This is a genomic window from Roseomonas alba (genome assembly GCF_019430885.1).
GTDB lineage: Bacteria > Pseudomonadota > Alphaproteobacteria > Acetobacterales > Acetobacteraceae > Neoroseomonas > Neoroseomonas alba.
Genome location: NZ_JAHYBZ010000002.1, coordinates 444,746 through 502,416, shown reverse-complemented (window position 1 = coordinate 502,416; position 57,671 = coordinate 444,746). Strand labels below are relative to the sequence as shown.

General features: G+C 67.6%; 47 protein-coding genes (2 of these 47 running past the window's edge). 19 read left to right on the top strand and 28 right to left on the bottom strand.

Going from position 1 to position 57,671, the window contains the following annotated elements; all coding sequences use genetic code 11:
• The 4 genes from KPL78_RS06850 to KPL78_RS06835 all read left to right on the top strand — a co-directional run.
• Positions 1 to 498 carry the end of a peptidase domain-containing ABC transporter gene (locus KPL78_RS06850; RefSeq protein ID WP_219762163.1) on the top strand. 1,653 nt of this gene lie to the left of the window's left edge, so 498 of the gene's 2,151 nt are visible here — the last part of the coding sequence; its start codon lies off the left edge, out of view; its stop codon occupies positions 496 to 498.
• Positions 495 to 1,883, top strand: coding sequence for an HlyD family type I secretion periplasmic adaptor subunit (locus tag KPL78_RS06845; protein ID WP_219762162.1), 1,389 nt, complete (start codon positions 495 to 497; stop codon positions 1,881 to 1,883). Before KPL78_RS06850 ends, KPL78_RS06845 begins: the two co-directional genes overlap by 4 nt.
• 23 nt (positions 1,884 to 1,906) lie before the next feature.
• Complete coding sequence (locus KPL78_RS06840) at positions 1,907 to 7,642, top strand: DUF4082 domain-containing protein (protein WP_219762161.1); 5,736 nt, start codon at positions 1,907 to 1,909, stop codon at positions 7,640 to 7,642.
• A 267-nt stretch (positions 7,643 to 7,909) separates the two neighbouring features.
• On the top strand, positions 7,910 to 8,197 hold the full coding sequence (locus KPL78_RS06835) for a hypothetical protein (protein ID WP_219762160.1): 288 nt from the start codon (positions 7,910 to 7,912) through the stop codon (positions 8,195 to 8,197).
• 33 nt (positions 8,198 to 8,230) lie between these two features.
• Here KPL78_RS06835 and KPL78_RS06830 read toward each other — a convergent pair whose 3' ends face one another.
• From KPL78_RS06830 to KPL78_RS06800, 7 genes are all read right to left on the bottom strand, one after another.
• A complete protein-coding gene (locus KPL78_RS06830; protein ID WP_219762159.1) occupies positions 8,231 to 8,896 on the bottom strand; it encodes a NeuD/PglB/VioB family sugar acetyltransferase in 666 nt (221 codons plus the stop codon).
• Complete coding sequence (locus KPL78_RS06825) at positions 8,893 to 10,032, bottom strand: DegT/DnrJ/EryC1/StrS family aminotransferase (RefSeq protein ID WP_219762158.1); 1,140 nt, start codon at positions 10,030 to 10,032, stop codon at positions 8,893 to 8,895. Before KPL78_RS06825 ends, KPL78_RS06830 begins: the two co-directional genes overlap by 4 nt.
• Complete coding sequence (locus tag KPL78_RS06820; RefSeq protein ID WP_219762157.1) at positions 10,029 to 11,045, bottom strand: NAD-dependent epimerase/dehydratase family protein; 1,017 nt, start codon at positions 11,043 to 11,045, stop codon at positions 10,029 to 10,031. The genes KPL78_RS06825 and KPL78_RS06820 overlap by 4 nt, the downstream gene beginning before the upstream one ends.
• Entirely contained in the window at positions 11,035 to 12,159 is a 1,125-nt protein-coding gene (locus KPL78_RS06815) for a DegT/DnrJ/EryC1/StrS family aminotransferase (RefSeq protein WP_219762156.1), read from the bottom strand. Before KPL78_RS06815 ends, KPL78_RS06820 begins: the two co-directional genes overlap by 11 nt.
• Positions 12,156 to 13,181 carry a Gfo/Idh/MocA family protein gene (locus KPL78_RS06810; RefSeq protein WP_219762155.1) on the bottom strand — a complete coding sequence of 342 codons (1,026 nt, stop codon included), beginning with the start codon at positions 13,179 to 13,181 and terminating at the stop codon, positions 12,156 to 12,158. The genes KPL78_RS06815 and KPL78_RS06810 overlap by 4 nt, the downstream gene beginning before the upstream one ends.
• Positions 13,178 to 13,690, bottom strand: coding sequence for an acyltransferase (locus KPL78_RS06805; RefSeq protein WP_219762154.1), 513 nt, complete (start codon positions 13,688 to 13,690; stop codon positions 13,178 to 13,180). Before KPL78_RS06805 ends, KPL78_RS06810 begins: the two co-directional genes overlap by 4 nt.
• Before the next feature lie 597 nt (positions 13,691 to 14,287).
• Positions 14,288 to 15,247, bottom strand: a complete 960-nt coding sequence (locus tag KPL78_RS06800; RefSeq protein ID WP_219762153.1) for a right-handed parallel beta-helix repeat-containing protein — start codon at positions 15,245 to 15,247, stop codon at positions 14,288 to 14,290.
• Here KPL78_RS06800 and KPL78_RS06795 point away from each other — a divergent pair.
• Positions 15,246 to 16,310: a right-handed parallel beta-helix repeat-containing protein gene (locus KPL78_RS06795; RefSeq protein ID WP_219762152.1), complete on the top strand. Its 1,065-nt coding sequence runs from the start codon at positions 15,246 to 15,248 to the stop codon at positions 16,308 to 16,310. The genes KPL78_RS06800 and KPL78_RS06795 overlap by 2 nt on opposite strands.
• A 13-nt stretch (positions 16,311 to 16,323) precedes the next feature.
• Here the strand turns inward: KPL78_RS06795 and KPL78_RS06790 are convergent, their stop codons facing one another.
• Together KPL78_RS06790 and KPL78_RS06785 are read right to left on the bottom strand one after the other, a co-directional pair.
• A complete protein-coding gene (locus KPL78_RS06790) occupies positions 16,324 to 17,730 on the bottom strand; it encodes a putative O-glycosylation ligase, exosortase A system-associated (RefSeq protein ID WP_219762151.1) in 1,407 nt (468 codons plus the stop codon).
• Between the two features lie 16 nt (positions 17,731 to 17,746).
• Positions 17,747 to 17,884, bottom strand: a complete 138-nt coding sequence (locus KPL78_RS06785) for a hypothetical protein (protein ID WP_219762150.1) — start codon at positions 17,882 to 17,884, stop codon at positions 17,747 to 17,749.
• 268 nt (positions 17,885 to 18,152) lie between these two features.
• Here KPL78_RS06785 and KPL78_RS06780 point away from each other — a divergent pair, with 268 nt between their 5' ends.
• Both KPL78_RS06780 and KPL78_RS06775 read left to right on the top strand, forming a co-directional pair.
• Positions 18,153 to 18,326 (top strand): hypothetical protein, encoded by a 174-nt coding sequence (locus KPL78_RS06780; RefSeq protein ID WP_219762149.1) that lies wholly within the window; start codon positions 18,153 to 18,155, stop codon positions 18,324 to 18,326.
• A 31-nt stretch (positions 18,327 to 18,357) separates the two neighbouring features.
• Positions 18,358 to 22,200, top strand: coding sequence for a calcium-binding protein (locus tag KPL78_RS06775; protein ID WP_219762148.1), 3,843 nt, complete (start codon positions 18,358 to 18,360; stop codon positions 22,198 to 22,200).
• Here KPL78_RS06775 and KPL78_RS06770 read toward each other — a convergent pair.
• The 8 genes from KPL78_RS06770 to KPL78_RS30640 all read right to left on the bottom strand — a co-directional run bounded on the left by KPL78_RS06770 (position 22,190) and on the right by KPL78_RS30640 (position 32,287).
• Entirely contained in the window at positions 22,190 to 23,275 is a 1,086-nt protein-coding gene (locus KPL78_RS06770; RefSeq protein ID WP_219762147.1) for a glycosyltransferase, read from the bottom strand. The genes KPL78_RS06775 and KPL78_RS06770 overlap by 11 nt on opposite strands.
• On the bottom strand, positions 23,275 to 25,362 hold the full coding sequence (locus tag KPL78_RS06765) for an NAD-dependent epimerase/dehydratase family protein (RefSeq protein ID WP_219762146.1): 2,088 nt from the start codon (positions 25,360 to 25,362) through the stop codon (positions 23,275 to 23,277). The genes KPL78_RS06770 and KPL78_RS06765 overlap by 1 nt, the downstream gene beginning before the upstream one ends.
• Positions 25,359 to 26,513, bottom strand: a complete 1,155-nt coding sequence (locus tag KPL78_RS06760) for a glycosyltransferase family 4 protein (RefSeq protein ID WP_219762145.1) — start codon at positions 26,511 to 26,513, stop codon at positions 25,359 to 25,361. Before KPL78_RS06760 ends, KPL78_RS06765 begins: the two co-directional genes overlap by 4 nt.
• A 6-nt stretch (positions 26,514 to 26,519) precedes the next feature.
• Complete coding sequence (locus KPL78_RS06755; protein ID WP_219762144.1) at positions 26,520 to 26,864, bottom strand: hypothetical protein; 345 nt, start codon at positions 26,862 to 26,864, stop codon at positions 26,520 to 26,522.
• Complete coding sequence (asnB, locus tag KPL78_RS06750; protein WP_219762143.1) at positions 26,861 to 28,786, bottom strand: asparagine synthase (glutamine-hydrolyzing); 1,926 nt, start codon at positions 28,784 to 28,786, stop codon at positions 26,861 to 26,863. Before asnB ends, KPL78_RS06755 begins: the two co-directional genes overlap by 4 nt.
• A gap of 344 nt (positions 28,787 to 29,130) precedes the next feature.
• Entirely contained in the window at positions 29,131 to 30,060 is a 930-nt protein-coding gene (locus KPL78_RS06745; RefSeq protein WP_369412660.1) for an NAD-dependent epimerase/dehydratase family protein, read from the bottom strand.
• Positions 30,061 to 30,074: 14 nt separating this feature from the next.
• On the bottom strand, positions 30,075 to 31,160 hold the full coding sequence (locus tag KPL78_RS06740; RefSeq protein WP_408904478.1) for a glycosyltransferase: 1,086 nt from the start codon (positions 31,158 to 31,160) through the stop codon (positions 30,075 to 30,077).
• Positions 31,161 to 31,345: 185 nt separating this feature from the next.
• The gene (locus KPL78_RS30640) at positions 31,346 to 32,287 is read right to left on the bottom strand and encodes a sugar transferase (protein WP_304621869.1); all 942 of its coding nucleotides are present in this window, start codon (positions 32,285 to 32,287) and stop codon (positions 31,346 to 31,348) included.
• 491 nt (positions 32,288 to 32,778) lie between these two features.
• Here KPL78_RS30640 and KPL78_RS06730 point away from each other — a divergent pair, with 491 nt between their 5' ends.
• The 9 genes from KPL78_RS06730 (at position 32,779) to KPL78_RS06690 (ending at position 43,192) form a co-directional block, all read left to right on the top strand.
• The gene (locus KPL78_RS06730) at positions 32,779 to 33,414 is read left to right on the top strand and encodes an XrtA/PEP-CTERM system exopolysaccharide export protein (RefSeq protein WP_255568690.1); all 636 of its coding nucleotides are present in this window, start codon (positions 32,779 to 32,781) and stop codon (positions 33,412 to 33,414) included.
• Between the two features lie 3 nt (positions 33,415 to 33,417).
• Positions 33,418 to 34,893, top strand: coding sequence for an XrtA system polysaccharide chain length determinant (locus KPL78_RS06725; protein ID WP_219762140.1), 1,476 nt, complete (start codon positions 33,418 to 33,420; stop codon positions 34,891 to 34,893).
• Positions 34,890 to 35,840, top strand: coding sequence for a P-loop NTPase family protein (locus KPL78_RS06720; RefSeq protein WP_219762139.1), 951 nt, complete (start codon positions 34,890 to 34,892; stop codon positions 35,838 to 35,840). The genes KPL78_RS06725 and KPL78_RS06720 overlap by 4 nt, the downstream gene beginning before the upstream one ends.
• On the top strand, positions 35,827 to 37,563 hold the full coding sequence (locus tag KPL78_RS06715) for a TIGR03016 family PEP-CTERM system-associated outer membrane protein (protein WP_219762138.1): 1,737 nt from the start codon (positions 35,827 to 35,829) through the stop codon (positions 37,561 to 37,563). The genes KPL78_RS06720 and KPL78_RS06715 overlap by 14 nt, the downstream gene beginning before the upstream one ends.
• 8 nt (positions 37,564 to 37,571) lie before the next feature.
• The gene (locus tag KPL78_RS06710) at positions 37,572 to 38,558 is read left to right on the top strand and encodes an ExeA family protein (protein WP_219762137.1); all 987 of its coding nucleotides are present in this window, start codon (positions 37,572 to 37,574) and stop codon (positions 38,556 to 38,558) included.
• Entirely contained in the window at positions 38,555 to 39,427 is an 873-nt protein-coding gene (locus KPL78_RS06705) for an XrtA system polysaccharide deacetylase (RefSeq protein ID WP_219762136.1), read from the top strand. Before KPL78_RS06710 ends, KPL78_RS06705 begins: the two co-directional genes overlap by 4 nt.
• A gap of 10 nt (positions 39,428 to 39,437) precedes the next feature.
• Entirely contained in the window at positions 39,438 to 40,481 is a 1,044-nt protein-coding gene (locus KPL78_RS06700) for a FemAB family XrtA/PEP-CTERM system-associated protein (protein WP_219762135.1), read from the top strand.
• A gap of 43 nt (positions 40,482 to 40,524) precedes the next feature.
• Complete coding sequence (locus tag KPL78_RS06695; protein ID WP_219762134.1) at positions 40,525 to 41,778, top strand: TIGR03087 family PEP-CTERM/XrtA system glycosyltransferase; 1,254 nt, start codon at positions 40,525 to 40,527, stop codon at positions 41,776 to 41,778.
• A gap of 445 nt (positions 41,779 to 42,223) precedes the next feature.
• Positions 42,224 to 43,192 carry a glycosyltransferase family 4 protein gene (locus KPL78_RS06690; RefSeq protein WP_369412657.1) on the top strand — a complete coding sequence of 323 codons (969 nt, stop codon included), beginning with the start codon at positions 42,224 to 42,226 and terminating at the stop codon, positions 43,190 to 43,192.
• A gap of 134 nt (positions 43,193 to 43,326) precedes the next feature.
• Here the strand turns inward: KPL78_RS06690 and KPL78_RS06685 are convergent, their stop codons facing one another.
• Both KPL78_RS06685 and KPL78_RS06680 read right to left on the bottom strand, forming a co-directional pair.
• The gene (locus KPL78_RS06685) at positions 43,327 to 44,313 is read right to left on the bottom strand and encodes a glycosyltransferase family 2 protein (protein ID WP_219762132.1); all 987 of its coding nucleotides are present in this window, start codon (positions 44,311 to 44,313) and stop codon (positions 43,327 to 43,329) included.
• On the bottom strand, positions 44,310 to 46,313 hold the full coding sequence (locus tag KPL78_RS06680; RefSeq protein ID WP_219762131.1) for a glycosyltransferase family 4 protein: 2,004 nt from the start codon (positions 46,311 to 46,313) through the stop codon (positions 44,310 to 44,312). Before KPL78_RS06680 ends, KPL78_RS06685 begins: the two co-directional genes overlap by 4 nt.
• Here KPL78_RS06680 and KPL78_RS06675 point away from each other — a divergent pair.
• The 3 genes from KPL78_RS06675 to KPL78_RS06665 all read left to right on the top strand — a co-directional run bounded on the left by KPL78_RS06675 (position 46,253) and on the right by KPL78_RS06665 (position 49,811).
• On the top strand, positions 46,253 to 47,788 hold the full coding sequence (locus KPL78_RS06675; protein ID WP_219762130.1) for an oligosaccharide flippase family protein: 1,536 nt from the start codon (positions 46,253 to 46,255) through the stop codon (positions 47,786 to 47,788). The genes KPL78_RS06680 and KPL78_RS06675 overlap by 61 nt on opposite strands.
• Positions 47,785 to 48,789, top strand: a complete 1,005-nt coding sequence (locus tag KPL78_RS06670; protein WP_219762129.1) for a glycosyltransferase family 2 protein — start codon at positions 47,785 to 47,787, stop codon at positions 48,787 to 48,789. The genes KPL78_RS06675 and KPL78_RS06670 overlap by 4 nt, the downstream gene beginning before the upstream one ends.
• 65 nt (positions 48,790 to 48,854) lie before the next feature.
• The gene (locus KPL78_RS06665; protein WP_219762128.1) at positions 48,855 to 49,811 is read left to right on the top strand and encodes a glycosyltransferase; all 957 of its coding nucleotides are present in this window, start codon (positions 48,855 to 48,857) and stop codon (positions 49,809 to 49,811) included.
• Between the two features lie 106 nt (positions 49,812 to 49,917).
• Here KPL78_RS06665 and greB read toward each other — a convergent pair whose 3' ends face one another.
• The 9 genes from greB to KPL78_RS06620 form a co-directional block, all read right to left on the bottom strand.
• Entirely contained in the window at positions 49,918 to 50,391 is a 474-nt protein-coding gene (gene greB, locus KPL78_RS06660) for a transcription elongation factor GreB (RefSeq protein ID WP_219762537.1), read from the bottom strand.
• Positions 50,392 to 50,450: 59 nt separating this feature from the next.
• The gene (locus KPL78_RS06655; protein WP_219762127.1) at positions 50,451 to 51,278 is read right to left on the bottom strand and encodes an inositol monophosphatase family protein; all 828 of its coding nucleotides are present in this window, start codon (positions 51,276 to 51,278) and stop codon (positions 50,451 to 50,453) included.
• On the bottom strand, positions 51,275 to 52,600 hold the full coding sequence (gene hflX, locus KPL78_RS06650; RefSeq protein WP_369412655.1) for a GTPase HflX: 1,326 nt from the start codon (positions 52,598 to 52,600) through the stop codon (positions 51,275 to 51,277). The genes KPL78_RS06655 and hflX overlap by 4 nt, the downstream gene beginning before the upstream one ends.
• Positions 52,572 to 52,913 (bottom strand): RNA chaperone Hfq, encoded by a 342-nt coding sequence (gene hfq, locus KPL78_RS06645; protein ID WP_255568688.1) that lies wholly within the window; start codon positions 52,911 to 52,913, stop codon positions 52,572 to 52,574. Before hfq ends, hflX begins: the two co-directional genes overlap by 29 nt.
• Before the next feature lie 93 nt (positions 52,914 to 53,006).
• The gene (locus KPL78_RS06640; protein WP_219762126.1) at positions 53,007 to 53,657 is read right to left on the bottom strand and encodes an HAD family hydrolase; all 651 of its coding nucleotides are present in this window, start codon (positions 53,655 to 53,657) and stop codon (positions 53,007 to 53,009) included.
• Complete coding sequence (locus KPL78_RS06635) at positions 53,654 to 54,070, bottom strand: ester cyclase (RefSeq protein ID WP_219762125.1); 417 nt, start codon at positions 54,068 to 54,070, stop codon at positions 53,654 to 53,656. Before KPL78_RS06635 ends, KPL78_RS06640 begins: the two co-directional genes overlap by 4 nt.
• Complete coding sequence (locus tag KPL78_RS06630) at positions 54,067 to 54,939, bottom strand: D-amino-acid transaminase (RefSeq protein WP_219762124.1); 873 nt, start codon at positions 54,937 to 54,939, stop codon at positions 54,067 to 54,069. Before KPL78_RS06630 ends, KPL78_RS06635 begins: the two co-directional genes overlap by 4 nt.
• A 10-nt stretch (positions 54,940 to 54,949) precedes the next feature.
• Positions 54,950 to 56,368 (bottom strand): nitrogen assimilation response regulator NtrX, encoded by a 1,419-nt coding sequence (gene ntrX / locus KPL78_RS06625; RefSeq protein ID WP_219762123.1) that lies wholly within the window; start codon positions 56,366 to 56,368, stop codon positions 54,950 to 54,952.
• A protein-coding gene (locus KPL78_RS06620; protein ID WP_219762535.1) for a sensor histidine kinase NtrY-like crosses the window boundary here: on the bottom strand, positions 56,358 to 57,671 show its 3' portion. Its footprint extends 978 nt past the window's final position; the window shows 1,314 of its 2,292 coding nt (coding positions 979-2,292); its start codon lies off the right edge, out of view — the gene reads right to left on this strand; the stop codon is at positions 56,358 to 56,360. Before KPL78_RS06620 ends, ntrX begins: the two co-directional genes overlap by 11 nt.

The window sequence follows — 57,671 nt, the reverse complement described above, 5'->3', positions numbered from 1 at the left end:
ACCGGGGTGGTGCTTCAGGAGAACTTCCTGTTCCGCGGCACCGTCCGCCAGAACATCGCGGCCCCCCGCCCCGATGCGCGGCCCGAGGAGATCGCCGAGGCAGCGCGCCTCGCCGGCGCCGATGAGTTCATCGAGCGCCTGCCGCGCGGCTTCGATACCGAGATCGAGGAGGGCGGGCAGAACCTTTCCGGCGGGCAGCGGCAGCGCCTGGCCATCGCGCGCGCCCTCATCACGCGCCCGCGCATCCTGATCCTGGATGAGGCGACGAGTGCCCTCGACCCCGAGAGCGAGGCCATCATCAAGCGCAACCTGCGCCGCATCGCCGAGGGACGGACGGTCATCATCGTCTCCCACCGCCTCGCGACGCTGGTCGATGCGAACGCCATCCTGGTGCTGGAGCGTGGTCGCGTGGTCGATATCGGTAGCCATAACGAGCTGCTGCAGCGCTGCGCCAACTACCACGCGCTGTGGAACCAGCAGATGAGGCTGGTCGCATGACCCCCCCCGAACTGCGCAGCGTCGAGGGGGGCAAGGCCCCTCCCCGCCCCCCCTCCCCCATGCCGGCCCGCTTTGGCGCCTTCCAGCCGGAAGCGATCGCGCTGGAACAGCAGCCGCCGCGCATCCTGTCGCGGCTGGTGCTCTACGCCGCGGCGGCGCTGATCGCATCGGCGGTGACCTGGGCGGGCCTGTCCCATGTCGATCGCGTGGTGGTGGCGACCGGGCGTCTGGTGAGCACGACGCCGAACCTGGTCGTGCAGCCGCTGGAGACTTCGGTGATCCGCACGCTGAACGTGGCGCCGGGCGACGTGGTGCGGGCCGGGGCCACGCTGGCGACGCTCGATCCGACCTTCGCCGCGGCCGATCTCGCCTCGTTGCAGGTGCGGCTTGCGGCGCGCAGCGCCCTGGTCGCGCGGCTGGAGGCCGAGCTCGAGGACCGCGACTACACCCCGGGCCCCAGCGCCGATGCCGAGCAGCGCCTCCAGGCCGCCAGCTTCGCCCAGCGCCATGCCTTCCGCCAGGCACGGCTTGCCGAGTTCGATGCCCGCATTTCCTCCACCGAGGCCTCCATCGCGACGAGCCACCGGGATCAGGAGGTTCTGGCCGCGCGGCTGGAGGTGCTGCGGGAACTGGAGGCCATGCGCGCACAGCTTCTCGCGACGCAGATCGGCTCGCGCGTGCTGCTGCTCGAAACCCGCAACAACCGGCTGGAGCTGGAAGGGCGGCTGGAACATCTGCGCGCCAATCTCGACGAGCTGACCCAGGATGTCCGCCGCGCCCAGGCCGAACGGCGCGGCTTCGTCGAGGACCAGCGCCAGCAAATGTTCGAGGAGCTGGTCCGCATGCGGGCCGACCGCGACAGCGCGCGCGAGGAACTCGCCAAGGCCGAGCTGCGCCGCAGCATGGTGGTGCTGACCGCGCCGACCGATGCGGTGGTCCTCGAAGTCGCCTCGCGCTCTGTCGGGTCGGTGGTGCGGGAGGCGGAGGCGCTCTTTACCCTGGTGCCGCTGGACGCCGTGCTGGAAGCCGAGCTGACCATTCCGCCGGCCGATATTGGCCGGCTTGAAGTGGGACAGCGCGTGCGACTCAAGTTCGATGCCTTCCCCTATCAGGAACACGGCAGCGCGGACGGGCAGCTGCGCACCATCAGCGAAGGTGCCTTCCCCCGCGACCGCGAACGCGATCCGCAGGCCGGTACTGGTGAGACGGCCTATCGCGGGCGCGTCGCGCTCGAGCACATCACGCTGCGCGGAATCCCGGAACCGATCCGCCTCCTGCCGGGGATGACCCTGGTGGGAGAGGCGGAGGTCGGGCGCCGCAACCTGCTTGCCTATTTCGCCTACCCACTTCTGCGGGGGCTCGATGAGAGCCTCCGTGAACCGTGACACTAGTCGCCGGAGACCAGACGATGTCCAGCACGACGACCACTATCGGGTCCACCTCCCTCCCGGTGCTGTATGATCCGAGCGGCATGGATCCGCTGAGCGGACAGCCGGTGTCGGATGTTCTGGTCTTCAGCATGGGTGGTCTCACGCCCTCCGACGGGTCGGCCCCGATGTCGAGCGAACCGGTCCTGTCGACGATGTCGTTCACGACCACGGCGCTGACGGAACCATCGGGCACGTCGTCTTCCACGGACAGCTCGACGAGCGCCTTCACGGCTGCGGCGCCGAGCACCCTGGCCGCGACGACCACTTCCGCCATGAACGCCATCGTCCTGGAGAACATGAAGCAGGGCACGCCGCAGAGCGTGTGGGACCTCCAGGGAGCCGGCTCCAGCAACATCGAGGGCTTCACGACCGATATCAGCTACAATCTCGGGCAGACGGTCAGCTTCAAGATCAATACCGATTCGACGGATTACCGCGTCGAGATCTACCGCCTCGGGTACTATGGCGGCGATGGCGCGCGGCTGATGGGCACCATCAACCACGAAGGTGCGGCCATCATCCAGCCGGATCCGCTGCGCGACGCCTCGATGGGCCTCGTCGACGCCGGCAACTGGTTTGTCACCGATACCTGGGACATTCCCGAGGACGCGGTCTCCGGCATCTACATCGCGAAGCTGGTGCGTGAGGACGGCACCTTCGGCGAGAACCACATCCCCTTCATTGTGCGCAACGACGCCTCGACCTCCGATATCGTCTTCCAGACCTCGGACAGCACCTGGCAGGCCTATAACGGCTGGGGTGGGGCGAATGTCTATGGCGGCAATGGGCCGGGTGGCGACTTCGCGACGCCGGGCCGCTCCTATGCGGTCAGCTACAACAGGCCGATCACGACGCGCGATGGCGGCGGCTGGGCTGCCGGGCCGCAGGACTACATATTCGGCGCCGAGTACTCGGCGCTGCGCTGGCTGGAGGCAAACGGCTACGACGTCTCCTATATCTCCGGCGTCGACACGGCGCGGTCGGGCGAGAGCCTGCTGAACCACAAGGTCTTCCTCTCCGTCGGCCACGACGAATACTGGTCGGCCGAGCAGCGGACGAATGTGGAGGCGGCACGCGACGCGGGTGTGAACCTGGCCTTCCTCAGCGGCAACGCCATGTACTGGAAGACCCGCTGGGAAGCCTCGATCGACGGCTCCGAGACCGACTACCGCACCATGGTCACCTACAAGGAGACGCGGGCGGGCACGAAGATCGACCCGAGCGACGAATGGACCGGCACCTGGCGCGATCTCACCTACGATCCCGCGCTCGGTGGACAGACACCCGAGAACGCCCTGCAGGGCACCATGTTCACGGTGGACAGCTATCGGCTCGATAGCATCAAGATCCCCTATGACATGACGCAGCTCCGCTTCTGGCGGAACACGGCCGTCGCCGAAACTGCCCCAGGCGAGACGGCTGCGCTGGTGCAGAACCTGCTCGGCTACGAATGGGACAGCGCGCCGGACAATTCCTTCACGCCGGACGGCCTGATCCGCCTGTCGAGCACGACGCTGTCCGTCGATACGCTGCTGTACGACTATGGCACCACGGTTGGACCGGGCGTCGCGACCCACAACCTGACCCTGTATCGGGCCGAGAGCGGCGCAATCGTCTTTGGCGCCGGTACCGTCTATTGGTCCTGGGGCCTGGACGAGAATCACGACCTGCAGTGGACGCCGACGGATCCGAGCGTCCAGCAGGCGATGGTGAACCTCTTCGCCGACATGGGCGTACAGGCACAGACCCTTCAATCCGGTCTGGTGCCGGCAACAGCCTCGATCGACTTCACCGCGCCGACCTCGACCATGAACGCTGTGGCCGGCCCCGTGCTCGAGGGCGACCGCATTACTCTGACCGGAAACATGGCCGATGTCGGCGGTCGGATTGCGGGGGTGGAGGTGTCCACCGACGGCGGCAACTCCTGGTGGGCGGCATCTTTCGACAGTTCGGCCGGCACCTGGTCCTATACCTGGACCGCCCCTTCGGCCGGTACCTACGCACTCCAGGCCCGTTCGGTCGACGACAGCCTGAACATGGGATATGCCAGCGCCCCGCGCGCGGTGACCGTCGGCGAGGCCAGCCAGATCAGCCTGTTTGGCGTGAACGAGGCCCCCCCGCCCCTGCCTCAGAACTGGGATCCGTCGCAGGTCACGCTGTGCTGCAACGTCTGCGTGGTGCATGTCTTCGGCCCGGCCGAGGTTGGCGTCAAATTCGCGTCCGAGCGCAGCGGCACCATCTCCTCCATCCGCTTCTACAAGGACGACCGCAACACAGGGGAGCACGTCGCCCATCTGTGGGCAGCGGACGGCACCCTTCTCGCCACGGCGACCTTCACCGCCGAGACCGGTTCCGGCTGGCAGCAGGTCGAATTGTCGCAACCGGTCACCATCGCGGCGAATACCGTCTACATCGCCTCCTACAGCACGACGACGGGCGTCTATCTCGCCTCTCACAACGCGTATTTCTCCGAAGCTCACGTCAGCGGGCCGCTCACCGCCCTGCGCAGCGATTGGCAGACAGGGCCAAACGGCGTCATTGCCGACGCCGGCGCCTTCCCGGGCGGGCCGGTGCAGGCTTCCATGAACTACTGGGTCGACGTTGTGTTCAATGCCGCCTCGACGACAGGCAATACCGGTCCCACGGCTGTGGCCGACGTCATGCCGGACGCCGAGAAGGGACAGCCGCTCGTCTTCACCGCCGGCTCGCTGACCGCGAACGACACGGATCCGAACGGGGATCCGCTCTCGATCCTCAACGTCTCAGGGGCGACCAACGGGACGGCAGTCTGGGACTACTATCGGCAGACCATCGTCTTCACCCCCGATGAAGGCTTCATCGGGGAGGCGAGCTTCACCTATACGGTGACCGACGGCCGTGGCGGCACGGCGCAGGCTGTTGCCTCCTTCACGGTCAAGGAGCCACCCCATCGCGTCACGCTGTTCGATGCCACCGATACGCCGCAATTCGCCAATGTCGCCGACCCGACTGCCGTCGAACTTGGCGTGCAGTTCGTGGCATCGGCTGCGGGCAGCATCGCCGGTATCCGCTTCTACAAGGGCGCGCTGAACACGGGCGTGCATACCGCTCATCTGTGGAAGGCGGACGGCACCCTGCTCGCGACCGCGACCTTCAGCGGCGAGACGACGAGCGGCTGGCAGCAGGTGATGTTCGCCGCTCCGGTCGACATCCAGGCCGGCGAGACCTACCTGGCGAGCTACCATACCGTCACGGGCATGTATGCCGCGGCGCCGGGCTACTTCAACAGCCAGTACAGCAACGGCCCGCTCACGGTGACCGGCGGCGGTCTCTACGCCTATGGCGCCGCGGGCAGCTTCCCGACCGAGAGCTTCAACGCCAGCAACTACTGGGTCGACGTGATGTTCCAGCCGGGCGGCGTGGAGAATGTCGCCCCGCTCGCCGCAGATGACAGCGGCTTTGCCGTCGCGCGCAACATGCCGTTCCTGATCGCGGCCGCCAGCCTGCTGGGCAACGACACCGATGCGAATTGGGATTCGCTGACCATCACCGGCGTTTCGGGCGCAACTCATGGGACGGTCGCGTATGATCCGGTGACCGGCTACGTCACCTTCACGCCCGACGCGGACTATCTCGGAGACGCCAGCTTCGTCTACAGCATCTCGGACGGGCGCGGCGGAACGTCACAGGCGACCGTCAGCATGCAGGTGCGCGACCTGCCGCCTGTCACCAGCCTGTTCGAAGACGACGCGCGGCCTGCGGTCGCCTCGGTCAGCGACAACAGCGCGATCGAACTGGGCATGCGCTTCCAGGTCACCCAGAACGGCAGCATCGCCGGCATCCGCTTCTACAAGGGACCGCAGAACACCGGCACTCATGTCGCGAACCTGTGGTCCTCGGACGGCACGCTGCTGGCGTCGGCCACCTTTGCTCAGGAAAGCGGGACGGGCTGGCAGGAGGTCTATTTCGCGCAGCCCGTCACGCTCGTCACCGGGCAGAACTACGTTGCGTCCTATCACACGACGTCTGGCTACTATTCCGCGACATCAGGCTTCTTCAACCAGAGCTACAGCCAGGGTGGCATCGTCGCCGCCGGTGGTTCGAATGGCGTCTATGGCTATGGCAATAGCGGATTCCCGACGCAGACCTACAATGCGACGAACTACTGGGTGGATGTGCTGTTCTCGGAGGGGAACAGCGCGCCGACGGTAGCGCCCGATACCGGCCTTTCGGCCTATAGTGGCGTGCCGATCGTGATTGCGGTGAGTTCCCTGCTGTCCAATGACACAGATCCGAACGGCGATGCGCTGACGATCACGGCCGTTTCGGGAGGCGCGGGCGGCACGGCCATACTGGATGCCCAGGCGGGTACCATCACCTTCACGCCCACCGACGGCTATGTCGGTGCGGCGTCCTTCACCTACACACTCTCCGATGGCCATGGTGCCACGGCCCAAGGCGCCGTCGGCATCGATGTCTTCGCACCTGGCAGCAGCGAACGCCTGTTCGACAGGTTCGATCGCCCTGCTCTCGAATCCGCCGCCGATGACGGCCCGGTCGAGCTCGGCGTGCGCTTCACTGCCGAGGTGGGCGGGTTGATTACCGGCATCCGCTTCTACAAGGGCGCCGGGAATACCGGCCCACATGTCGGCAATCTCTGGACCGCGGACGGAACGCTGCTCGCCACCGTCACCTTCACGGATGAGACGGCGAACGGCTGGCAGCAGGCGAACTTCTCCCAGCCGGTCAGCATCACGGCCGGCCAGACTTATGTCGCGTCGTACAACACGACCAACGGCAACTATTCCGCCACCAGCGGCTACTTCAGCCAGGCGCACGACAATGGCGTGCTGGCCGCCACGCAGGGGGTGTTCAACTACGGCAGCGCCGGGACTTTCCCCGCCGCCAGCTACCAGGCCACCAACTACTGGGTGGATGTCGTGATGGATGCCCGCAACCGCGACCCGGTCGCGGGGGCCGACAGCGGACTCCTTGCGCACAGCGGCACGCCGCTGGTCATTCCTGTCGCCACTCTGCTTGCCAATGACAGCGATCCGGATGGTGATGGTCTCACGCTGACCTCGGTCACCGCAGGCAGCCACGGCAGCGTTGCCTTTGATGCCCAGGCGCAGACCGTGACATTCACGCCGGAGCAGGGCTATGTCGGGGCCGCCGATTTCAGCTACGGCATCACCGATGCCCGCGGCGGGCAGAGCTTCGGCACCGCCGCGGTCGAGGTCGACGCTGGGGCAACCACGTCCAGCCTGTTTGGGCCGAACGACACGCCAGCCATTGCCTCGGTGAACGATCCGGGATCGATCGAGCTCGGCATGAAGTTCCGCAGCAGCGAAAGCGGGAGCATCACGGGCGTCAAGTTCTACAAGGGCAATCAGAACACCGGAACGCATACCGGCAGCCTTTGGACGGCGACCGGCACGCTGCTGGCGACCGCGACCTTCACCAACGAGACGGCGTCTGGCTGGCAGCAGGTCGATTTCGCATCCGCCGTGTCGATCGCGCCCGATACCGACTACGTTGTGTCCTATCACACGACGTCTGGCTTCTATGCCGCCAGCAGCGGCTATTTCAACGAAGCGCAGAGCAACGGCCCACTCACCGCACCAGGGTCTGGCAACGGGCTCTATGCCTATGGCGACAGCCAGTTCCCAACCGGATCCTGGGGCAATACGAACTACTGGGTCGACGTCAACTTCCGCGGCCAGCTCGCGGCGTGAGGAGTGCCGCCAGGCACCTGGAGCAGATCCTGTCCGGATGAACTCGTCCGGACAGATGAAGATGCTCGCAAAAGGCAGACACCTGGAGCATTGCAGGTGAGCGGAAGTTCGCCGGAAATGCCCTGGGAGCATGACGGGCGGCGGATTGCCGCCCGTCGCGTATCGCTTGCAGGTTGCAGCGATCCGATCGGATGATCGGCCGCTTCCGTTTCCGCCGTCGACCGGCGAACATTAGACTTTCAGCACATAGGACCTAGGGACCGGATCATGCATCCTGAAATCTTCTCCGATGGCATCGGCGAGATCACCGTCAGCGGCTCCATCGTCCGCGTGGACCTGACAAGCCTCTCGCCGACCGAGCGCAACCCCGACAACACGCCACGCGCCGTGCTGCGTCAGCGCGTCATCTTCTCCGTGGAGGGCTTCGCCAATTCGGTGGATGTCATGCAGAAGGCGCTGCAGGGCCTGATCGACGCCGGCGTCATCCGGCGCACCGGCACGCCGCCGGCCGCGGCGTCGGACCGCCGCGAACAAATCTCGCCCAACTTCCGGTAGAGCACTCTCCCGGTCCGGCATTGCCGGACCGGATCACCTCCGATCGAGGTGGCGGGCGGGATTTCCGACCATCACGGCCTCGGGCGGCACATCAGCCAGAACAACGGCGCCCATCCCGATCAGGGCGCCGTCGCCAATCGTGATTCCCGGTCGCAGCACCGCGCCCGAACCAACATAGGCGAGCGCGCCGACTCGCACCCCACCGGCGATCGTGACCGCGGGCGCCAGGGTCGCGCCACTGCCGATCGTCGCATCATGTCCGATCACGACATGTCCGCCCATCCAGGCATGCGCTCCGATCGTCACGTTCGCCGAGACGGCACAGCCCGGGCCGATACAGACCCCGCGGCCCAGCACAGCACGCCGTGACACCGCCGCGGCCGGATGCACCAGGGTCGCGAAGCGGTCCTCGTCCAACCCGGTGGAGGCGATGATGTCCGCCTTGCGTCGATGCGTTCTTTCGCTGGCAATGGCGTTCACGAATGCTGCACCATCAAGCGGCCCGCCGGGTGCGGCCGCCGCCGCAGCCTCCTCGAGCCTGCCCAGCACGGGCAGGTCCGCAAAGACGGATCCGCGGGCGGCCTTGTCATCGAAGACGCCGGCGACCTCCCAGCAGCCCAGCGCATCGATGATGTCCAGGATGTCGAGCGCATTGCCCGACGCACCGAGGATGGCGATGCGCCGGATATCTGCGGTCAATGCCGCACGGCCTCCTGAAGCCCGGCCACGACTTGGTCCTGCTCCTGCTCGGTCATTTGCGGATACAGCGGCAGCAGGATGGTCTGATCCTGCGCCGCCTCCGAGACAGGCAGCGGCACGCGCGCCGTGCCGGCATAGGGCTTCTCACGGTGAATGCACATGATGCCCCGGCGCGTGGCGATGCCGCGATCCAGCATGGTCTGCATCACCGCGCGCTGGTCCGCCCCATCAGGCAGGCGCACTGCGAAGGATTGCCAGTTGGTCCGAGCGCGGTTTGGCTCCACCGGCGCGGAGACGTCCGGCACCGCCGCAGCGAGCCGCTCGCGGTAGCGTTCGGCCAGCGTACGCCGCCGCGCCACGATCTCGGGCAGGCGCTTGAGCTGCTCGATGCCGACGGCCGCCTGGATGTCGGTCAGCCGGTAGTTGAAGGCCTCGACTTCGTAGGATTCGAAAATCACCTGTGCGCTGCCGTGGCGCACCGTGTCCGGCACTGTCATGCCATGCTGGCGCAGAAGCCGGAACCGTGCGTCGAGCGCCGCATCGCGCGTGGTCAGCACGCCGCCATCCCCGACAGTCACGACCTTCCGGGGGTGAAGGGAGAAGCAGGCGACGTCGCCGGCCGGATCTCCGACCTTCCGCCAGCTACCGCCGAACTCCATCTCGGATCCCAAGGCGCAGGCGGCGTCCTCGACCACACGCAACCCATGGGCGCGCGCGACCGCCATGATCGCATCCATGTCGCACGGCATGCCGATCTGATGAACGCAGAGGATGGCGCGCGTCTTCGGCGTGATCGCGGCGGCGATCAGCGCCGCGTCCATGCCATACCCGACCGGCTCGATGTCGATGAAGACCGGTGTCGCCCCGCATTGGCGAATGGCATTGGCGCAGGCGATGAAGGTGTGGCTGACGGTAATGACCTCATCGCCCGGCCGCACCCCAACACCCAGGAGTGCGAGATGCAGCGCCGTCGTGCAGTTGGACACGGCGCAGGCAAAGGGCGCGCCGGTCAGCGCAGCGAAGGACTGCTCGAAACTTGCGACGCGCGGTCCCTGGGTGAGCCAGCCTGAGCGCACGACCTCGGCGGCGGCAAGCGCCTCCTCCTCTCCGACCAGCGGCTTGGTGATCGGGATCATGCGAGGGCTCCGGCCAGGGCTGTCTGGACGCGCCACCAGGCGACGAGTTCGGCAATGCCTTCCTCGAGCGGGAGGCTTGCCTCGAACCCGATAAGGTCCCGCGCCCTGGAGGTATCGGCAATGCGCCTGGGCACCGGGTTCACCGACCTCTCTTCCTGATGCAGCGGCACAAGCTCGGGCCGGCCCATGACCCGGCAGAGCAAGCGCGCGAGATCGAGCAGCGAGGTCTCCGTTCCGCTCGCGACGTTCAGGGCCACGTCATTCATCGGCGCAACGGCTGCGAGGATGTTCGCGCGGGCCACGTCGTGCACATGGATCATGTCCATGGTCTGCAGACCGTCTCCGAAGATGATCGGCGGTTCGCCGCGTGCGATCCGCTCCATCCAGCGCACCAGAACCTCGGTATAGCGGCCATGAATGTCCATTCGTGGCCCATAGACGTTGAAGTAGCGCAACGCGACGTAGTTCAGATCGTGCATTTCGTTGAAGGAGCGATAGAGCCCCTCATTGAAGGCCTTGGCGGCGCCGTAGAGCGTCCGGTTGTTGTAGGAATGGTGCGCCTCGGTGGTCGGGAACTGGTCCGCCATGCCGTAGACTGAGGCGGTGGACGCCGCGACCAGCTTGCGGATCCCAGCAGCGAGGCAGAGTTCCACCAATTCGTACGTCGCGGAGACCATCACCTCGAAGGCAGCGCGTGGCTCCTGCGCGCACTGTGTGATCCGCAGCGCTGCCTGATGGAAGACAGTGTCGCAGTCCTCGATGAGTGACCGCATCGCCCCGATGTCGCGGATGTCACCCTCGACCAGGCGCACACGGTTGCTGGTGAGCGCCCGGGCGAGGTTGCTGTGCCGTCCGCGCACCATGTTGTCGATGACGCGCACCTCGGCCACGCCCGCCTCCAGCAGGAGATCGACGATATGCGAGCCGACAAAGCCGGCGCCGCCGGTGACGAGGCAGGTGGTGCCGGCGAGAACGCCGCGCGGGTCAAGGATTTCGCGGCTCTCACGCGGCATGGCTGGTCACCGAGGCTGAACTGAGGAGATCCCGCAATGTGCCGGCGATATGGGCCTGCTGGTCCGGCGTCAATTCCGGGAAGATGGGCAGCGAAAGGAATTCGGCGGAAAGCGCCTCTGCGACCGGGAAGCTGCCCGGCCCGCGTCCGAGATCATTGTACGCCGGCTGCAGATGCACGGGCCGCGGATAGTGCAGGCCGGTGGCGACGCCCGCCTCGGCGAGACCGCGCGCGAGCCGGTCGCGCTCCGGATGGCGTAGCGCATAGACGTGGTAGACATGCTCCAGCGCCTTCGGCTTCGCGGGCAGCCGCACGGGAAGTTCGGCGAGCAGCGTGTCGTAAAGTGCAGCGACCTCCCGGCGGCGTTCCGTCCAGCGCGCCAGGTGCGCGAGCTTCACCGACAGGATCGCACCCTGGATTCCGTCCATGCGATAGTTGAAGGCGTGCTCGACATGGTTGTAGCGACCTTCCTGGCCCCAGTCGCGCAGCTTGCGCATACGCGCTGCGAGCGCCGGATCGCTTGTGATGGCGCCACCACCTTCCCCGCAGGCACCAAGGTTCTTCCCCGGGTAGAAGCTGAAGCAGCCGATCGCGCCGAAAGTCCCCGCGCCCCGGCCATGCCACGTCGCGCCATGCGCCTGGGCGGCATCCTCGATGACATGCAGTCCGTGCCTCGCCGCGATCGCCATGATCGCGTCCATATCCGCCATGCGGCCATGCAGATGAACGGGGATGATGGCCTTGGTGCGCGGCGTGATCGCGGCCTCGATGGCAGCGGGATCGATGTTCCAGGTCACGGGATCCGCGTCGGCGAGCACGGGCGTCGCGCCGGAGTAGCGGATGGCCGCGACGGTCGCGACGAAGGTCATGGCTGGCGCGATGACCTCGTCCCCCGGACCGATGCCGAGCGCGAGAAGCGCAAGATGCAGCGCGGAGGTGCCGGAATTCAGCGCCACCGCCTCGCTGGCGCCCGAATAGGCGGCGAATGCGACCTCGAAGGCATCCACCTTCGGGCCGGAGACGTAGGCACCGCTCGCGAGCGTCTCGAGCACGGCAGCGTCGATTTCAGCCTTGAGGCCGGCGTATTGCGCGCGAAGGTCAAGCAACGGGATCATGAGGCCATCCGTACCGGGGAGATGTCGATGGGCTGGCCGCGCTGGCGCAGAGACAGCATGGCCGCTTCAAGTGTTTCGACGACGCTGAGGCCACAGCGGCCGGAGGTCATCGGCTCCTTGCGATGGGTGACGCAGTCGACGAAATGCTCCATTTCCGTGAGCAGAGCCTCCTTCACCGAAAGCTGGGGGGCCCACATGTCGCCGCTGCGGTAGGAAATTCGCGCCGCCACCTGCTCCGGCCCATCGCCCAGGGTCACGCCGCGGTCGTAGACCTTGATCTTCTCGCTGGGCTCAAGGTCGTTCCACACGATCATCTTGCGGCTGCCGCCGATGAGCGTCTGGCGGACTTTCACCGGCGCGAGCCAGTTCACATTGAGATAGGCGACCGTGCCGGAGGGATAGAACAGGCTCAAATGCGCCATGTTCTCCTGCCGACCCGGGATGTGGCCGGCACCGCTTGCGGAAACGGCGAGCGGCTTTTCCTGCAGCAGGTAATCCAGGATCGAGAGGTCATGCACCGCGAGATCCCAGATGACGTTCACGTCGTGCTGGAACAGGCCGAGATTTACCCGCGTGCTGTCATAGTAATAGACATCGCCCAGATCGCCGGCGCGCAGCAGTTCGCTGATCTTCTGCACCGCGCTGGTGTAGACGAAGGTGTGATCCACCATCAGCGTGAGGCCACGGCGATCGGCGTCATCGATCAGGCGGCGCGCATCGTCCGACGAACTGGCGATGGGCTTCTCGACGATAACATGCTTGCCGGCCCGCAGCGCGGCGGCGGCGAGCGCATAGTGCGTCGCGACGGGGGTGGCGATCAGCACGGCGTCGACCGCCGAATCCTCGATCAGGCTTTGCGGATCCTGGTACAGCGCGGCTCCAGGAAAGCGCTTGCCCGCGCGGGACAGGGCTGCGGACGAGAAGTCGGCGATGGCAGCCAATCTGCAGCCGTCGGTCTCCGCCACGCTGCGCGCGAGGTTCGGCCCCCAATAGCCATAGCCGATAACACCGATGCCGATCATGGCATTGTCATTCCTGTTGCCGGTGTGGGAAGGCTGTCGCGGTCGCGGACATCGCCTACGACCCTTGCGGGAACGCCGGCGACAATCGCGTGCTCGGGCACGTCGCGCGTCACCACCGCTCCTGCTCCGACCAGCGCGAAGCGCCCGACAGTGACACCACAGACGATCGTGGCGTTGGAGCCGATGGAGGCGCCATGGCAGATGCGGGTGGGCACCACGCTCCAGTCCGCTTCGGTCTGCAACCCGCCGCCGAGAGCCGTGGCGCGCGGGTAGAGCTCGTTGGTGAACATCACCCCGTGCCCGATGAAGACCTCGTCCTCGATCGTCACGCCTTCGCAGATGAAGGAATGGGAGGAGATCTTGCAGCGAGAGCCGACGGCGCTGTTCTTCTGGATTTCGACGAACGGCCCGATCCTGGTGCCCTCGCCCACGGAGCAACCGTAGAGATTCACGAGGTCCGGGTGCGTGATGACGGTGCCATCACCGAGTTGGACATTGATCAGTGGCATGACGAGATCATGCCTATATTTAAGCCGATCCCGCAACATTAAAATGAAAGATTCTTCGCTATCAACAGATACGAATTCTCAAAAGTCATACATAGAAATAGTCGAAACTGAACTTGAACTTCAACTTTCGATAAGCGTCATTCAGGCGCACGACAACCTAAAGGGGCATGAGGCTTGTTCACGCATCCAACGCGCGCGCGTCATCCGAAGGGGCAAAACCACCGCGCGTCATTGCAGTGTCGCCTGCACTCCGTGGAGGGGCTGCGCCACGGGCCGGGCGCTCCACGCCGGCGCGAGCATGGCTGAGCCGGTCCCAGCCGCCAGGGCGTGTCGGAGGCTGAGTGGCTGGACCATACCGCTAGGAGCACGGTGTCCCGCGCCGCGTCATGGAGTGCTTCGGCCTCGGCGGGCAGGATGTTGGCGGCGCGTTCCAGCCGCCGGCGATGCTTGAACCTGATCGCATCGCGTGTTGTGCGTGGATGACCTCCAACCTCGGCCCCGAAGGTGGGGGATCCCGGAGATATCCAGGTTGATTTGCGCCCACGCCGCTGGGGTCGCCACCCCCGGTGGCTGGTGCTGGCCGTCCGGCGATCCGCCCTATTCGACGGCGGCGTAGTGCGTGCCTGGCGCGAGCGCGCTGATGCGACCATCGCCACGCAGCGGCCGGACCGTCGCGGGGATCCGGTTGCGCACCAGTACTGCCGGGGTCGCCGTATGGTTGGTCACGAAGACGGTGCGGTAGTTGCCATCGAGGGTGAAGCTGTTGTCCTCGATCAGGATCTCCGGCGTCGGTCGATCGACGCCTTCCGCGCCAATCGCGATCGCGGTGGCACGGTTCTCCGAACGTGGTCCTTTGCTCATCCTGTTGCCCCGGATCAGCACGGCGCCACCGTTGGGAACGTCGATCAGGTAGCTCGCCGTTCCGTCCCGTCCGTCCTCGATCTCGTTGCCAATGATCTCGGTTCGCAGTGCACGCGACTTGATGTGGTGCCCCTGCCGCGTGCCGATGAAGCGCGATCCTTCCACGCTGAGCCGTTCAAGCTGCCCGACATAAATCCCGTGTGCGCACGCCTTCTCGCAACTGCCGTTGCCGATGAAGGCGCTGTCCCGCACGATCAGCGTGCCGCGCCGTACGCCGGCATACAGGATGCCGTTCTCGTTGCGCAGGAATCGCACGCGCTCGACGGTCAGGTTGACGCCCTCCGCCCGGATTCCGGCGCCATTCGCATCATCGGTGCGCGCGCCCACCAGCGTCACCCCACGCACGGTCACGTCGCTTCCCTGTATGATGAAGACACCCTTTCCTGCGCAGGTGCGGTTACCGATGATGACGCGGTCGGCATCCTCGCCCTCGATGACGATCCTGTCGGCGCGCCATACCGTGCAATCCTCATAGGTCCCGGGAGCGATCCTGATGACATCCCCTGATTGCGCGACAGCGGCGGCAGCCGACGGCCGGATGAAGGAACGACCTGGCCCGACCTCCAGCACGCGGGCTTCCGCTCCGGCTGTCGCCGACAGGGTGATCAGGAGGAAGCCCAGCAATGCAGCGCGCATGAATGCCCCTCACACCAACGAGGCGGCACGCTACCCCAGTCCGTGCCGGACTCGCAACCAAACCGCAGCGTGTGTCAGCCTGCTCTTCTGCGTTCTCCACGCGATCCGTGCCGATGCCTGGGCGGCGGAACTCGTGGTGGGTCCCGGCGCGCGGTTCGCGCAACCGAGCGAAGCGGCCACCGTCGCGCAATCCGGCGACACCGTCCGCATCCTGCCGGGCACCTTTTATGACTGCGCGGTCTGGCGTGCCGATGGCCTCGTCATCGAGGGCAGCGGCCCAGCCACGCGGATCACCGATCGCGTCTGCCATGGAAAGGCGATCTTCGTCGTCATGGGTGACAACATCCGCATCCGCGATATCACACTCGCCCGTGCGCGGAACCTCGATGGCTATGGAGCGGCGATCCGGGCGGAAGGCAGGACCCTGACTCTTGAAAGGCTGCTCATCGAGGACAACCAGGACGGCATCTTTGCGCCAGGCGAGGCGCAAGGCAGCACACTCCGCATCGAAGACAGCATCTTCCGCGCCAATGGCGCGGCCTCGAACGAGCCATCCAGCGCTGCCATCCGTGCCGGGCCGCTGGCAGCGCTGGTTCTGCGCGGATCAGTGTTCGAGGCAGGACGCGGAACCGCGGCGATCCTGTCGCGGGCCCGGATGACCGAGATCGCCGGGAGCCGCATCGCAGCGGTCGCGACCGGCAGCGGGGCGACCATTCAGGTCGACGGCGGATTGCGCATCACCGCCAGCGTCGTTGCGCCTGGCGTCGGTCCGCGTGGCCGCCGGGCGGCGATACTCGCCCTGCCCGGGCATGGCGCGGCCGGCGATCTCGAGGTCACCGAAACGCGCCTCGACGGCCCGGGCGTGCTGCTTCTCAACTGGTCCGGCCGCTCGGAACGACTTGCCGGCAACGCTGTCCCTGCCGGGAGTGCCGAGGCGACTCAGGCGGGCATGTGGTGGAGCGCACTACGGCGTCTTGCCCGGCAGGTGATCGACGGTGCGATCGCGCTGATGCGGCTGGCCCGAACATGGCTGCATGAGGTCGCCGCAAAGGCGGGATGGTAGGCGGGCCCGCACATCAGCCTTGTCCGTGCGCCGTGCGGCGCGCCGGATCCTTCGTGCCCGCCGCCCGGATGCGCCAGGCCGGGAGGTGGCGCGACGCGGCGACGGCCGGATCGGCTCCAGGATCGGTCGCGGCTGGCGCGACCGCGACACCTCGCCGGGCACGCTGAAGGGCCGCCCTCGCGCAGACAGCGAAGGCGAAGAGGTAGTAATGCAGCGGATAGAATGCGATGCCCACGAAGGCTCCGCCGGCCATGAAGATCAGCATCGCGTGGGATAGGGCGCGTGCGAGGTCGCCAAGCCACTCAAGTTCCGGATCGCCGCGCGACGCCCGCCGCACGCGCCACATGTCGAAAAACATGACCGCGAGAAGCGCGGCGAAGATCCCAAGTCCGATCCAGCCATGCTCGCCCAGGATCTCGAAATAGACGCTGTGGAAGGCGCGCGCCTCGGTGATGATGTCCACGCCGTCCGGGCCTGGCGTGACGATGAAATTGGCGTGATAGGCGTTGAAGCCGCCGCCAGCTGGATGTTGGTTCGCGAAGTCGATCGTCCATCCCCATACGATGAGCCGCGTATGGGCGCTCTCTTCCTGACTGGGTTCGAGCGTCGTGGAGATTCGCGCGACCCAGCGCTCGCCCATCAGAGGAACGATCGCGATGGCCGCGGCAACGAACGCCACCGCCAGCAGCGACTTGCGCCGGGATTGCCACCAGGTGAGCGCGGCCCAGACGAGGCAGGCGATCACCGCGGCGCGGGCGAAGGTGGCGAAGGAACCGGCGAGCGCGAGAAGCGGTGCCGCCATATAGACGTACCGCATGATGCCGGTTGCCGGCGCGATCAGCGAATGCCGCTGGAGATAGGCTACGAGCGGCAGGCAGGCGAAGGCATAGGTGGCGAGCGTGCTCCCTTCCCCACCCCAATGCGCATTGATGGCAATCAGGCCCAGCGGTCGGTCATAGGCTCCGCCGGAGATCAGGCCCTTGATGCTGTACGGGAGCACATGGGCCGCGACGGCGCAGAGCAGAACCATCAGCGCCGCCTCGATCTGGATCCTCGACCGGAAGACAAAGGGCAGCAGCGCGGTGAAGACGACCGTCTTGAACGCCCAGTCCCATTTCCACCAGGCGTCTTGCGGGAACAGCGCCCAGGTCGTGGTGAGCGTGATCCATCCGGCCCAGACCATCATCAGCACGGTGAGTAGGCCGAGGCGCGGCGGGTCGCGCCGATCGGCGACAAGATACATGCCGACGGCGAGCACCGCCGTGATCATGGATATCGATATGAGCTGCCCGACAACCGGCACGACATCCTGCGGCCGGAAGAGATCCACCCAGATATACGCCAGTCCCAGCACGAAGGGCGCGCTGAGGCCCAGCGCGATGAGCACACTCCAGACCAGCAAGATGAACAGCGCCTGCACCGCGGGGAGCCCTCGCTCAGCGCCGCTTTGACCGCGCCGCGGGCGCAGCCTGTGGCCGTTGCGCGGCCTCGCCTCGGCGCTCGAACATGATGGCGCGGATGGCCACCAGCGCGACGGCGCCACAGGTGACCAGAATGATGAAGTTGTCGATCATCGCGCGCCCATGTCCTGAAGCATGACGAGCTTACGGCAACGCGACCGCGGACGGTATCACTCACAGGCGCATGCGATGAGGCCGCCCGCCGGGGACAATCGATCCGCCTTACGCGCCCGACTGATATCCGGTGCCACGTCAGAGATTGGTCGTTGCAGAACGGTCACACGGGTTCGCAATGGCACTATCGAACAGGCAACGTGCGCTCAATTAACCGCGTGGTAACTTTGCGACTCAGCCGTCGGATGTTAGCAACTGAACGGTGTAGATGGCTGAGGAAGTCAATGATCTGGGGTTGAGTTCTACCCTCAGCGATCTACCAGATGCGGCAGATTCTGCCGAATTCCAGCACGACCAGTCGTTGGAATTCGGTGATCTTGCCTTGGTTGCGGTCATGTCGATATGGGCTGGACCATTCCCGGTCGTTTCGGAAGCCTTTTAAATCTGAATATGATGCATCATGGAGGCCTTACATGAGTGATTCGTCCTCGACCTCATCCAATACCATCGTTGGCTTTAGTCTACAGAATGTTTCTGCAACCTCAAATGCATCTCAATATCTGAGATTTAATCAATACTTTGTTCAAGGCGCTGTCCCAGAAGGTACCGCTTTGGGCGCGCGGATCGGCTCGCAGACCGTACCTGTTCAACTCGATGTGACTGGCCGCTATGAGGATGGCTCGATCAAGTCGGCGATCGTCACCCTCGCGGCACCGACGATCGGCGGCGGCGCGACCGTCAATGGGACGCTCGTGTCCCTTGCTACGCCATCGGCGACGACGCCGGTTGCGACAACGGCCGCCCTCGCCCACGGCTATGACTTGGCGGTCAACCTGGATATTTCGGGTGTCGGCGCACGACAGATCGACGCCGCACACGAACTCGCCGCCGCCGCCGCAGGCGGTACGCTCGAGATCCTCCGGGAGGGGCCGCTCGCGACCGAGGTGCGCTTCGACGTGCCGATCGCGCGTGCGTTGCGACTCACCTTCGATGTCGTGACCTATGCTGATGGCAGCACCTCGACCAAGGTCTGGTTCCGCAACGACAGCGCCATGGGGAGTGCCGGCGGAGCGATCCAATACAACAGCATCAGCATCGTCGAGAACGGGCAGACCAAGTTCAGCCAGGGCGCACTGACGCAGCAGCAGTACCAAACCTGGACGCAGGACGTCTTCGACGGCGCCAGCGCGAACCCGACCCTGCATGTCCGCCATGATGTCGACTACCTGGAGCAGACTGGCGCGATCCTCAGCTACGACCTCACCGCGCCCACGAACGCAGCGCCGGCGGTCCCATCAGGCTGGACGAATGTCCTCGGACTCAATGGCGTTGCGACCTACATGCCCATGACCGGGGGGCGCCCCGACATCGGCCCGACAACGGGCGTCAACGCGACCTGGCTGATCAGCCAGGATCCGGCGGCGGCGAAGTACGCGCTCGCACAGGCGCAGGCCGCCGGGACCATTCCCTGGCACTATTACGACGCCCCGAAGGGGCACTACCTGTCGGTAGGCGATTATCCCAGCCTGTGGATCGACGGCCGAGGCGCTGTCAAACCGTCCCAGATTGCGAGCAGCGACGTCTGGACAACCGATCGCGCGCACGCGCCGGACATGTCCTATGTCGCGTGGATCCTCACCGGCGACACCTATCATCTAGACATGCTGAATGCACAGGCGTCCTGGGTGATCGCCTCGGCATGGAATGACCCGCGCCAGAATGGGCTCGGCATCGTCGCAAACCAGCAGGAAGAAGTGCGCGCGCAGGCATGGTCGCTTCGCGCGATACAGGAGGCCGCCTACGCCAACCCGGATGGCTCCTACGAGAAGGCGTATTTCTCGCGTATTGCCGACAACAACTGGAGCTATCTCCGCGCCCTGACCACGGAGCTCAGCCAGGATCAGAACGAGATCCATGGCTACATCCCGGGCAGCTATCGGGAGGCGCTCGCCATCGCCCCCTGGCAACAGGACTTCTTTGCAAGCACCACGGCCCTCGCCGCGATGCAGGGCAACGAGGACGCCCGCGCGGTGCTGAAGTGGCAGGCAAACTTCCTCAGTGGCCGGTTCCTCTCACCGGACCTCAACCCCTACACGGGATACAACTATTCGCTAACCGTCTATGGTTCGAACGGCTCTTCCCTCGACACTTGGGCGCAGGTCGCGTCTGCGGCGCGCGACGCCGGCAACTACGCGACAGGCCCGGGAGACGGCTACTACGCCACGGTAGCGGCGATGAGCAACGCGAACATCATCACCGTCTTCTCCGGAGGAGATGACCCGACCGACCATAGGGTCGCCGCCGATGCCATGCGCGCATATGGCTGGCTGTTGGCGTCCAACAGCCCGGACCTGCGCAACGAGATCCAGTACCAGGTTGCGCCGCGCATGGCTGACGGCTCGCAGATCGGTGTAACCGAGATGCGCGTCGTCGCGCCGACGACCGCGAACACCACCCAAACCTTCACCGGCGGCAATGTCTTCGCCTATGACAGAGGCGTCGGGCGCACCACGCTGATCGGCACGGCCGGCGCGGATGTCCTGATCGATGCCTCGACCGGCGGCGGTAACCGGCTGGAGGGGCGCGGCGGCGATGACTACCTCATCGGCGGCAAAGGCACGAACGTCTTTGTGCCTGGGGATGGACGCGACTATGCGTTGATCCTTGGCGGCGCGGCGCGGTTCGAGGTCAACAGTGCGAGCACCGGGCAGCTGGAGATTCAGGGCTTCCGGCCAGGCACGGACATCATTGCCCTGACCGGCAGCATCTCCCTCGCCGCCATCCTCGCCTCCGCACGCACGGACGGATATGGCGGCACGCTGCTGAGCATCTCGGATCAGCGTACCATTCGGCTCGACGGCATCCTGCCGGGCCAGATCGTGCCCGGGATCTTCGATCTCAGTGCGGCGCACGAATCGGTGGCCGATGGGCTTGCCAACAGGCTGACAGGTACGGCGGGGAATGACGTAATCGACGGGCTTGCCGGCAATGACACGCTGCTCGGCGCCGCCGGGGCGGATACCTTGATCGGCGGCCTCGGCAACGATCAGCTCGATGGCGGCGTGGGCGCCGATTCCATGGTGGGCGGCGCTGGCAACGATATCTACATCGTCGACAACGCGGCGGACCGGGTGGTGGAATCCGCCAATGGCGGGACGGATGAAGTCCGCACCGGCCTGTCCTACACCTTGCCCACCGAGGTGGAGATCCTGCGCCTGACCGGCGCGCAGGCCATCAGCGGCACCGGCAACGGCCTGGCGAACACGCTCTTTGGCAACGCTGCCGCGAATGTTCTGTCCGGCCTGGACGGCAATGACGTGCTGAGGGGCGCCGGCGGGGCGGATACGCTTCTCGGCGGTGCCGGAAGCGACCAGCTCGATGGCGGCGTGGGCGCGGATTCCATGGTGGGCGGCGCCGGCAACGATATCTACATCGTCGACAACGCGGCGGACCGGGTGGTGGAATCCGCCAATGGCGGGACGGATGAAGTCCGCACCGGCCTGTCCTACACCTTGCCCACCGAGGTGGAGATCCTGCGCCTGACCGGCGCGCAGGCCATCAGCGGCACCGGCAACGGCCTGGCGAACACGCTCTTTGGCAACGCTGCCGCGAATGTTCTGTCCGGCCTGGACGGCAATGACGTGCTGAGGGGCGCCGGCGGGGCGGATACGCTTCTCGGCGGTGCCGGAAGCGACCAGCTCGATGGCGGCGTGGGCGCGGATTCCATGGTGGGCGGCGCCGGCAACGACATCTACATCGTCGACAACGCGGCGGACCTGGTGGTGGAAACCGCCAATGGCGGCATTGACGAGATCCGAGCCAGAATCTCCATCACTCTGCCTTCCGAGGTCGAGAAACTGCGGCTCATCGCCGGCTACGCCATCGATGGAACCGGCAACGGCTTCGCGAACACGCTGATCGGCAACGCGCTGGCCAATCGTCTGAACGGCGGCGGCGGCAACGACGTGCTGATCGGCGCCGAGGGGCCCGACACGCTGACCGGCGGGGCGGGCCAGGACGCATTCCGCTTCCGCGCGCCCGGTGACGGAGGCGACGTCATCACGGATTTCGTGCACGGGGTCGATCATCTCGAATTCTCCCGCGTCGGCTTCGGCTCCGCTTTCGCGCTCGGGGCGTTCGACGCTGCGCACCTCACCCAGGGCAGCAGTGCGGTCGGCAGCGGTGCGCAGTTGGTCTACAGCGCGTCCGGTGTGCTGAGCTTCGATGCCGATGGCGCCGGTGGCCAGGCGGCGACCGTCATCGCGACGCTGACCGGGGCGCCACAGATCACCGCGGCGGACATCGTCATCGTCTAGCACTGAGGTCACGGAACAGTTCGCCCCAGGCAGCGACCATGCCGGCTTCGTTGAAGTCTTCCTCAGCCCGCCGGCGGTTCGCTGCCCCGATGTTTCGCCGTGCCTTGGCATCCCGCGCGAGCGCATCGAGCGCGTCGGCGAGCGCGGCGTCGTGGCAGGGCACGACAAAGGGCCGGTTCTCCGGGGCCAGCATCTCCGCGACATCGCCGACATCGGTCGCCGCCACCGGCAGTGCCGCGGCCATCGCTTCGAGCACCGACAGCGGCATCTGCTCGGTGTCCGAGGACAGCGCGAAAATGTCGAAGCCGGCATAGAGCGGCGCGGGGTCCGTCTGATGGCCCGCGAAGGTCACGCGCGCCGCCATGCCCTTATCCGCCACGAGCGCCTCGAGCGCTGGCCTTTCCCCGCCGCCGCCGACGATGACGAGCCGCAGTTCCGGCCCCAACCGCCCGACGGCGCGGATGAGGCGCGCCAGGTTCTTCTCCGGCCGCAGCGCGGCGACGGTGCCGATCACCACCTCGCCTGTGTCGCGGGGGCGATCGACCGACGTGAAGCGTCCCAGGTCGATACCGTTTGGCAGCAGTCTCAGCCGCCGCTGGGGCAATCGCCAGACCTCACGAGCGATTCGCCAGAGCACGCGGGAGGGCACCACCACCGTCGCGTGCCGCAACAGCAGCCGCCGCGCCAGGACGCGGCGCGGGATCTGGCGCACTCGTTCCTCCGGGCCGAAGCCGTCCTCCATGTGAAGGTGCGGAATTCCCGTGCCGATCCGTGCCAAGGCCCATTCGATGCTGCCCCAGTTGCTGGTGACGAGCAGGTCGGGTCGGATCTCCCCCAGCGCGGCGCGGAAGCGGCGCAGATTGCCCAGCGTGTCGCCCTTCGCCACCGTGATCTCGGGGAACCGCACGTCGAGCGAAGGATCAAGCAAGGCACGCGCGTCCAGCTTGCCGTCCATGGCTACCACGGCATGACGGAACGCGCCGCCCAGCCGGTTGGCCAAGGTGGCGAAACGCACTTGCGGCCCGCCGACGGCGAACGACGCGAAGGCATGCAGCAGGAGGGGCGGCGCGCTCATCACGGTCCGGGCGCGAAGGCTGCGGCGCGGAACCGGATGCTGTCGGCTTCTGGCAGCCAGGCGAGATCGCGCTTCGCGTCACTGCAATCGAAGACGGCATTCAGACCGCGCGACATCAGGTCCCGCCGTGACGGCGGCGGCGAGCGTCGCCCGCCGAGCCGCTTCAGCAGCCATTTCGCGCCTTCCTCCGCCAGCAGCATGTCCGGAAACTTCGGATGGAAGCGCAACGGGCGCCCCGTCGCCTCGGCCAGCCAGGCCAGATACTCCCGTGCGGTCGGCCGCACATCGCCCACCAGATTGTAGCACCGGCCTACGGCATCCTGCGCGCTCAGGGCGCCAAAGATCGCCGCCGCCACGTCCTCCACCAGCACGAAGGGCAGCGGATTATGACCCCGGTTCCATCCGATCACGTGCTGCTCGGCGTTGAAGAAGCCAAGGCCGCTGTGGAAGGGCGAGGTCCCCTGCCCCACCACAAGCCCTGGCCGCAGGATCACGAGCGGCAGCCCGGCCTGCGCATGCAGCCCCATCAGCATCAGATCGCACTCGGCCTTGGCGCGCGCATAGTCGCCGCGCTGCTCGGCCTGGGGGTCGGGCAGCGTGGTGCCATCGACGCTGTCCGCCCCGGGGCCGAGATAGAGCGACGCGATCGACCCGACATGCAGAAGCCGCGGCGTGCCGGCGGCAAGGCATGCGCGCGCGACGGTCTCCGCGCCGCCCACCATCGCGGCGCGGATCGCCGCGTAGTCCGCGCCGCCACCGCCATGGGCAAGATTCACGACCGCCCCGGCGCCCGCGATGGCCTGCGCCACCGCGCCGGCATCGGCGATGTCCCCGCGCTGCAGCCGGATCCGCGGCCCCGAGAACAGTGGCGGCAGCCCCGTGGTGCCGCGCGCCATGACGGCAACGCTCAGCCCTTCGCGCAGCAGCCGCGCCACCGTTGCCCGTCCGATGAAGCCGGTGCCGCCCAGCAGCGCCACATCCGGGGCGCCGGCGAGGGTCGCCGGCGCCTGGAGCGGGGCCGGCCGGTTCTCCGCGACGGGGAGTCGCGCCGCGATGTCCTCGCACAGGCCCACTAGCCGGGCGCCGAAGGCGGCATCGGCTTCGAAGTGCGCCGGCGCGGCGTGGAAGGCGGCGATACTGCCCTGCATGCTGCGGAAGAAGGGGTCGTTGCGCTTCGCCAGGCCGGCCAATGACGCGGCGTAGCGCGCGGCATTGGCCACGCCGCCCGCGACCATCCCTGCCGCGGCGGCGGCTGGCGCCATGACCCCGTCAATCGGATCCGCAAAACGCGTCCGCCCGATCGTGTGCACTCGGTTGCCGAGGATATCGGCGACAACCGCCCCGTCGTCGCAGACCACGGTGATCTGCCAGAGGGGAAAGGTCTGCCCCACCGCGAGGCGCAGCGTGGCCGCCATGCCGGCGCCTTGGAGGCTCGCGGTCCAGCCGCCATGGAAGCGCCGCCCTTCCCACAGGATCCGGGGCGCGTCCGGGATCGCCTCCAGCGCATCCACGCTGCCGATCAGCGCCGCGATCTGCGACAGCGGATGCACGGCCTGTTCCAGGAGGATGTTGACTGGCGCATCGAACATCCAATGCCCGACCTGTCCCGCCGCAAGTTGGCGGAGAGGCACGCTGTAGACACAGTCCACGAAGCGCGGCCGCCCGTGTCTGCCGCTCGCCAGGGCACGACGCAGGGCAATGAAGGCTGGATGGAACAGGAAGTTCTGATTGACGCCGAGCACTGCGCCCGAGGCCGCGGCCGCGGCGGCGAGCTGGGTGCATTCGGCGGCTGACACAGCCATCGGCTTTTCGAGAAGGACGTCGCGACCCGCTTCGAGGAGCGGTAGCGCAATCGCCGCATGGGTATCAGGCGGCGTCAGCACATGGGCGGCGTCGAAACCGACGGTTTCCGCAGCCTCCGCGGCGGATGTGACGGCACGCGCCCGCGGCAGCAGGCGCGCAAGCGCCTCGGCGGCAGCTCGTCGCGGATCAGCGACGGCGACAACGGTGATATCCGCCATCCCGCGCAAGGCCTCGGCATGAACGCGAGCGATACTGCCCGCACCGATTAGGCAGACCCGTCTCATCGCGCGTGTCCGGCCGCACGTTGCGCAAGCGCCGCTTCGGCAAGTGTCACGACATGCTTCGCATTGCCCGCCCAGGTGTAGTTCCGCGACAGCACTTCCGCCCGAGCCGCCTCGCCCAGGCGCGCACGCAGGGCCGGATCGCGCGCGAGCCGCAGCACCATCGTCCACAGCGCGTCAGGCCGCCCCGCCTCGAACAGCAGCGCGGTGCGGTCATGCTCCAGGATTTCGCGGATATTGGGTTGGTCTGGCGCCACGATAGCGCGTCCGGCAGCCATATATTCAAAGACCTTCAGTGGAGAAGCGTAGGGCACTGCCGCCGGCTGCAGAGCGATGTCGAAGCCTGCGACGAGGCCCGGCACCTCGGCGCGGGGGGCGAGCCCGGTGAAGCGCACCCGGTCGCTGATCCCCAGTTCCGCGGTCAGCGCCTCGAGACCCGGGCGCGCAGGCCCGTCTCCCACGACAGTCAGCTCGATCCGCGGTTCCTCCTGCCAGGCAGCCAGGCTGCGAATCACGGCATCGAGCCCGTGCCAGTCGCGGATGAAACCGACGAAGCCCAGCCGCACCGCGGCGCCAGGGACCGTCGGCGTGAGCCCGGCATAGTCCGAGAGGTCGATGCCGTTCGGCACCACGGTAATGCGCGAATCTGGCACTCCCGCTGCTGCGACATGCCCGGCGAGCACCGAGGTCACCGGCAATACGGCGTCCGCGCGGCGCCAGACGAAGCGTTCGGCCGCCCGCGCCAGACCGCGCAGCCGCAGCCCGGAGAACCGCGCCCGTTCCTCGGCGAGCGGCGAGTTCACCTCGAGCAGCAACGGCACGCGGCGCCTCCATGCGGTCCAGCTGCCCGCGAAGTGGAAGAGGTTGACGCGCTCATAGATGACGTCCGGGGCGAATTCGCGCGCGGCACGCGCAAGGCGCAACGTCGACGGCAATGCATAGACCATCTCCGCGACTTCGCGCAGGAAACCGGGCAGCGCGCGCTTCAGTCGGGCGATGCCGCTGCTCGCGCTGCCGAGTTGGGCGTCATCATAGGCAGGTGGTCCGACAACGCGCACCTCATGGCCTGCCGCGCGCAGGGCCGCGACCATGGAAGCGATGTGAACACCCTGCCCGTCATGTGACTGGATGCGGTGGCTATAGAGTATCCGCATGGGTCGCTAGAACTCCAGCCGCGGGTCGGTGATGCACCCGCCTGCTACACATTTCGCCAATTCGGGCAGCGGCGCGGCGACGGATTCGCCCTCCCGCAGCGCGACGCGCGCGCGCACCACGTTCCAGGCCCGGATGAGGCGGACATTCCTTTCCGTCAGGAGGTCTGAGTTCGGGCGGGCGCTCTGCTTCGTGTCGCGCACCGCCCGCGGCAAGCCCGGAGACAGGCCCGCCGGACGGCGTTGCCTCGGCACTTGGCGCGGACGCCCGCCCGTCAAGGGGCCAGGATAGCCAACCGCCGCGTCGTCATGGGCCACGGTACCGAGCATCACTGCCCGCGGATGAGCACTCATGCGACAGCGCTGACCTTCGGAGCCGGCTCGACCGCGCCGGCGCGCTGCGCGAAGAAACCCTCCAGGATCAAGAGATGCCACAGCGCCTGGCTGTGATCGGTCGCTTTGGCGGCGTGCTGGTCTACAAGCGCCCCCAGTGTGCGCAGGTCAAACATGCCGCTGTCAGCGAGCGCGCCGCCGAGCAGGCGGTCGCGGATGACATCCGCCCTGGCCCGGAAGTGCCCGGCAAGGCCAGTCGCGAAGCCGCGCTTCGGGCGCGCCAGCAACTCCGACGGCAGCAGCGCGGCCGCGACCTCCCGCAGGATGTGCTTGCCCTGGCCATTGCGCAGCTTCATCGCCGACGGCAGCGCCATGCCCCATGCGACCAGGGCAGGATCGAGCAGCGGCGGCCGCACCTCGAGCGAGACGGCCATGCTGGTCCGGTCGACTTTGGCGAGAATGTCGCCCGGCAGGTAGGTTTGCAGGTCGGCATACTGCGCTTGCAGCAGCGGGTCCTCAGTGTCGCATTCATCCATGAGCTGTACGAAGCGATCGGACGGGTCATGGCCGGCGACGGTCGCGCGCAAGGTCGGCGACAACAGTGCCCGCCGTCGCGCCTCGGCGATACGGCAGACAGTACTGTAATAACCCATTGCGCTGTCGAGGCTGAGTTCCGTCAGCGTTGCCTTCGCGCGCAGCCAGCGCGGCGCGCGGTCGAGCTTGGGATACGCGCGCGCCAGCGCGCCGAAGGCGCCACGCCGGAGACCCGCCGGTATCAGCCTTCGCGCTGCCTCGGCCATCATGTGGAAGCGGTAGCGGCGGTAGCCGGCGAAGACCTCGTCGCCGCCATCGCCGGAGAGTGCAACCGTGACGTGCCGCCGCGCGAGTGCCGACACGGCAAGGGTCGGCACAGCTGAGGTGTCGCCGAAGGGCTCCCCGAATATGCGCGGTATCTCACGCGCCATGGCAAGGTAGTCCGCCGCCGCCCCGTCCTCAGAAGTGTGGCGCGTGCCGTAGCGCGCGGCGACCAGTGCAGCGTCAGGCCTCTCATCCGCGGCGCCGGCAAAACCAATGGTGAAGGTCGCGAGCGGGTGGTCCGTGGCCTCTGCCGCGAGGGACGTGACCACTCCGGAATCAATCCCGCCTGACAGAAAGGCGCCGAGCGGCACATCGGACATCATCCGTGCGCGGACAGCGGCATCGATGCGGGCACGCAGGCTCTCCGCCGCATCCGCCGCGCCCTGCCCTGCCATTCGGGGCGGCGACCAGTAGCGGCGCGGCATCGCGGCTTCGACTGGCTCCCCCAGCCGCAGCATCAGGGCATGCGCCGGTGGCAGGCGCCGGATCGCGGCTTCGATCGTCGCCGGTTCGGGCACGTAACCGAGTGCCAGGAAATCATCCAGCGCAACCGGATCAAGGCCTCGCGGCAGGTTCGGCAGCGCCGTGAGCCCCCCGATCTCGGAGGCGAAGGCGAAGCCGCCATCCGGCATCACCGCATAGTGCAGCGGCTTCTCGCCCAATGGATCGCGCGCGAGGAACAGTCTCCCCGCCTCGCGATCCCACAGCGCGAAGGCGAACATGCCGACCAGCCGAGCCGGCATGTCCGCGCCCCAGGCACGCCAGCCATGCAGCAGCACCTCGGTATCCGAACGGGACCGGAAGACATGGCCGAGGCGCTGGAGCTCCAGCCGCAACTGCTCGTGGTTGTAGATCTCGCCATTGAACGTCACGACCACCGCCCCATCGGCGGTCGCCATGGGCTGGGTGCCGCCGGCGAGGTCGACAATCGCCAGCCGGCGATGCCCGAAGCCGAGATGCCGTTCGGCGTGAAATCCCTCGCCGTCCGGGCCGCGGTGCCGCTGCGCATCGGTCATGCCTCGCAGCAGGGCCGCCGCCGGCGGTTCAGGACGGAACGGATGAAACAGGCCTGCTATGCCGCACATGCGTCCGATTCCTTGCAAGCCACCGTTAGAACAGCGTTAGAGTCGCAATGACGAGGCGGTCGGCAACCTATGCTTGCCGAAACTGCTTGCGCCCGATACCAACGCGCTGATACTGACGTTAGAAGCCAATTGCGATTCTGCGCGAATTGGTTGAACTGCATCTGCTGATGGAGGCTGGTCGTGTCGGTCTCAAAGAAGATCGCAGATATACATGAGGTTGCACTGCCTGCGGCCGGGAGTTCGGCCGCCGGACGGGCGCCCTGGCCCCGCGCGGCGCTGTTGATCTTCGGCCTCTCCTTGGGTGCCTGGGCCATCGTCGTGATGCTGATCTCACTCATCTTCCGCTAACCCGAAACCAGTAGCGGTCGTCCGGCGCGCATCCATTCGACGACGTCGCGCAAGCCTGTCGGTAGCGGCAGGGGCGACGGCAGGCGCAGTTCCTTCTGGGATGCCCTGGGATCGCCCAGCGAGTGGCGCACCTCACCGGCGCGCGGCGGCAGGTGGCGGATCTCCGGCTTCACGCCGCACGCATCCGACAGCGTCGCCGCGAGATCGAGCACCGTTGTCGCGTGGCCGGAGCATACGTTGAAGACTGGCGCCGCGATGGACGCCGCGCCCATTGCCGCGCGAAGCGCCGCGACCACGCTCGATACGTGTATGAAATCGCGGCTCTGCAACCCGTCTCCGAAGATCGAGATCGGCTCGCGGCGCAAGAGCCGATCCGCGAAGATCGAAATCACCCCGGAATAAGGCGATGCCGGATCCTGGCGCGCGCCATAGACGTTGAAGAAGCGCAGGCCGAGTGTCGGCACGCCATGCACCACGCTCGCCACTCGGGCATGCAGTTCGCAGCCCAGCTTGTCGGCGCCATAGGCTGAAAGTGGCTGCGTCGCGACACTTTCGGCCAATGGCAGGTTGGCGTTGCTGCCATAGACCGCCGCGGAGGATGCATAGACCACGGGCACCCCGCCCGCCGCCCGGGCCGCATCCAGCACGGCGATGAAGGACGACAGGTTGACCCGGTGCGTCTCGCGCCACTCCCGCACGCCCCGCTCCACGGAGGCGATGGCCGCCAGGTGGAAGCACCCTGCGACGCCCTCCATCGCCTCTTCGAGAAGCTCGGGGTCGCCGACATCGCCGGTCAGCAGGGACGCCCCGCTAGCCAGATTGTCGCGACGGCCGGTGGACAAGTCGTCCAGCACACGCACGCGTTGACCATCGGCTAGCAGCGCGTCGCACAGATGCGAGCCTATGAACCCGCAGCCGCCGGTCACGAGCCAAAGCGCCGTCATGCCTGCCCAGCCCGCGCCGCCAGGACGCGCGTGAAAAGTTCGATCTGGCCACGAGTCGTGTCGTCCCACCCGAAGCGCTCGGCATAGGCGCGGGTCGCAGCACGGGATGGCGGATGCGCGAGGAGCTGGCTCGCGGCAGAGGCGATCGTCTCCGGCGTTACCGCGTCGAGGACGACGCCCGCTTCGGGAGCCGAAATGGCCTCGCGGCTTCCCCACGCTGGCCCGGCGATGACCGGCGTTCCGCACGCCATCGCCTCGAGCATGACATTCGCCCAGCCTTCGCTCGTCGAGGCGAGCACCAGCGCGTCGGCGGCGCCATAGAGCCGCGAGAGTTCCTGATGCGGCAACGCGCCGAGCAACCCGACGCGCTCGGCAACGCCGAGCCGTGCGGCGAGATCCGTCAGCGCGCCCCGCTGCGGTCCCTCCCCGGCAATCAGGAGCTTGATGCCCGGCAGATGCGGCAGGGCGGCGATGATGTGCTTGTGCCCCTTGCGCTCGATCAGGTGGCCGACCGAAAGGAGAGCAGGCCCGGACAAGCCGAAGCTGGCCCGTAGCCGCGCTCGGTCCTCGGGCGGCTGGAACGTCGTGAGATCGACGCCGTTGCGCAACACCGTGACCTTCGCAGGGTCGGCGCCGAGCGCAAACAGTCCTTCCGCCAGCCCCGCGCTGACGGCGATGACAGCATCCGCCCGACGCAACGCCGCCCCGATCAGCCGGCGCGGGAGCGCGAAGGACGGCAGCAGGCTGGTATCCGATCCGCGGGCGGTGAGGATGAGCGGCAGCCCGGTTTCTTCCGCGAGCCAGGCCGCGGCAACACCATCGGGATAGAGGTAGTGGGCGTCGATGGCGTCGAACTTCGCCCCTTCGCGGCGCAGGCGGCGCAGCGCCGAGCGGAAAGCCCGCAGAAGCATCCACGGCCCGCTGTACATCCCCAGCCTCGGCAGAGCCGCAAAGCGTGGGTGCATGAGGCGCAGGCCGTGTCTCACTTCCTCGCGTGGCACGGCGGCATAACGCGCCCAGGTGTCGAATCGGGCGTTGCGCGACGGAAACCACGGCACGGGTGCCACGATCGTGCTCGTCACGACACCATCACTAACGAGGTGCCGCAGCCGGTTCTCGACAAAAACGCCATGGTTCGGCTGTGCGGCGTTTGGATAGAGGGTCGTGACGGTCAGCAGCCGGATGGATGGCGGCGTGACACGCCGAGGATACGGCAATACGGCCGCCCCGGTGCGGCTTCCGACCTCGGAGAGGTGGGAGAGGCCAATCACCGGGCACCTATCTGGCCGAGGACAACGCGCACGGTCGCCAGGGCAATACGAAGGTCGAGGACGATGCTGCGCTTCTGAATATACCACAGGTCGAAGGCAAGCTTGTTGCGCGCATCCTCGACCGAGGCGCCGTAGGGGTAGCGCACCTGCGCCCAGCCGGTCAGTCCGGGACGAACGACTGCGCGATCGGCGTAGTGCGGGATCGACTGCGTCAGCTTTCCGACGAATTCCGGACGCTCCGGACGTGGTCCGACGAAGCTCATTTCGCCGCGCAGGATGTTTATGACCTGCGGGATCTCATCGATGCGACGGGCGCGGATGAAACGCCCGACGCGCGTCACCCGGGCATCGCCCACGCTGGCCCAGAGCGCGGAGCCGGAGCGCTCGGCATCGGTCGTCATGCTGCGGAACTTCAGGATGCTGAAGACCCGGTGCTCACGGCCGACCCGCTCCTGTCGGTAGAAGATCGGGCCCGGCGAATCGATCTTGATCGCGATCGCAACGAAAAGCAGCAGAGGCAGGGTCAGGATCAGCAGGGCCACGCTCGCGGCGATGTCCAGAGCGCGATGCAGGGCCCGTTCGAGGGGACCCTGGCGCATGGCGCGCGTTGTGAAGACCCAATCCCGCGGCAGATATTCGGGCTCGAGCCGGTTTCGGGAGGTGGATCGCGTGCCGCGGTCATGCCCCCTGCCCAGTTCTGCCTCGTCCGAATAGGTGGAACTCTGACCTTCCATGGCCAGGCGCAGAAAAGGGGCGTTCGGCAGGCCGGCGGCCGTCCCGCTCACGGCCAGGACCTGCGGGGCGAGCCTCATCCGCATGACGTAGAGTGCCATTGCCACAATGACCGTGGCGAGGAGCGGGGCGTTGCTGGTTCCCGACAGCACGACAGGCAGAAGTGCCGCGACGAGCATCACCGCGCCCGCCTTCGGCACCAGCATACCGTATTCTCCCACATCCGCGGCTCGACGAGCTTCATCCCTCGAACGGAGCATGTTGCATTCCTTGAATCTCAATCGGCGGTGGTGGGTGATCGTTCGTTTCTGCAAGGGGGGCCTGCGCCGTCTATTGTAGAGTTGTCGCAATAATGGAACGACCGTTGGTGGCGCAAATGGACGGCATTCCGCCAACGCAATCAAGGCCAAAATTCGTCATCACGGCCTCGTGATGCGTGATGAAAGCCCGTGTTGAACTAGTTTTTTTAAGCACACGTTTCGCGTGCATCATTGATGAGAAGTGCCCCGGGGTATTTCGGGTGCAATCATAGATTGTAGCGCTCGCGTCTATTATTAGATACGCGCGCACAATAAGATCACGTATTGGTTGCGTAACGCTGCCCCAGCCAGCTAGACTGCTTCCGGGCCGCTCCAATCGATCAGGCGACCCGCCCCCGACCCATCGGGGTAGACTGCGACAGACTTGCTGGAGGGTAATGTCGATGAAGATGCGCCGCGTCCTGCATAGCCTTGCGACAGCCCTCGCTCTCATGGCTGCCGCGTGCACGGCCGCACCCGTTCAACCTGCTGCGGACGCGCCCAATACCGGGGCGGCTGCGCCGGAGTACGTGATCGGGCCAGGCGATACGCTTGACGTGTTTGTCTATCTGGCGCCCGAACTCAGCACCAACGGTCTCCCGGTGCGGCCCGACGGCCGCATTTCGCTGCCTCTCGTGCCGGACATCGTCGCAGCGGGTCAAACGCCAAGCCAACTCGCGAGCGATATCACCACTCGCCTCCGGCGCTACGTCATCGAACCGAACGTCACCGTGATGGTTCGCGCTTTCGTCGGCGCACCGTCGCAGCAGATCCGGATCATCGGTGAAGCGACGCAGCCGCGGTCCATGCCCTACCGCGAAGGCATGACCGTGCTCGATGCGGTCATCGAGGCGCGCGGTCTCACGCGCTATGCCGCCGGCAACCGCGCAGAGATCGTGCGGCGCAACGCGAGCGGCACGCCTTCCCATACCATCCCGGTTCGCCTGGACGACCTGCTGCGCGGTGGCGACATGACCCAGGATGCCCGGATGCAACCGGGCGATACCCTGGTCATCCCCCAGGGATGGTTCTGATCCATGCGTCCCCTCGATCTTCTGCGACGCTGGATTGCGGCGGGATGGCGGTTCCGCTGGCAGGCCGCGGCTGTTGTGTGGCTCATCGCGCTGGTCGGCTGGACCGGCGTCCGGATGATTCCGGATCGCTACACCTCCACGGCGCGAATATACGCGGATGCCGACGCCGTGCTCGGCATGCTGTTGCGCGGCATCGCCATAGACAGCTCCCCCGCGGCGCAGGTCGACGTCCTCCAGCGTACCCTGCTGAGTCGGCCGAACCTCGACCGGCTGGTGAATCGTTCGCAGCTCGCGCACCGTGGCGGGCCCGGCGAAGACGCGGAAAGCCTCGTCCGGACGCTGACCGCGAACCTCAAATTCGCGACGCAGGGCCGCAATCTCTTCACCATCGAGTATCGCGACCGCGACCCGGAAGTCGCGCAGGATGTCGTGCAGAAGGTCGTCGACCTCTTCTTCGAGCTCGCCAGTGTCTCGGACCGGCGGCAGATGGAAAACGCGCGCGCCTTCCTCCTGCAGCAGTTGCAGGTCTATGAGCAGCAACTGCGGGAGGCGGAGCGGCGCCGGGCCGAGTTCACGACGCGCTACCAGGATCTTCTGTCGCTTGATGGCAGTGCCTCCCGCCTCGAATCCCTGCGGCGGCGGAAGGAGGCTCTGCGCGGAGAACTGACGGATGCGATCAGCCGGCGAGATCTGCTGCACGGGCAGATTGCGGCGTTGCCCGAAGAGACGCCTGGCACGTCCAGCAGCGCCGCCGTGGCGGAAGCCCAGCAACGCCTGCTGATCCTGCGGCAGCGCTACACCGAGCAACATCCGGAAGTCGCTGCCGCGAGCGCCGCGCTCGCGGCGGCCCGCGCCACCGCGTCGCGCTCCGGGAGCGGGCAGGCGGCGCCGCGCGCCAACCCGATGCGCGAGCAGCTCCTGGTCCGCTACGTCGAAGCCGAGGCCCAGATCGCCTCGCTTGAGCGCCAGATCCGCGACACGGAATCCGAGAACGAGCGCCTTGAGGAGATGTCGCGCAACGCGCCGGAGGTGCAGGCGCAATTCGCGAACCTCGACCGCGACTACAACGTGCTCCGCCGGAACTACGAGGAATTGCTGGCGCGGCGCGAGGCCGTGAACATCGCCGAGGCCGCTCGGACCGGTTCGGATCGCGTCACGCTGGAGGTTGTGGATCCCCCTACCCTTCCCATCCGGCCCTCCGGGCCGAACCGCATGCTTTACGCTGCCGCCGTGCTGCTTGCTGCCCTCGGCGCGGGCGCAGCGCTCATATTCGTGCGCATCCAGCTTGACACCAGTTTCTATTCGCTGCGGGAACTCCAGCAGATCGGGCTGCCCGTGCTGGGTGCCTTCACAACGGCTTCCCCGAGGCTCGCTGTCGGCGATCTCCTCCTGTTCATCCTGTGCCTCCTCCCGCTGCCGTTGGTCTTCCTCGTTGTCGCGATTGGGCCGCACAATCTGATTGCAAGGTTCACCGCATGAACCACACCGTACCGCGCCGGCCGCACCTTGCCGAACGCGCCGTCGACGCAGCCCGGTCGGCCGCCCTGGCCGAGGCCGGGAATGTGCGGCAGGCCCCGGTCGTCGCCCGCGAAGCGACGTCCCTGGATGCTCTCCTCGTTGATGGTGCTTCGCCAGACCAGGCGCATAAGCTCTTCACGCGGCCCGCGATGGCCTCCCCGCCGGAACACGCCGCGCCGGCACCGATCGCGCGTCGCCGCCTCGAAGCCCTGGGGCTGGCGAGCGACAGGCCCAGTCCGGGTACGTCGCGCGAACAGATCGCCCTGGTGCGCGAACAGGTACTGCGCGCCATCGACACCTCGCCTGCGCGGCCCGGCCACGAGGCGGGGATCGTGCTCGTGACCAGCGCCCGCCCCGGGGAAGGCAAGTCCTTCGTCGCGCTCAACCTGGCGGCAAGCATGGCCGAGGGCGCCGGGCGGCCGATCGTTCTGGTCGATGCCGATGGCCGTGCTGGTTCGATGACCGAGCGCCTCGAGATGACTGGCCTCGGCGGGCTGGAGGCACTGCGCAGCCTGCCCGGGCGGGACCCGACCTCGCTGCTCGTCGGGACCGAGGTGCCGGGCCTGTCGATCCTGCCCCATGGATCTGGCGAGCCCGTGAAGGGCGATGCCATCGCGGCCGGGCTCCCGCTGCTCGCGGCACGGCTGCCGCGCCATGTCTTCGTGGTCGATGCGCCGGCCTGTCTCGAGACAAGCATCCCCGGGCTCCTCGCCGCCATCGCAGGCCAGGTGCTGATGGTCGTGCAGGCCGAACGGACGCAGCGCGCCGAGGTCGAGGCAGCGCTCGACATCGTCGATGCCTGCCCGAACATCTCCCTCCTCCTCAACCGGGTCATGCTGACGGTCAGTGACAGCTTCAGCGAGCGCATGGCGAGCCCCGATGGAACGGCGGATCGTGCTCAGAGTTGAGGTGAAGTGCATCACCGGGTTCGGGGCGGCTTTGCTGCTCGGCACGCCTGCGATGGCGCAGACGGCGGGCGGCGCCGTCGGCGCCTCCGGAGCGACGCCGGCGGCGGCCACTGCGCCGGCCAGCGCCGATCCTGCGGCTCCCGCCGCGACCGTTGCCCTGACGTCGCCGGCTCTGGGCTCGCTGGCTGATCGTAGCGTGCCGCGCACGCCGGATTATCTCGATGCGACCGGGCCGCGCAGTTACATCATGTCGCCCGGCGAAATCGGCCAACTCGGCATTGCCCAGCAACCGCTCGCCCTCGGCAGCCGCCCCTACGCGCTCGGGGCGGCCATCGCGGTGGACGTGGCTGGCACCAACAATGTCTTCCAGACGCGCCATGACGCGCGCAGCGACATCTTCACGACCATCACGCCGAGCGTCTCGGCGGTGGTGGGCACAACGCGCCTGGTCGGCGCGCTGTCCTATGCGCCGAGCCTCAACCTCTACAGCACCTACACCAGCCAGAACGCCCTCTACCAGATCGGCAGCGGGCAGTTGCTGGCAGCGGTCGTTCCGGGGCTCTTCTATGTGGACATCCGCGGTGCGGCGAGCGTTGTCCCGCAGACCGGCGGCTTCATTCCCGGCAGCGGCCAGGTGATCAGCAGCCAGGGCGCGACCCAGACCTTCAGCGCGCAAATCACGCCGTTCCTCGTCCATCGCTTCGGCAGCGCGGCGACGGGCCAGCTCGGCTATTCCTACCTGTACTCCGAACAGGATTGGGCGAACGGACAGGCCAGCGGGACAGGTTTCGAGCCGCAATCCTATAGCGGGCATCGCGGCTTCGCCGTGCTGCGGAGCGGCGAGGACCTTGGACGCCTCGCGCTGCAGGCACGCGTCGACGGCACGATGTTCGTCGGCACCGGCGTCTATGATAACGCCCATCGCTTCATCTCGTCGGTCGAGGCGCGCTACTCGATCCTGCCCACCGTCGCCCTGCTGGGGGAGGTCGGGTACGAGAGCATCGAATATGGCGGCACCAACCCGGGTACGATCGACGGCGCGACCTGGTCGGTCGGCGCACGCCTGACACCTGGCCCGGATTCCATCGCCGTCATCCGCTACGGCCGGCACGAGGGGTTCAATTCGCTGTCGCTCAATGTCGGTGTCGCGCTCGGCGTTCGCACGAACCTCTACGCCACCTACAGCGAGGCCCTCTCGACCGCGCTTAGCCAGACTCAGGATCTCCTCAGCACGACGACCTTCGATGCGCTCGGCAACCCCGTCGACAGCCAGAGCGGCGCCCCGGTCATCCTCATCAACTCCTTCCTCGGGGTGTCCACGACGCTCTATCGCCTGCGCACCGGCACGGCATCCATCCAGCATCAATGGCCGCGCGACGTCTTCACCCTCTCGGGCACCTGGCAGGATGGCGAGCCGATCTCCTCGGCACCGGGCGAACCCAGTTCGCCGCAGCGCGGCGGCTACGCCACCTTCAGCTGGGGCCACGAGCTGACAGCCCGGACCACCACCGCGGTGTCGGTCCAATACGGCCGGATCGCGAAGAACCAGGTCTCATCCGACGAGGGAAACGTCTATGCTGCGAGATTGATCCTGACGCACCGCCTGAGCGAGAATCTCATTGCCAGCGCACAGGTTGCCTGGGTGCGGGAGACCTACCCGTCACAGAGCGACCTCGGCTACAGCCAGGGCGTCATACGCGCTGGGCTGCGTCGAACCTTCTAGGCTCCGCCATGAATCTCGATACCTACGGCTTCCGCGAGCCACCCTTCCAGATGACGCCCGACGCACGGCTGTTCTTCCCGAGCACCGTGCACAACCGCGCCTATGCGCATCTGCTCTACGGCCTGTCGCAACGCGAGGGCTTCATCGTCGTCACCGGCGAGGTCGGCGCAGGCAAGACCACCCTCATCGAGCGGCTATGCGCGGAAATCGTGCCGCGGGGCCACGCCATCGCGCGCGTCATGACGACGCAGGTGCAGCCCGAGGATCTGCTGCGCCTGGTCGCCGTCGCCTTCGGCGCCCCGGCCAGCGGGAACAAGGCGGAGATCCTGCGCTCCATCGTCGCGAAGCTGTGGGACGGCATCTCGGAACGCGGCCTGCACCATGTGCTGATCGTGGACGAGGCGCAGGCCCTGCCGGTCCCGGCGCTGGAGGAACTGCGCATGCTCTCCAACGTCACCGAGGGGAGCCGCGCGCTGATGCAGGTGATCCTGATGGGGCAGCCGCAGCTCCGGCGGACGCTCGCGCGCCAGGATCTCGACCAGCTCCGCCAGCGCGTCCTCGCCGCCTATCACCTCGGCGGCCTGACGCGCGAGGAGACCCATGCCTATATCCGCCACCGCATGGCTGCGGTGGGATGGACCGGCCATCCCACCTGGGACGATGCCGCCCTTGATGCCGTGTTCCACAACACCGCCGGCATCCCGCGCCGCATCAACAGGCTCTGCTCGCGCATCCTGCTCTCGGGCTCGCTGGAGCAATGCACGGTGCTGACGGCGGAGCTTGCCGAGGCGACGGCGATGGAACTCGAGCAGGACCTCAGCGAGATCGTCTCCGAGGCCGAGCCGCCGCCCGAGGTGCTTGGGCTCGAGGCGGCGATCCGCGATCTTGCCGACCGCATCACCAATCTCGAGCGTGTCTCGGCGGGCCGCGAACGCGTCTTCCGCCGCATCCAGGCGCTGATGGACAACACCATGCCGGAGCGCGCGCAGTCATGACCGCGCGCAACGCCATGACCGTGGACGTGGAGGAATGGTTCCAGGTCCAGGCCTTTGCCGAGGTGATTCCACGCGCCTGCTGGGCCAAATGCGAAACGCGCGTCGAGGCGAGCACCGACCGCATCCTTGCCCGCTTCGCGGAAGCGGGGGTGCGGGCAACCTTCTTCATCCTCGGCTGCGTCGCTGAGCGGCATCCCGACCTGGTGCGGCGCATCGCTGCCAGCGGCCATGAGGTGGCAAGCCATGGCTACGGCCACGAACAGGTCCACGCCATCGGCGAGCAGCGCTTCCGCGAGGACATCCGCCGCGCGAAGGGCACGATCGAGGACATCGCGGGCAGTCAGGTGCGCGGCTACCGCGCCCCTACCTTCTCCATCGGAGCGACGATCACGCCCTGGGCGCACCGCGTCCTGGCCGAGGAGGGGCATGGCTACAGCAGCTCGGTCTTCCCGGTCGGCCATGACCTCTACGGCAGTCCGGATGCGCCGCGCGGACCGCATCTCCCGGACCCTGATGGCGTGCCTGAACTGCCGATGACCACGCTGCGCGTGCTGCAGCGCAACCTGCCCTGCGCTGGCGGCGGCTGGTTCCGCCTGATGCCCTACCCGCTGTTCCGCACCGCGCTGCGGCGGGTGAATGCGGCCGAGACGAACCCCGGCATCTTCTACTTCCATCCCTGGGAGATGGACCCGGGCCAGCCGCACCTCGCCGACGCTCCGGCGCGATCCCGCTTCCGCCACTACGCGCGCCAATCCTCGATGGAGACGCGCATCGCGCGCCTGCTGCGCGACTTCTCCTGGGGCCGGATGGACGAGGTCTTCGGCCTCACCACGCCGCCAGCGCCAGCGCCCGCGGTTGCCGCGGCCTGAAGGAGCCGGCATGTCCGTCCGCATCCATACTCTGGAACCGCGCCATGCCGCGGCTTGGGACGCCTTCGTCCAGGCACGGCCGGAGGCGACTTTCTTCCATCTCAGCCCCTGGGCCGGGGTGATCGAAGGGGCATTCCGCCACACAACGCATTATGCCTTCGCCGAACAGGATGGGGCGGTGGTCGGCGTGCTGCCGCTTGCGCGCATGCGCACGCGGCTGTTCGGCGACGTGCTCGCCTCGACCCCCTTCTGCGTCTACGGCGGATCTGTCGCCGCGACCGAGGAGGCAGCGGCGGCGCTCGAGGACCATGCGCGCGGCCTGCAGCGCCAGCTCGGCGCGCCCTGCCTGGAATTCCGCCGGCGCGAGGCGCCCGATCCCGGCTGGCAGGCGCGCCCGCCGCTCTACTTCACCTTCCGCAAGTCCTTCGCCATCACCGGCGACGATGCGCGCGACATGGAGCGCAACATCCCTCGCAAGCAGCGCGCCGAGGTGCGCAAGGCGATCAAGCGCGGGCTCACCACCGTGACCAACGGCGACGTCGACGGCCTGCACCGCATCTACGCCGAGAGCGTCCGCAACCTTGGCTCGCCAGTCTTTCCACGACGCTATTTCCGGCTGCTCGCCGCCGCCTTCCCCGAGGCGCATGATGTCACGACGGTGCTGCACGAAGGCCGGCCGGTCTCCGCCGTGCTGAACTTCCATTTCCGCGAGGAGGTGCTGCCGTATTACGGCGGCGGCACGCGGGACGCGCGCGGCCTTGCCGCGAGCGACCTGATGTACTGGGAGGTGATGCGCCGCGCCGGAGCGGAACGCGGCGCGACGCTGTTCGATTTCGGGCGCAGCAAGATCGACACCGGCGCCTTTGCCTTCAAGAAAAACTGGGGCTTCGTGCCCGAGGAACTGCACTATTGCTACCGCCTCGCGGCGGGTGCGCAGGTGCCGGACAACAACCCGAACAACCCGAAATACCGTCTTGTGATTGCCGCCTGGAAACGCCTGCCTCTGCCGGTCGCGAATGCGGTCGGCCCCTTCCTCGTGCGCGGGCTCGGCTGATGCGCGCGCGCGTCGCCGCGCCGCGCCGAGCGGCCTGGCTGGCTTGCCCCTCCCCCGGGCGGTGACGGCTTTGCGCAACCTGCTCTTCCTCAGCCACCGGTTTCCCTACCCGCCGAATCGCGGGGAGAAGATCCGCGCCTTCAACCTGATCCGCCACCTGTCGAAGACCTGGCAGGTCCATCTCGGCTGCCTGTCCGACGACCCTGCGGATCGCGCGCATGAGGAAACCCTCCGGCAATACTGCACCGATCTCGCGGTGTTCCCGATCGACAAGCGCCGCCAGAAGCTGCGTGCGCTGCTCCACGTGCGGCCGGGCCGGCCGCTCATGCTCGACTATTATCGGCATGAGGGGCTGCAGCGATGGGTCGATGCGGCGATTGCGCGTGTTGAGATGGATATTCTCTACGTCTACTCGACGGCGATGATGCCCTATGTCGAGCGCGTCGTGCATCCGGACACGATCCTCGACATGGTGGATGTCGATTCCGAGAAGTGGCGGGACTATGCGCGCCGTTCCTCCTGGCCGATGCGCTCCGTCTGGGCGCGCGAGGGCCGCACCTTGTTGGCCTATGAGCGCTCAGCCGCTGCCGCATCCCGCCAGACGCTGCTGGTCTCGGAACCGGAGGTGAGCCGTTTCCTGGAACTCGCGCCCGAATGCGGCGGCCGCGTGACCTGGATCGAGAATGGCGTCGACCTCGACACCTTCTCTCCCGCGCAGCATTTCGAGACGCCTTTCCCCACGCCGGGGCCCCACATCGTCTTCACCGGCAATATGGACTACCGGCCGAATGCGGATGCCGTCGTCTGGTTCGCCACCGATATCCTTCCCACCGTGCAGCAGCGCCATCCCACGGCGCAATTCCACATCGTGGGTGCCGGTCCCGGTCCCGAGGTCCAGGCGCTCGCGCGTCGCCCGGGCGTCGAGGTGACCGGCCGGGTGCCGGATGTGCGACCTTATGTCGCCCATGCCGCGGCGGTGGTCGCGCCGCTGCGCATCGCGCGCGGGATTCAGAACAAGGTGATCGAGGGCATGGCGATGGGCCGCCCGGTCATCGCCTCCAGCGAAGCGGCGGCCGGCGTGCGCGCACGCCCAGGCCGGGACCTGCTGACTGGCGGCGACGCCGCGACCATCGCTCGCCTCGTCATAGAGGTGCTGTCCGGCGAGCATCCCGATCTTGGCGCGGCGGGCCGTCGAGCGGTCGAGGCCGCCTATGCCTGGGCCGGCACTCTTGCGCGGTTCGACCGCGTTCTGGCGAACGCGCTGACGGAGACCGCCGCGCCTGAGACGATCGGATGACGGCTGGCGGCGGACGTCGCGGCGATTGTGCCGAGGCCGGACTGTCCGGTCTCCGAGCCGGGCAGGAACGGCATCGCCGCCGCGACACCCCGGCCATTCCGTCCGCGCCTGTCGGTATCGACCCGGCCACATTGCCGAGCGGGATGCGAGAGAGATGCCGGTGAACCCCGCCGCATCGGACACCGTGCCGACCGGGTCGGGGCGGGTGCTTCTCGTGGCCAGCAACTTTCCGCCGGTCCGTGGCGGGTCCGCCGTGGTCTACGACAGCCTCGCACGCCACGCCGCCGACACCATCATGGTCCTGGCACCTCGGCTGAACTATGCCAACGGCCAGGAACTTGCCGGGTGGCGGGAACACGACGCCGCCGCGCCCTACAAGATCCTCCGCCTGCCGCTTCTGCGAAGCTGCCTGTGGCATGGCCCGCCGCCGTTCGGCCTGGCGCGCGTGAAGGCGCGGCTTGCGGATCTGGCGTTGCGGATGGCGATCTTGTCCCGCCTGCTTGGGGTGATCCTGGCGTCGCGCATCACGACCGTATGCATCGGCGAATTGCTGGCCAGCGGCTGGATCATCGCCTGCCTGCGCAGGATCCCCGGCCTACGGGTCGTCGTCTATGTCCATGGCGAGGAGTTGACCACCGACGATCCTTGGGATCCCGGCCATCGTCGCGCGCGCGCCGCAATGCTGGACGCCGACAGCATTGTCGTCGTCAGTCGCTTCACCGCCGAGGCGGCGGCCGCGCTGCTGGGGCCTGAAGCTGCGCTTCGCATCGCCACCATCCCGAACGGCGTCGACCTGGAGCGGTTCCAGCCGGGACCGCGGCGCACCGATCTGCAGGACCGGTACGGGCTGCGCCATGGGTTTACGTTCGTGACGGTCTGCCGATTGCTGGAAAAGAAGGGAGTGGACCAGACAATCCGCGCACTCGCGGAGCTGCCGACCGACTGTCGGCTGCTCGTGGTCGGTACCGGGCCTTTCGAACCACAACTCCGCGCGCTGGCCGAAAGCTGCGGGGTCGCCGATGCGGTGAGGTTCGCGGGTGCCGTCGCGCCTGCGGAACTCGCTGATCATTATCGCCTGGGCGATGTTTTCGTCATGCCGAACCGTGCCATGCCCAATGGCGACACGGAGGGGTTCGGCCTCGTCTTCCTGGAGGCGAACGCCTGCGGGCTCCCGGTGATCGCCGGCCAGGATGGCGGCAGCCCCGAGGCGGTGCAGGACGGCGTCAATGGCCTGGTCGTCGACGGCCATTCCGTCGCGGCGGTGGCGGCGGCCATGCGTCGGTTGCGCGAGGATGCGGTGCTGCGCGATCGCCTGCGGACGGGAGGGGCCAAGGTTGCCGCCGCCGCCGATTGGCGCCTCAAGGCCCGGACATTCCTCGATCTGTGCCGGAAGCCCGAACGCCACCGTCACTGATACCGGCCAGCCTTTCGGCTGACTCGGTATCAGAGCCTTGTGGTTTTGCGCGCGGCCGCCACCAACCCCGCGCGCCATACCGTTCGCCTTGCCGATGACGAGGTCATCAGCAAGGTTCGGCGGTATGAGACCCGTCAGGGTTTCGCCCGTGCCGATCCAAAGCGCAGCAGCAGCGCGGCCAGCGCCTTGCCCGCCGGCGGCGGAAGATTTGCCACGAGACGCTTGATCCGCCGTCGGCCGTCGAGGGCGCCCGCCGGCAGCAGCGCGGCGATGTCGGCGACAGCACGGAAGTCGCGATCGGCGAAGGCCGCGTCCAGCGCCGCGACGCGCCGCTGCTTGATGCTTGCCCGTATCCTTGGCTCGAACCGTGCGAGCGACGGCCGCCGGTCGAGCATCATCTCGAGGATGGCGGCATCCCCCAGGTTCATCTTCCGGGTGTTCCCCGAGTAGTTGCCGCCATGCTTCCGGATGCCGACCAGGGGCGCCTGAACGATCCCGATGGGCGGATGCTCCGCGATCAGCAGCGCAGTCGCAAAATCTGTTCCAACCGTGCGGCCAACAGAGGTGTCCCACCCGCCAAGCCCCAGAAACCAGGCGCGATCGAACACGCTGCACGACGGAAAGAGCGGCTGGAAGTCGATCAGCCTGTCGACCAGGGACGTCTCGACGATACCAAATCCGGGCCCCACGCTGCGCAACCCATCCCAGTAGCCCGGGGGGGCATCGGCGAATTTGTCGCGTTCCTCCCAGGCGCCATCCCGCACGAGCACAAAATTGGCAAAAGCCGCGTGCATGCCCGGTGCCGCGCGCCACAGCGCCTCCATCGCGGCGAGAAATCCGGGCCGCCACAGATCATCACTGTCGCAAAAGGCGACAAGATCCCCCGTCGCGGTCCGCAGCCCGTGATTCCGTGCGGCGAGGTCCCCCGAATTGGCGATCCCGATCACCTGGAGCCGTGGATCGAGGCCGGCGAGAAGCGCAGCGGTGCCATCGGTCGAGCCGTCATCGACCACGATGACCTCGTCCGGAGGGCGCGTCTGGCCAAGGATCGTCTCCAGCGTGTCGCGGATCAGCCCGGCCCGGTTGTAGGTGGGCACCACCACGCTGATGCGGTGGCTCATGGCGCCGCTGCCCGGGGCGCTTGCACGGCCGGCTTGGCCGCATCGCCCTTGAGCCGGCGGCGTAGCCGGCCAAGGCGCGTCTTCATCCATTCGGGCAGCAGGAAGACGAGCGGGCCGAAGCGGCCACGCCCGGCGAGATGGCCGCTGCCCAGCAGCCGCCGCCAATGCCGCAGCCGAGCCTTCAGCGGGAGCAATCCGAGTTCGCCGCGCAGCAGGTTCGACAGATCATAGCGCTCTTCGCCCCGCCCTCCGACGATGAGTTGCAGGCAGTTGTCGAGATCCTCGGCACCGGGTGGCGGAATCGCGGCGGCCGGCCAGTGCGGCCTCGGCGCGGCCATGGCCCGGGCGTACAGTGCTTCCAGCGCGGCAAGCCAGCCCGCGCCGGTGTGATGGCGGCGGATGTCCTCGCGCAGGCGCTCGCCGTGGGCCTCGCGGCTGGAGGCGTCGGTGATCAGCCGGGACAGGGTGGCGGTGTATGCCTCCGGATCGCGGCACAGCAGGATCCCGTCGTCGATGCCGGCCATGTTGTTGCCGAGCACGCGCGCGCATTCGCCATAGGGAAAGATGCTGACCACCGGCGTGCCGACGCTGCCGGCCTCGAGAGCGGAGGTAATCGAGACGAATGGAAACGAGTCGACATAGATGTCGGCTGCCTCGAAATAGGTCGCGACATCCGTGCGCTCGGACAGTGCGACGATCCGTCCGCCCACGTCGGCCGCAGCGGCGGACCAGTCGGGACGCGCCTCGCCGGCTCCGACGACCAGAAGGGTCGCGTTGGGGTGCCGGCGCAGCGCCGGGACATGGAGGTCGGCATAGTTGAAGGCGCCCATGCCGGCGAATTTCGGCGCGCGCGCCACACTGCACAGCAACACGGTGTTCGGGTCGATGCCGAGCCGCTCCTTCGCCGCTGCCCGTGACAGGGCGCGCTCGCGCGGATCAAGGATGGTGGGCAGCGCGGCGATCGCGCCCGGATCGACGCCACGGCGCCGGATCATGATGCCCCTGCCCGCCTCCCGCATGCTGGCCATTGTCGTCGTCGCCCGATGACCCAGCCAGAACGTGTGGTCGGCATGGTCGAGAAAGACCACCGGCGGGCCGCCGGGCGCCGCGAAGGCAAGGCTCGGGACCACGTCGAAGGGATAAATGTGGAGGACGACAAGGTCAGCAGCGGCCACGAAGCGCCGCAACGCGCGCGCCTGGGCGATGAGGCCGCCGCGCACCTCATCGACGAACCGGATGGTGCCTCCCGCAGCCCTCACCGCATCGACCAGGCCGTCGGGAACCGGCACGGTGGCCTGGCGGGTGAGCGCGACGGAATGCCGCCGCCCGGAATCCGCCCCGATCCATCGCGTCAGCATGCGGGTGTGGCCGCCTATCCCGACGGCGCCGGTCAGGACATGACAGACATGGGTGACTTCCCGGCCAGGCTTGGCGCAAGCCGGCGCGATGTCCTCGCCACAGGCACGGCGGCCGATCTCGGTGAGAACCTCCTCAAGCTCCTGGCTGGCGAAGGCACCGAAGGTGCCCGCGCTCGCCACCCATGCGGCAATCGCCGCCGTCACCGCGGCCTCCTCATCAGCGCCCGAGCGAGCGAGGCTCGCAGCCTGTGCCACCAAGTCATCGTACTGTGCGCGACGGCCCGCGGTGCGCGCCTGCATGTCAGCACGCAGGCCCTGCAGCACCGGTCCGAAGCCGCCCGAGGTCTCCGGGCCGGAACAGCCGGGCCGGCCGCAAGGGCACCCGATCGCCTGCGTGGTCGAGGCTTCCGGCGCCTGCATCATCCTCGTCCCCGACGCCACAGTGGTGCCCCCTGCCGAGCGCATGCTTCGTCTGGCTGTCCCGCGGCAGACATTTGACAAACAGGCCCTTTCGAATCTAAAATGTTGTCCGAAAATGTATATATCATACACCACTAGAGACCTGATGTGCAATTCGCCGCGTGCGTCAGCGTACGAGATGCGGACAAATGAGTAGTACCCGCAGATCGCTTGCACTGTCATTTCTAGAAAAGTACCTGTCCTTCACGATTCAGTTCGGGACCAGCATGATCGTGGCGCGCCTCATCGCGCCCGACGCGTTCGGTGCATTCGCGATCGCCTTTTCGATCGTTGGGTTCGCCACCGCCCTTCGCGACATGGGCATCAACAACTACCTGATCCAGCATCCTGATCCCAAACCGGCCGACCTTCGCGCATCCCTGTTCGTCACCTGCTCGATGGCCTGGGGGCTCGGATTGCTGATGCTCGCCCTCAGTCCGCTGATCGGCGACTGGTACGGCGCCGAGGTGCGCAATCTCGTCTATGTCATGCTGCTCAGCTTCGTGCTGGTCCCCTTCGGTTCGACTGCCTTCGCGATGCTGCAGCGGGAGTTGGATTTCGCCGCTCTGCTGCGGATCAATCTCGCCGGCACCGTCACCAATGCGGGCCTGTCGATTCTGCTCGCCGGCATGGGCTGGGATGCGATGGCGCTCGCCACGGCAAGCGTCGCGGGACAGCTCGTCACCGTGTTGTTCGCCATCGCGCAACGCCCGCGGATCGACTACGTCTCGTTCTCGATCGCGGGCGTGGGCCGCGTATTCCGCTTTGGCGCGCTGGTGGCGCTCTCGGCCCTGCTCCAGCAATTCAGCACCAATATCGCGATGCTGATCACCGGCCGCTTCGTCAGCCTGCAGGACATCGGCCTCCTGGCACGCGCACAGAGCGTGACCGGCCTCTTCTCGCGGCTCATCATGGACGCAGTGCAGCCCCTGATGCTGCCGGTCCTGTCGGCCATGCGGCGCGACGGCATCGATCTGGCCGCCCCGCTCGCCCGCGGACTGTCCTATCTTTCCGTCGTCAGTTGGCCGTTCTTCCTCTTCGTCGCGCTGCACGCGGAGGGGATCATCGTCGTGCTTTTCGGCGCCCGCTGGGTGGATGCGGCGATCCTGCTGCGTATCATGTCCTTCAGCGGCCTGTTCTGGATCGTGCAGCCGATCGCCAACCCGCTGCTGATCGCCGCCGGCCGCGTGGCGGTTACCGCACGTGTCCAGGCGATCAACCAGGTCCTGGCGTTGGCCGGCGTGCTGCTGGCTGCGCCGCTCGGAATCGTCGCCGTCGCCATGGCTGGTATCGTCATCAGCGCATTGCACGGCGCCGTCTGGCTGTTCCATACGCAGCGGGCCGTACGCCTGACATCTGCTGGCTTCCGCGATGCCTTCGGGCGTTCGGCGCTGGTGGCCGTGCTCGCCATTGCCTTGCCGGCAATGGCCGCCGAATTCCTGCCGCGGCCCGGTCCGCTGGCCGCACTGATCCTCGACGGCGCGCTCTTGGCGGGGGCTTGGCTCGGCGCCGTATTCGCGCTGCGCCACCCGATCGCGGCGGAAGTCTCCATGCTGGTGCAGCTTCTGCGTCGCCGCTGGAGCGCCCTGATCGCGGCCTCGCGCAATCCCGGCGAGGCGAGCGGCGCCCATGGGACCGATCGGAGCCGGCGCCCATGACCTCGATCGCGGTCATCATTCCCTTCTACCAGAAGCGCGCCGGCGTGCTTTCCGCGAGCATCGACTCTGTGCTTGCGCAGTCGTCACTCGATCAGGTGACGCTGCATGTGGTCGATGACGGCGCACCGGTGGACCCGGAGCCCGAACTCGCCCGTGCGCGCGACCGCCTCGGTCCCGGACAGGTAGTGCTGCACCGCAAGACCAACGGCGGGCCTGGTTCGGCGCGCAACTACGCCCTCGACCGGCTCGCGGATGTCGCGGCGGTTGCCTTCCTCGATTCCGACGACGCCTGGCACTCGGCCCATTTGGCAAACATCCGGACGGCGCTTGCCCAGGATGCCGACTTCTACTTTGCCGATCACACGCCACTCGGCGCCGCGACGACGCGCTTCGCCGAGACCGGCTTCCTGGGCGCTGCCGCGATCGAGGCCGGACAGCCGGGTGTTCAGGAATTCCGTGGCGACCTCGCCGACCTCATCCTCCACAACTCGCCCATCGGGACCTCCACGGTCGCCTTCCGGGTAGCGCGCATGCCAAGGCTGCGCTTCCAGCCGGATTGGCGCGCCGGCGAGGACACGCTGTTCTGGCTCGAGGCAACCCAGCGCGCACGGCGGATCTTCTTCTCCGCCGAGGATTGCGTCACCTATGGGCGCGGGGTGAACATCTTCGCCGGCTGCGAATGGGGGACGAGGCCCGATCTCATGCGACTGCGCCACAGCGCCGCCTTCCACATGCACGTATCGCGGCACGTCCCGCTCCGTGAGGATCAGCGCCGACGCAACGCGTCTTGGCTGCGCCACCTCGACCGCAGCTTCCTGCTCTCGCTCGCCGCCGCGCTTCGCCACCGCGAGCCCGGATGCCTCGGCGAGTTGGCAGCCTATGCCAGGATGCGGCCACAGGCGGTCCTCCAACTCGGCAGTGCTGCGCGTGAGGCGATGGGCATGCTTGCGCGGCGGCATCGGATCGGCGATCCACCGGCCGGACAATCGCGCGATGCCTAGTGGCACCTTCGCGACCGCTGCGCCCACGGCGCCGGCCATTCCCAACACCAGCGGGGATTACGAGGATGTCTGACCCCTCCTCGCTCGATGTGAGCGTCATCATCTGCACGAGGAATCGCGCAGAGTCGCTGCGCGGGACCCTCGAATCCCTCGGCCGGCTCACTTTGCCCGAGGGCACGCGCTGGGAAGTCCTGATCGTGGACAATGGCAGCACCGATGCGACGCCCGCCGTGATCGCCGAACACGAGGGCCGCATCCCCGTCCGCCGTCTTGCCGAGCCGACGCCGGGCCTTTCGAATGCGCGGAACTGCGGCCTCCGAGCCGCGGCCGGGCGCTACATCGCGTGGACGGACGACGATGTGCTGGTCGACCCCGACTGGCTCTCCGCGTATCTTGAGGCGTTCCGCACATGGCCGGAGGCAGCGGTTTTCGGCGGCAGGATCACGGCCCGGATCGATCCCCCGACACCGCCCTGGTTCACCGAAGTCCGCGGCGCGCTGACCCACATGCTCGCCGAGCGGGATTTCGGCGACGCCCCATTGCCGCTGTCGATAGCCGAGGATCGGCTCCCCTACGGCGCGAACTACGCGATCCGCAGCGAGGAGCAGCGCCGCTTCCCCTATGATCCTGCCTATGGGGTCGCCCCGGGGCGCGCGCTGCTTGGGGAGGAAGTGCTCGTCATCAAGGCAATCTTTGCCACCGGCGCCACCGGCCGCTGGGTGCCGCAGAGCCGCGTCATCCACCGCATCGGCCATTCGCGGCAAACCATTCCCTATGTTGTCCAGTACCATCGGGCCGTCGGCGCGACGGCCGCGCAGATGGAGGGGCGGCTTGACGCGCAATTTCTCTTCGGCGCGCCGCGCTGGCTCTGGCGGCGGCTGCCGCTCCTGTTCCTGACCTATCACTGGCTGCGCATGACGGCGCCGCCAAGCCGCTGGATCGAGGCGCTCAAGACGCTCGCGCATCACGAAGGGGTACTGCGGTACTGGCGCGACGAGGCAAGACGATCCGGGACACCCTGACATGCGTCCCAGCGTCGCGACGCTCGACGCAGGCATCGGGCGTCATCTTCCGAACGACGAGCAACCAACAAACCCGGCTCGGCTCAAGGCATGGAAGGCGGCCGTCCTACGTCCCTGCTGACGGATAGACGACCGCCACCACTTCCACCTCTTCCAAGCCAGCCGGGGTCCGCACGCGCCGCAGATCCCCCACTCGGGCACCGAGCAGTGCCCGCGCCACCGGCGCGACCCAGGACACGTCGCCGCATTCGGCATTGGCCTCGTCCACGCCAACGATTCGGATCGTCACCTCCGCATCGTCGGACATGCGGGCATAGGTCACGGTCGCGCCGAAGAAGACCTGGTCGCGCTTCGCCTGCGCCGCCGGATCGACCACCTGCACGCGATCCAGCCGCTTGCGCAGGAACCGCACCCGCCCGTCGATCTGCCGCAGGCGCCGCTTGCCGTACTGGTAATCGGCATTCTCCGAACGGTCGCCCAGCGAGGCCGCCCAGGAGACGATGTCCACCACCTTGGGCCGCTCATCCTCCCACAGGGCGCGCAGCTCCTCCCGCAGGGCCTCAGCGCCCGCAGGCGTCATGTAGAAGGGCGTGCCGGGGGGCAGGCCGGGCGGGCCATCCTCCCCATCCTCATCGTCGCTCACGGGTCGAGCAGGGCGTGGCGCACCGCGTCCCAGGACTCGCGGTCTGGCGCGCAGATCAGCCCGCCCTCGCGATGCGTCGGCAGGTAGTCGCTGCCGTCGAAGCGGGCGGAATAGCCGCCGGCCTCCCGGTGCAACAGCCAGCCCGGCAGGTGGTCCCAGGGCATCAGCCGATTGTAGAACAGCACTTGGCCATACCCGCCCGCGACCCAGCGGTATTCATGGGCGGCGCAGCGATAGCTCACCACCCCGGCAAACAGCGGGAAGCGCGCCGTCACCTGCCCCTTCAGGTTCTGCGGCAGGTAGGTCCAGGAAATCGCTGCCAGCATGCGATCGAGGGGCGCCGCGCCGCCGACGCGCAGATCGGTGGTGGCGCGCCCATCCGCATCGGCGATCCAGGCCCCCTCTCCACGCAATGCAATGGCAGTGTCGTCGCCGAGCGGGTCATGGATCCAACCTGCCGCGACTTCCCCCTTCACCACCGCCGCGGCCATGCAGCCGAACAGCGGCAGGCCCGCGGCGAAATTGGCGGTGCCGTCCACCGGGTCCACCACGAAGGCCAGCTCGGCATCGCGCAGCCGGTCGAGTACTGACCCGTCTGCCGCGGCCGCTTCCTCGCCGACCACGACACAGCCAGGAAACAGGCGCCTCAGCCCGGCCTCGATGATCCGCTCCGCGCCCTCATCGGCATCGGTGACGAGGTCGAGCGGACCCGACTTGGCCCGCACCTCCCCCTGCGCCAGCTTGCGGAAGCGCGGCAGGATCTCGGCGCGGGAGGCGCGCCGCAGCAGGGCGGCGACCTCGGCGGCACGAACGGCGGTGATCATCCGGTGCGATCCTCGAAACGGGCGCGGTCGGCCGGCGCGAGGCGGACGGTCAGGCGGATGACCTCATCGCCGTCGCGCCGGTCCAGCACCTCGCCATGCTGGTAGAGCCAGGCGAGGCTGGCACCGTCGCTCGTCGGCACCGTCACCTCGATGGTCTCCATCCCGGCGGAAAGCCGGGTGTCGATGGCCCGGCGAAGCTCCTCCAGCCCCTCCCCCGTCAGTGCCGAGACCGGCACGGCGCCGGGGGCACGGCGGGAGACGGCCTCGATGCCGCCGAGCAGGTCGGCCTTGTTCAGCACCTCGACGAGGCGGTCCTGCCAGCCTTCTTCCAGCGTGCCGTCCTCCGCCATCTCCTCCATGACGCCGAGCACGTCGGCGCGCTGGGCGGCGCTGTCCGGATGCGCGATGTCGCGGACATGGAGGATGATGTCGGCCGCGGCGACCTCTTCGAGCGTCGCGCGGAAGGCCTCGACGAGCTGCGTCGGCAGGTCGGAGATGAAGCCCACCGTATCCGACAGGATGCAGGTCCGTCCCGAGGGCAGCCGGATCGCCCGCATGGTGGGATCGAGCGTCGCGAACAACTGGTCCTGCGCGTAGACCCCCGCGCCGGTCAGCGCATTGAACAGCGTGGATTTGCCGGCATTGGTATAGCCGACCAGGGCGACGACCGGGAACGGCACCCGCTCCCGCGCCTTGCGGTGCAGGCCGCGGGTCCGGCGGACCTGATCCAGTTCCTTCTTCAGCTTCACGATGCGGTCGCCGATCAGGCGGCGGTCGATCTCGATCTGCGATTCACCCGGGCCGCCGAGGAAGCCGAAGCCGCCGCGCTGACGCTCCAAGTGGGTCCAGGACCGCACCAGCCGTGTGCGCTGGTACTCCAGATGGGCGAGTTCGACCTGCAGCGCGCCTTCCTTGGTCCGCGCCCGCTCGCCAAAGATCTCGAGGATGAGGCCGGTGCGGTCGATGACCTTGCAGCCCCAGGCGCGTTCAAGGTTGCGCTGCTGCACCGGCGTCAGCGCCGCATCGACGACGACGAGGCCGACCTCCTGTTCCTTCAGCGCGCGCCCGGTCATCTCGACCTGGCCCTCGCCGAGCAGCGTCGCCGGTCGCCTCTCGCGCAGCGGATGCACCGCGGAATGGACGATGGTCACGCCGATCGAGGCGGCGAGGCCCACCGCTTCCGCAAGACGGGCCTCAGCCGCACGCTGGCCACCCGCATCGCCTATGGCGACGCGGCTCGGCTTCTCGAAAGGCAGGATGACAGCGGCGCGGATCGGCTGGCCGCCGCTGGCGTCATTCGCCGCCGCCAGGGGGCACCTCACTGCGCGTCAGGGTCATGCGGGTCTCCGACGGCGCGACCGTGGAGCCGGCCGGCGCCGGCGCTCCCTGCGCACCCGCCTGCGCCGTGGCGTCGAACAACATGATCGGCGCACCGGGCATCACAGTGCTGATCGCGTGCTTGTAAACAAGCTGGGTGTGACCATCCCGGCGCAGCAGCACCGAGAAATTGTCGAACCAGGTGATGATCCCCTGCAGCTTCACGCCATTGACGAGGAAGATCGTCACGGGGGTCTTCGATTTGCGAACGTGATTCAGGAACACGTCCTGCACGTTCTGGGACTTCTCGGCGGCCATTGGGACCTGTCCTTCTTCTTGCCGGTCACCGACCGGTCTGCGGACCGGCGAAAACCATTTCCGGCCGCCGGCGGGACACTTTTCGCTGTCCCGTCAGCCCTTGGCAAGGCCCAGCAGCGCCGCAGCCAGCGCATGGCCGTCCGCGAAGTGAACATCAGGCGCCACAGTGGCGATTCCGCCGTCATGCGCTGCATCGCCAAGCAGCACGGCGCGGAATCCCGCACGCCGCGCCGCCTGCATGTCGAGGGCGGTATCACCAACGTACCAGATGCCCGCCGCCGGCCGGACGCCCATCGAATCGAGCGCCATGAACAGCGGCGCGGGATCGGGCTTGTCCGCCACGGCATCGCCGGCGCCGATCAGGGCACCGAAATGCGGCGCCCAGCCAAGATGTTCTGCCTCGGCCCGCAATAGCGGCCCCTGCTTGTTTGACACCACGCCCTGCGGGGCGATGCGCGCAGCCGCCGCGATCGCCGCGGTCGCCCCCGGCATGGGATTCACCACCGCAAGATGGCTGGCCCGCACCTCGGCGTAGAAGATGTCCCGCGCGCGTTCCCATTCGGCGCCGAACATGCCCGGGAAGGTATCTCGCAGCGATCCGCGCACGCGCGCGAGCACCGTCGCCCGATCCCATTCCGGCATCGCGAAGGCGCGGAAGGTGGCGTTCAGCCCGGCCTGTATCGCCGCCCAGCCATCGACCAGCGTGTTGTCCCAATCCCACAGGATCGCCGGGGGCGAGGTCATCCCTTCAACTGTCCCAGCAGCCCCAGCATGTCCCCCATCACCCAGAGATGCCGGATGCGCCCGCCGTCGAGGGTGAAGAAGCCCACCCCTTCCCAGGTGAGATCGTGACCGCTTGGCGGAAAATCGAGGAACGGTCCGACATCATGCCGCCCCGAGAAGCCAACCCGCGCCGCCACGCGCGCATCCTGGGCCAGCAGGTCGCGGACCTCGCAGCGATAGGTCGAGAAGGCGAGGCGCACGCTGCGCACATAGGCCGCGAAGGCGTCCTGCCCGCGCATCACCTGGCCGAAGGTGCCCTGGAAGGCGACCTCCTCATGCATCAGCGCCGAGAGGCGGGTGAAGTCGCCCCGTTCCCACAGCTCCGCATAGAACGCGCGGACCGTGGCGGCGTTGGTTTCTTCCTCCGGCGTCACGCGACGTTCTTCAGCCCGCCCTGCACATGGCGGGCGAAGATCTCGAACAGGCGGCGCACGACCGGCCCGACGCTGCCATCGCCGACCGCCTGCCCGTCAATGGCGAGGATCGGCTTCACGAAGGAGGTGGCCGAAGTCAGGAAGGCTTCCCGCGCGCGGCGCAGCTCCTCGACGGAATAGGCGCGCTCATCGACCGCGATGCCTTCGATGGCGAGTTCCTCCAGCAGCGCGGCACGGGTGCAGCCGGGCAGGATCTCGTGGCCCAGCGCCGGGACGCGGATCGCACCCGCCTCGTCCACGATCCAGAAGGACGTCGCGGCCCCTTCCGTCACCATGCCGGTCGCCGGATCGAACAGGATGGCCTCGGTCGCGCCCTGCTCGCGCGCCGCCTGGCGGGCGAGGCAATTGGGCAGCAGGTTGATGGTCTTGATGTCGCAGCGAGCCCAGCGCAGGTCGGGATGGGTGATCGCCGTCCCGCCCCAGCGATCGACGCTCGCCGGATAGGGCGCGATGCGCTTCACCGTGACCACCAGCGCGGGCGGCACCGGGGTCTTGGGGAAAGCATGGTCGCGCCGCGCCACACCGCGCGTCACCTGCATGTAGAGCAGCCCCTCGGTAACGCGGTTGCGCCGCGCCACCTCCCGCAGCACCAGGCGCAGCGCCTCCCGCGACATGGGCATGGGCAGGCGGATCTCGCGCAGCGAGCGCTCCAGCCGGTCGAGATGGCGGTCCTCGTCGATGAAGCGGCCATCATGCAGATGGACGACCTCATAGATGCCGTCGCCGAACTGGTAGCCGCGATCCTCGATGCTCACCGCGGCCTCGGGCTGCGGCAGGTAGCGGCCGTTCACATAGGCGATGCGCGACATGGATAGTCCTTCAGGCAGTGCCGACGGAACCCGGCGGGTTCGCGCGGTCCTCGGCCTGCACGCCGAGGAATTTCAGCTTCCGATGCAGCGCGCTGCGCTCCATGCCAACGAAATTCGCGGTGCGACTGATGTTACCGCCGAAGCGCAGCAGTTGCGCTTCCAGATACTGCCGCTCGAAAAGCTCACGCGCCTCGCGCAGCGGCAGCGTCATGATCTCCGACGACCGGTCGAGCTTCAGCACCGCCGGCGCGGCCGCCCCAACCTGCGGCGGCAGCATGTCGGGGCGGATCGCCTCCTTCGCGTCGCCCGGCGCCATGATCAGCAGCCAGTCGATCAGGTTGCGCAGCTCGCGGACATTGCCCGGCCAGTCATAGGCCTGCATGGCGGCGAGCGCGTCCTCGGAAAGCTCGCGGGACGCCATGCCCGTGGTCTCGGCCGAACGGCCCATGAAGTGACGGGCCAGGACCGGGACATCCTCGCGCCGTTCGCGCAGCGCCGGCACGCGCAGCGGCACCACGGCCAGGCGGTAGAAAAGGTCCTCGCGGAAGCGGCCGGCGGCGATCTCGGCGGCAAGGTCGCGGTTGGTCGTGGACAGCACGCGCACATCCACCTTCACCCGCGTGCCGCCGCCGATGCGCTCGAAGCCCTGCTCCTGCAGCGCGCGCACGATCTTGCCCTGGGTTTCCAGCGGCATGTCCGCCACCTCATCCAGCAGCAGCGTGCCGCCATGGGCGCGTTCCAAAACGCCGGCGCGCCGCGGCTGGGCGAGCGGATCCGGCCCGGCCTCGACGCCGAACAATTCCTCCTCGAAGCGCGCGGGATTCAGCGTCGCGCAGTTCAGCACCAGGAACGGCCCCTCGGCGCGGCGCGACCGCGCATGGATCATCCGTGCGGCGACTTCCTTGCCGGCACCGGCAGGCCCGGTGATCAGGACGCGCGATCCGGTCGGCGCGACCTTCTCGATCGCGCCGCGCAACTGCGACAGCGGCACGGAACCGCCGACGAGTTCCGTCTCGGCCCCGGCGCGCAGTTTCAGCTCGCTGTTCTCGCGCTTCAGCCGCGCGGCTTCCAGTGCGCGCGCGACGATCAGCAGCAGCCGGTCCGATTTGAACGGCTTCTCGATGAAGTCATAGGCGCCCTGCTGGATCGCCTGGACCGCGGTCTCGATGGTGCCGTGGCCGGAGATCATCACCACCGGGACCTGCGGTTCCTCGACATGCAGCGCCTCGAGGATGCCGAGCCCGTCCAGGCGCGAATTCTGCAGCCAGATATCGAGAATGACGAGCGACGGCCGCCGCTGCCGGAAGGCAGCGATGGCGGTATCGGCGTTGTGCGCCTGCCGCGTCTCGTACCCTTCATCCGACAGGATCCCCTCGATCAGGGCCCGGATGTCGGGTTCGTCGTCGACGATCAGGATCTCATGCGCCATGCGCGACCTTCGCTCCCTCGGCGGCCCGCGTCGAATCGGCACCCGATTCCGATCCGACCGTCGGCGCCTTCACTGGAAGGATCAAGGCCACCCGCGCACCAGGGCCGTCTTCGCGATCCTCCAGGGCCAGCCGCCCGCCATGGTCCTCCATGATCTTCTTCACGATGGCAAGGCCAAGCCCGGTTCCTTTCGCCTTGTGCGTGACATAGGGCTCGGTCAGCCGGTCGCGTTCTTCCTCCCGCGGCAGGCCGACTCCGTCATCCTTGACGATGAAGCGGATATCGGCCGGGCCCGATTCGACGCAGGCATGGATGTGGCCTGCGCCATCCTCCGCCCGCATGGCCACGGCATCCGCCGCATTCTGCAACAGGTTGGTCAGTGCCTGGCCGATCAGCCGGCGATCGCAGGCGATCATCGGCGCCGGATCGGCATAGGCGGTCTGGTAGGCGATCTCGGGATGCGCATCGCGCTGGAGGACCAGTGCCTCGCGCAGGAGCTGATTGGCATCCTCGGGCTTGATGACCGGCTGGGGCATGCGCGCGAAGGCGGAAAATTCATCGACCATGCGCCCGATGTCACCGACCTGCCGCACGATGGTGTCGGTGCACTGGCGGAAGGTATCCGGATCGTCGGTGATCTGCTTGAGATAGCGGCGCTTCAGCCGTTCGGCGCTGAGCTGGATCGGCGTCAGCGGGTTCTTGATCTCATGGGCAATGCGCCGCGCGACATCGGCCCAGGCCGCCTTGCGCTGCGCCGAGACGAGTTCGGTGACGTCGTCGAAGGTCAGCACGAAGCCGTCGACGCGCCCGTTCTGCATCTCGGCGCCGAGCCGCGCGATGAACGTCCGCCGCGCGGCGGGCGAGCCGGACCGGATTTCGGCGGTCTGGGTGCGGTCGGGCTGGGCGCGCACCGCCTCGATCAGCGGGGCGAATTCCGGCGCGACGCCCGCCAGCGGCAACCCGATCGCTGCATCGAGATCGACGCCGAGCAATGCCGAGGCCGACCGGTTCGGCAGGTTCACGCGCCCTTCCACATCGAGCCCGATCACCCCGGCCGAAACGCCCGACAACACCGTCTCGGTGAAGCGCCGCCGCTCGTCGATCTGGCGATAGGCTTCCATCAGCTCGCCGCGCTGGGCGGAAAGCTGGCTCGTCATGCGGTTGAAGGCACGCGACAGCGAGGCGACCTCGTCATCGGCTTCGCCTTCCTGTACGCGGGTCGAGAGGTCACCGCCGCGTACGCGCTCCGCCGCCGTGATCAGGCGCGAGATCGGTCCCGCGATGCGGTTCGCGATCAGCAGGCC

Coding starts and splice junctions, on each gene's coding strand:
- KPL78_RS06845 (WP_219762162.1), top strand. CDS start 495: ATGACCCCCCCCGAACTGCGCAGCGTCGAGGGGGGCAAGGCCCCTCCC.
- KPL78_RS06840 (WP_219762161.1), top strand. CDS start 1,907: ATGTCCAGCACGACGACCACTATCGGGTCCACCTCCCTCCCGGTGCTG.
- KPL78_RS06835 (WP_219762160.1), top strand. CDS start 7,910: ATGCATCCTGAAATCTTCTCCGATGGCATCGGCGAGATCACCGTCAGC.
- KPL78_RS06825 (WP_219762158.1), bottom strand. CDS start 10,032: ATGATCCCGATCACCAAGCCGCTGGTCGGAGAGGAGGAGGCGCTTGCC.
- KPL78_RS06820 (WP_219762157.1), bottom strand. CDS start 11,045: ATGCCGCGTGAGAGCCGCGAAATCCTTGACCCGCGCGGCGTTCTCGCC.
- KPL78_RS06815 (WP_219762156.1), bottom strand. CDS start 12,159: ATGATCCCGTTGCTTGACCTTCGCGCGCAATACGCCGGCCTCAAGGCT.
- KPL78_RS06810 (WP_219762155.1), bottom strand. CDS start 13,181: ATGATCGGCATCGGTGTTATCGGCTATGGCTATTGGGGGCCGAACCTC.
- KPL78_RS06805 (WP_219762154.1), bottom strand. CDS start 13,690: ATGCCACTGATCAATGTCCAACTCGGTGATGGCACCGTCATCACGCAC.
- KPL78_RS06795 (WP_219762152.1), top strand. CDS start 15,246: ATGAATGCCCCTCACACCAACGAGGCGGCACGCTACCCCAGTCCGTGC.
- KPL78_RS06800 (WP_219762153.1), bottom strand. CDS start 15,247: ATGCGCGCTGCATTGCTGGGCTTCCTCCTGATCACCCTGTCGGCGACA.
- KPL78_RS06785 (WP_219762150.1), bottom strand. CDS start 17,884: ATGATCGACAACTTCATCATTCTGGTCACCTGTGGCGCCGTCGCGCTG.
- KPL78_RS06780 (WP_219762149.1), top strand. CDS start 18,153: ATGGCTGAGGAAGTCAATGATCTGGGGTTGAGTTCTACCCTCAGCGAT.
- KPL78_RS06775 (WP_219762148.1), top strand. CDS start 18,358: ATGAGTGATTCGTCCTCGACCTCATCCAATACCATCGTTGGCTTTAGT.
- KPL78_RS06770 (WP_219762147.1), bottom strand. CDS start 23,275: ATGAGCGCGCCGCCCCTCCTGCTGCATGCCTTCGCGTCGTTCGCCGTC.
- KPL78_RS06765 (WP_219762146.1), bottom strand. CDS start 25,362: ATGAGACGGGTCTGCCTAATCGGTGCGGGCAGTATCGCTCGCGTTCAT.
- KPL78_RS06760 (WP_219762145.1), bottom strand. CDS start 26,513: ATGCGGATACTCTATAGCCACCGCATCCAGTCACATGACGGGCAGGGT.
- KPL78_RS06755 (WP_219762144.1), bottom strand. CDS start 26,864: ATGAGTGCTCATCCGCGGGCAGTGATGCTCGGTACCGTGGCCCATGAC.
- asnB (WP_219762143.1), bottom strand. CDS start 28,786: ATGTGCGGCATAGCAGGCCTGTTTCATCCGTTCCGTCCTGAACCGCCG.
- KPL78_RS30640 (WP_304621869.1), bottom strand. CDS start 32,287: ATGCTGGTGCCGAAGGCGGGCGCGGTGATGCTCGTCGCGGCACTTCTG.
- KPL78_RS06730 (WP_255568690.1), top strand. CDS start 32,779: ATGTCGATGAAGATGCGCCGCGTCCTGCATAGCCTTGCGACAGCCCTC.
- KPL78_RS06725 (WP_219762140.1), top strand. CDS start 33,418: ATGCGTCCCCTCGATCTTCTGCGACGCTGGATTGCGGCGGGATGGCGG.
- KPL78_RS06720 (WP_219762139.1), top strand. CDS start 34,890: ATGAACCACACCGTACCGCGCCGGCCGCACCTTGCCGAACGCGCCGTC.
- KPL78_RS06710 (WP_219762137.1), top strand. CDS start 37,572: ATGAATCTCGATACCTACGGCTTCCGCGAGCCACCCTTCCAGATGACG.
- KPL78_RS06705 (WP_219762136.1), top strand. CDS start 38,555: ATGACCGCGCGCAACGCCATGACCGTGGACGTGGAGGAATGGTTCCAG.
- KPL78_RS06700 (WP_219762135.1), top strand. CDS start 39,438: ATGTCCGTCCGCATCCATACTCTGGAACCGCGCCATGCCGCGGCTTGG.
- KPL78_RS06685 (WP_219762132.1), bottom strand. CDS start 44,313: ATGAGCCACCGCATCAGCGTGGTGGTGCCCACCTACAACCGGGCCGGG.
- KPL78_RS06680 (WP_219762131.1), bottom strand. CDS start 46,313: ATGACAGTGCAAGCGATCTGCGGGTACTACTCATTTGTCCGCATCTCG.
- KPL78_RS06670 (WP_219762129.1), top strand. CDS start 47,785: ATGACCTCGATCGCGGTCATCATTCCCTTCTACCAGAAGCGCGCCGGC.
- KPL78_RS06665 (WP_219762128.1), top strand. CDS start 48,855: ATGTCTGACCCCTCCTCGCTCGATGTGAGCGTCATCATCTGCACGAGG.
- greB (WP_219762537.1), bottom strand. CDS start 50,391: ATGACGCCTGCGGGCGCTGAGGCCCTGCGGGAGGAGCTGCGCGCCCTG.
- KPL78_RS06655 (WP_219762127.1), bottom strand. CDS start 51,278: ATGATCACCGCCGTTCGTGCCGCCGAGGTCGCCGCCCTGCTGCGGCGC.
- hfq (WP_255568688.1), bottom strand. CDS start 52,913: ATGGCCGCCGAGAAGTCCCAGAACGTGCAGGACGTGTTCCTGAATCAC.
- KPL78_RS06640 (WP_219762126.1), bottom strand. CDS start 53,657: ATGACCTCGCCCCCGGCGATCCTGTGGGATTGGGACAACACGCTGGTC.
- KPL78_RS06630 (WP_219762124.1), bottom strand. CDS start 54,939: ATGTCGCGCATCGCCTATGTGAACGGCCGCTACCTGCCGCAGCCCGAG.
- ntrX (WP_219762123.1), bottom strand. CDS start 56,368: ATGGCGCATGAGATCCTGATCGTCGACGACGAACCCGACATCCGGGCC.